We start from the raw sequence: 57095 nt of genomic DNA on the forward strand, positions 1-57095 counted from the left end.
CGGCCATGGCATGGCATTCGGCGATCGCCGCCTGCAGGCCGTAGGCGCCCAGGCCCCGCCCGACGCGCCCGGCACGGGCGAGGGCGGCGCGCCCACGCCGGATGGCGGCGTGGTCCCAGCGGCGGCGGTCCTGGTGCTCCAGCAGCACCGGCTCGCCGTCCGGCCCGATGCGGGCGGGGAAGCGCGCCGCGGTCAGTTCGAGCAGCGCCAGCAGGCCGTGGACCTCGGGCTCGCCCGGCACCAGCCGGGTCAGCACCCGCGCCAGGCGCAGTGCTTCGCTCGCCAGGTCGAGCCGGATCAGATCCTCGCCGGAACTGGCCGAGGAGGCTTCCGTGAAGATCAGGTAGACCACGTTGAGCACCGAACCGAGCCGGGCGGTCCGCTCCTCGGGAGGCGGCACCGCGAACGGCACCCTGGCCGCGCCGAGGGTCTTCTTCGCGCGGGTGATCCGGGCCTGCACGGTGGCGGTCGGCACGAGGAACGCCCTGGCGATCTCGTCGCTGGTCAGGCCGCCGACCACGCGCAGGGTGAGCGCCACCCTCGCCTCTCGCGACAGCACCGGATGGCAGGCGATGAACATCAACGCGAGCAGGTCGTCGTCGATCTGCTCGGGATCCCACAGCACGTCCTCCGCCTCGCTCGGCGGATCGGACGGCGCACTCCCCGAGAAGATGCCGCCCTCGCCCAGTTCGTGGGCGAAGGCGGCATATCTCGCGTCGAGTGCGGAGCGACGGCGGAACGCGTCGATCGCGCGGCGCCGGCCCACGGTGAGCAGCCACCCCGCGGGATTGCGGGGCACGCCGTCGCGCGGCCAAGTCACCAGAGCTTCGGCCAGTGCCTCCTGGGCGAGGTCCTCGGCCAGTGCGAAGTCGCCGGTGTACCGGGCGAGCGCGCCGACGATCCGGGCTGACTCGATCCGCCAGACCGCGGCGACGGCCTCACGGCCGGTGTGATCCGCCATCGGAAACCGATCCCCTCAGAGCTGGCCGTTGGCCTCGCGCCACGCCCGTTCCTTCTGGATCCACTCGTTGTCCTGCGGGAACTCGTCGATGGTGGTGACGCGGCGGATCTCCGTCTTGAACCCCGCGCCCGTGACCGGCGACCGCTTGGCCCACTCGATCGCCTCCTCCTTCGACGCGACGTTGAGGATGTAGAACCCGCCGAACAGCTCCTTGGTCTCCCCGTAGGGACCGTCGGTGACCACCGGCGGCTCGGAGGAGTAGTCGACGACCACCCCCTCGGCGGCGTCGGCGAGGCCCTCCGCGGCGAGCAGCACGCCCGCGCGGATCATCTCCTCGTTGTACTTACCGATGGTCGCGAGCATCTCGTTGAAGTCGACTTCCCCCATCTTGGCGAAGGCCTCGTCGGTGGCGCGCATGATCAGCATGTACTTCATGGTCGGTACTCCCTGGTCTCCGGGTCCGCTCTCCGGACCCTCTCGCCCTGAGGTCGAACGGGATGTGCCGCGGATCGACACACCCCCGCAAGATCTTTCCCGACCCGACCGCTTCCAGCGGGAATAGGGCGCGGTAGGGGCGTGTTGTGATGAGCGGTCGGTGCGGTCCGTGTCCCCCGGGCCTCACCACATTTGCCGTCGCGGAACACCGTTCGGCCGGAGCCGCGTTCGTGCCCTTCGCCGAGAGGCGACCGCCGCGCCGACCCCTTCGCTCCCCTGGACGCCCGACCGGCGCCCAGGGGTTTTCCATCTCCGGGCACTCCGTGGGGGCCGGGCCGTGAGGGGTCCCCTCACGGTCGTATCGGCCAGGGGCCGCCGGGCTGGTCCCACGCTGGTGCGCGTGATTGGGTGCCCTGAAGGTCACCTTCAGGGTCATAAACGCCCTCAAGGCCACCTTGAGGGCAAGGCCCTGCTCCGACCGCGCATAGTCCTGTTCGACGAGGGCGACGGTGCGGCCGAGGCGGTCGCGCAGGGTGCGGGACGTGGCCGACTTGCCCGAGCCGGACGGGCCGCGGAGCACGACGAGGCGGGTCCGTCCGCTGCCAGTGCTGGGCACCCCGGCAGCCTAGGGCTCCAGTCCCCGTTCACGCCCGCACCTGATACGACGAGCGGTGCGGAACGCTCGGTGAGCGGCGGCTTCGCTGAGTATTCCGGGAATGGGCTGAGCGTGATTGCGTCACTCGATCGGGAACGAACTCCGCCTTGGGCGATCGAATTCACCATTGTGCGTAGCGCGCCCGGCCGCGGTCACCTTTTCGCATGAACATCAAACCGCGGTAGAACGCCGTTCAACCCGCTGGGGCAACCGATTAACGACTGGTCACGCTCCGTGGAAACCTACTAGTCCGTACGGGTCAAAATTTCGTCCGCGCTTTGCCAAGATGGGGCAGTGGACACGGGGGAGGCGATTTTCGTCTTCCCCGAGAAAGCGGCTCCCCGGGGCAACGGGGAGCCGCTCGAATGTTCGCGCCGCACTATCCACAGTCGCAAGAAGGAGCAGTACGAACTTGATGAGAGTACAGCCGCGTAGGCGTCGCGGGCCGGAGCAGGTCGTCTCTCCCGCGAACGTCGTGCGCGGGAGAGACGACCGCCCCATTCCCGTCGACGTGGGGCTGGACGAGTTGCTGGAGGCGGCGGCCGAACCACTGCACGGGGTGCGGGTCGGGACGTCGGTGCTGTTCCTCATGCAGTTCCCGGCCCTCCGACGGCCGGGTGTCCGGCTGGCGCTGACGGAGCAGGTGGCAGGCCGCTCGAGCAGGCTGTGGTGGAACGCCCTGTTCCTGCTCGCGATCATCGTCGCGGCCGTCGGGGTTCTGTTCGGAATCGTGCGGTCCTAGCGTGGATCCGGGGAGGCGGGTGCGCACGGTGCGCGCCCGCCTCCCGTTTTTCTCACTCCGAGCGCCGCGCTGCCCGCGCGGTGCCGTATCGTCGAAAGTCGCGGTCCGTTCAGTTCTGCCTCGGACCGCCTTCTTGTAGGAACACCGCCCGGGCAGGACACCCTGCTTTCGACGGAGATTCCATGGCGCCTTCCTTTGCCGAACTCGGCCTGCCCGCTTCCCTGACCGACGCGCTGGCGTCCCAGGGCATTCACCAGCCCTTCCCGATCCAGGCGGCGACGCTGCCCTCCTCGCTCGCCGGGCGGGACGTGCTCGGGCGCGGCCGGACCGGGTCGGGCAAGACCTACGCCTTCGTCCTGCCCGTGCTGGCCAGGCTCGCCGAGCGGCGCAGGCGCCGCGAACCGCTCCGTCCCCGTGCGCTGATCCTCGCCCCTACTCGTGAACTCGCGAGCCAGATCGAGGCCTCGATCACCCCGCTGGCCAGGGCACTGTCGTTGCGCACTCTCACCGTGTTCGGCGGGGTCAGCCCGAACCCGCAGATCTCCGGCCTGAAGGCGGGGGTGGACGTGCTGGTGGCCTGCCCCGGCCGGCTCGCCGACCACCTCGCCTCCGGGCACGTGCACCTCGACCGGGTCGAGATCACCGTCCTCGACGAGGCCGACCACATGGCTGATCTCGGCTTCCTGCCGGTGGTGCGGAAACTGCTCGAACGGACTCCCAAGGGCGGGCAGCGGCTGCTGTTCTCGGCGACCCTGGACGACGGTATCGACGTGCTGGTGAAGCGGTTCCTGACCGATCCGGTCACGCACAGCGTGGATTCCGACCGTTCGCCGGTCGCGACCATGAAGCACCACGTCCTGCACGTCCGCGCGGATCAGCGGCTTCCGGTCCTGGTCGACCTGACCGCGGCCCCCGGCCGCACCCTGGTGTTCACCCGCACCAAGTACCGGGCCAAGGCGCTGACCCGCCAGCTGATCGCGTCCGGCGTGCCCGCCGTCGAACTGCACGGAAACCTCGGGCAGACGGCTCGCACGCGCAACCTCGCGGCGTTCGCGGAGGGCGCGGCGAGGGTGCTCGTCGCCACCGACATCGCCGCACGCGGCATCCACGTCGACGACGTCGCGCTGGTCGTGCACGCCGACCCGCCGGTCGAGCACAAGGCCTACCTGCACCGTTCCGGCCGGACAGCGCGTGCCGGGGCGGAGGGCACGGTGGTCACCCTGATGACCGACGAGCAGCTCGCCGACGTGCGGGACCTGACCCGCAAGGCCGGGATCAAGCCGACGACCACGAAACTCGGACCCGGCCACCCACTGCTCACGGAACTCGCTCCCGGCGGACGCACCTTCATCCCGCCGCAAGGAAAGCAGCCGCGGCCCGCCGCGAACCAGACCGCGGTGAAGCAGGCGCCGCGGCGGAACGCGGCCCAGGCGTCGAACCGGAAATCCCAGGGGCAGCGGAAACCGGCCGGAGCGCAACGGAAACCGGGTAACCGGCGGGGCAACTCCTCGGAGAAATGACCAGAGCTCCGGCCTCGCGGACGCTTCCGCGGCGAGGGTGGCTACGCGCGCGGGTGGGTGGAGGCGCGGACCACTAGTTCGGGGGTGAACACCACCTGCTGGTGTTCGTGGTCCGGGTCGTTGGTCTCCTGGAGCAGGAGGTCGGCGGCCATGCGCCCGAGCTGGCGGCGCGGCTGCCGGACCGAGGTGAGCGGGACGGCGGCCGCCGCGGCGAAGTCGATGTCGTCGTAGCCGACGATGGCCAGGTCCTCCGGCACCCGCAGGTCCAGGCTCACGCAGGTCTGCAGCAGGCCCAGTGCGAGCAGGTCGTTGGCGCAGAAGGCGGCGGTCGGACGGTTGGCGGCGGGGAGCCCGGCCAGCCTGGCCCCGGCGGTGCGGCCTTCGGCGACGGTCAGGGCCGAGGTGTCGAGGTCCACCAGGTGGTCGTCTCCGAATCCGGCGTCGCGCAGGGCGCGCAGCGCCCCCTCACGGCGGTCCCTGACCTGTCCGAGGCTCATCGGGCCGCCGATGAAGGCGATCCGCTCGTGGCCCATCTCGAGCAGGTGCTGGACGGCGAGCGCGCCGCCCAGCATGTCGTCCACCGCCACCGTGCAGTGCGTCCTGGTGGCCCGCGTGCGGTCGACGATCACCACGGGGGTGCCGCGCAGTGCGATCTCGTCGAGCACGGGGGCGTCCGGATCGATCGGGGTGATGAGGATGCCCTGCACGCGCTGCTGTTCCAGCCGGCTCAGGTAGGCGCGCTCCCGCTCCGGCCGGTTCGCGCTGTTGCACAGGAAGAGCGACAGGTCGCCCTCGTCGGCGGTATCCTCCATGCCTTCGGCCACGTCGCTGAAGAACGGGTTGCTGCCGTCGAGCATCACGTAGGCGAGGATGCGGCTGCGGCCCGCCCGGAGCTGGCGTGCCGATTCGTTGCGGACGAACCGCAGCTCGGCCATCGCGGCCTCGACCTTGGCCCGGGTGGCCGGGCTGACGCGGTCCGGGCGGTTGAGCACGTTGGAGACGGTGCCGAGGGAGACCCCGGCGGCGGCGGCGACATCCTTGATGCCCGCCGTGCGGGTCTCGGCATGACCCGCCTCGTGCGCCGAGCGTGCTCCGTTGCCAGACATCAACCGCGCCCTTCGTTGAAACGTGCAAGCTTGACCGGAATGGTACCGCTGGTGGCCTGTTCAAGGTCAAAGCCAGTGGGTTTAACTCATCGTTGACTTTGCGTTCCCTCGAATAGTAGCGTCAGCGCGCCAGGTTTGTGAAACCTTTCATTCCGGAGGTCGCGATGGTGCGGCAGGACCCGGGCCCAGCGCCCTTGCTGGAGGTCCGTGGCGTCACCAAGTCATTCGGCGCGGTGGCCGCCGTCGACGGAGTCTCGTTCCCCCTGTACGCGGGCGAAGCGCACGCGCTCGTGGGAGAGAACGGCGCGGGCAAGTCGACTATTGTCAAGATGCTCGCCGGTGTGCACCGTCCCGACAGCGGCTCACTGCTCGTGGACGGCGCGGAGGTGGACTTCGCCTCCCCCGCCGACGCCAAGGCCGCGGGGATCGCGGTCATCTACCAGGAACCCACGCTCTTCCCCGATCTGTCGGTCGCCGAGAACATCGTGATGGGCCGTCATCCGCGCGGCAGGCTCGGAATGATCGACCGTGCCGCCGTGCGGGCCGAGGCCGAGCAGCTGTTCTCCCGGCTCGGGGTGCGGATCGACCCGTCCCGGCCCGCGCGCGGACTGTCCATTGCGGACCAGCAGATCGCGGAGATCGCCAAGGCGCTCTCCGCCGACGCCCGCGTGCTGATCATGGACGAGCCCACCGCCGCGCTGTCGGTGTTCGAAGTGGAACGGCTGTTCAACGTGGCCAGGGCCCTGCGCGAAGAGGGCGCGGCGATCATGTTCATCTCGCACCGGTTCGAGGAGATCACCGAACTGTGCCAGCGCGTCACCATCATGCGCGACGGCAGGCACGTCTCCACCGATCCGCTGGCCGACCTCACCGTCGACGAGATGGTGCGCCGCATGGTCGGGCGCGAACTGGACGCACTGTTCCCCAAGCAGGACGTCACGCCCGGCGAGGTCGTGCTGGAAGTGGAAGGGCTGAGCCGCGAAGGCGTCTTCCGCGACGTCTCCTTCTCGGTACGGGCCGGGGAGATCGTGGCGTTCGCCGGACTGGTCGGCTCCGGCCGGTCCGAAGTGGTCCAGGCGGTGTTCGGGGTCGACGAGCGCGACGCCGGGGTGGTCCGGTTGAACGGCAAGGGGCTCAAGCCGGGTTCGCCGCGCGCGGCGATGGCGGCGGGCATGGCGCTGGTGCCGGAGGACCGCAGGCAGCAGGGCCTGGTGATGGACCTGTCGATCGAGCGCAACGTGACCCTGCCCCGGTCCGGAGCACTCGCCCGGCTCGGATTCCTCTTCGGTGGCACGGAACGCCGTGAAGCGCAGCGCTGGACCCAGAAGCTGCAGACCAAGTTCGGCAGGCTCGGCGACGCCGTCGGCACCCTCTCGGGTGGCAACCAGCAGAAGGTCGTGCTGGCCAAGTGGCTTTCCATGACGCCGAAACTGCTCATCGTCGACGAGCCGACGCGCGGCATCGATGTGGGCACCAAGGCCGAGGTCCACCGGTTGATGTCCACATTGGCCGCCGACGGGGTCGCGGTGGTGATGGTGTCCTCGGAACTGCCCGAGGTGCTGGGCATGGCCGACCGGGTGCTGGTGATGCGGGAAGGGCGGATCGTCGCGGAGATCCCGAGGGCGGAAGCGAGCGAGGACACCGTGATGTTCGCGGCGATGGGACAGGGGGCAGCGGCATGAACGCCACCAAGGTAGCGTCGGCCGCCCGGCCGGAAACCACGGCACAGGGCGGGAGATCCGTCTTCGGTGCGATCTTCAAGGCGCGCGAGTCAGGCATCCTGCTCGCCCTCGTCGTGCTGGTCGCGTTCACCGCGACGCAGAACGCGCGATTCCTTTCCGGACAGAGCATTCGCGACATCCTGCTCGGCACCGCGATCCTCGCCGTGCTGGCCGTCGGGCAGACGATCGTGATGATCACCCGTAACATCGACCTCTCGGTGGGATCGGTGCTCGGCCTGTCCGCCTTCGCGGTGGGCACCCTGATGCAGGGCAACCAGGGCATGCCGGTCGTCGTCGCACTGCTGGCGGGGCTCGGCGTCGGGGCGGTCTGCGGCCTGCTCAACGGTTTCCTCGTGCGGTTCGGGCAGGTGCCCGCCCTCGTGGTCACCCTCGGCACGCTGTACGCCTACCGGGGCGTCAGTTACTTCTGGGCGGGCGGCAAGCAGATCACCGCCGACGAGTTGCCGCGCCAGTTCCTGCGGTTCGGCAATTCCACGCTGCTCGGCTTGCCGTGGCTGGTGCTCATCGCGCTGATCGTGCTCGTCGCCGCCGCGGTGGTGCTGCGCAACTACCGCGCGGGCCGCGAGCTGTACGCGATCGGGTCCAGTCCGCAGGCGGCCGAACTCGCCGGCATCAAGGTCGGGCGCAACACCATCGTGGCGTTCCTGGTGAGCGGCGCGCTCGCCGGGTTGGCCGGGGTGCTGTTCGCGGCCCGCTTCGGCACCATCGACGCGGCCGCCGGTACCGGCTACGAGCTCAACGTGGTCGCGGCCGCCGTGGTCGGCGGGGTCGCGGTGTTCGGCGGCAGCGGCACGGTCTGGGGCGCCGGTCTCGGCGCACTGCTGCTCACGGTCATCGGCAGCGCGCTGGCCGTGCTCGACATCAACCAGTTCTGGCAGCAGGCCATCGTCGGCGCGCTGATCCTGCTCGCGATCGGCGCCGACCGGCTGGTCGCCGTGCGCGTGGCCAAGTCACTGAAGAAGAGGGATTCCCATGTCCGCTAGCACCGCGGCGCCCCGGCGCCGAGCGCCGTGGCTGGCGCGCCTGGCCAGCTGGGACGCGGCCGTCATCCTGGTGACGGTGATCGCACTGGTGGTCGCCTCCGGCGCCGTCGAGAACTTCGGCACCAGCCGCAACTTCACCTTCCTCCTGCTCGACCTGCTGCCGATCGCCCTGATCGCACTGCCGATGACCTTCGTCATCGTCACCGGCGAGATCGATCTGTCCGTGGCGAGCACGCTCGGGCTGACCTCGGCGTTCATGGGCGAGATGTGGGACAAGGGCCTGCCCATCGAAACGATCATCCCGCTGTGCATCCTGCTCGGCGCGGTGCTCGGCGCGTTCAACGGGTTCTTCGTGACGGTGCTGAAACTGCCCTCACTCGCCGTCACGATCGGCACGCTGGCCCTCTACCGCGGCCTGGCGTTCGTGGTGCTCGGGGACTCCGCGGTGGCGGACTTCCCGAACTCCTACACGTCGTGGGTGACGGGCACCATCGGCGGCGGTTCCGTGCCGAACGTGCTGATCCCGCTGATCGTGCTGGCACTGGCCTTCGGCCTCGTCCTGCACGCCACCCCGATCGGGCGTGCGGTGTTCGCCGCCGGGGCCAGCGAGCAGGCCGCGCGGTTCGCCGGGATCCGGGTCGGGCGGCTGAAGTTCTGGCTGTACGTGGTCAGCGGCGCGGTCGCCGGACTCGCGGGTGTGCTGTGGACGCTGCGCTACTCCAGTGCCCGTGCCGACAACGGTTACGGGGCCGAACTCGCCGTGGTGGCCGCCGTGCTCCTGGGCGGCGTGTCCATCTTCGGTGGCAAGGGCACCCTGCCCGGCGTGCTCGCCGGCGTGGTGCTGCTGGCCACGCTGCAGAACGCGTTGCGGCTGCAGGACGTGTCCAACGAGGCGCTCAACATCGTCACCGGCGTGCTGCTCATCATCTCGGTGCTGCTGCCGAACATCGTCTCCTCGGTGCGGGCTGCGATCCAGCGCCGCCGAAGGCGGCTGCCCTCCTCCCCACCCGCGATTTCCGCAAGCCCCAGCCGGTCTTGAGCGGTAATTGAAGAAAGGCAAACGACAATGACCAGTCGATTCCTCACCGGCGCCCTCTCGGTCGCCACTGCGGCGACCCTGGTGGTGACGCTCGCGGCCTGCGGCGGCACCACGAAGAACGACAGCAGTGGTTCCGGTGGCGGCGCCAAGTCCACCGCCCAGGCCGACCCGAACGCCGCGCTCAAGCAGGGCGTCAAGATGGCCTTCCTGCCCAAGCAGCTCAACAACCCCTACACCGACATCGAGGTCGGCGGCGGCAAGACCGCGCTCGACGAGCTCAAGGGCCAGTACAAGCTGGTGGGCCCCAACGACGCCAGCGCCTCGTCGCAGGTGAGCTACATCAACACGCTCATCCAGCAGCAGCAGGACGTGATCGGGATCGCCGCGAACGACCCGAACGCGGTGTGCCCGTCGCTGAACCAGGCCCGCAACGCGGGCATCAAGGTGGTGGCGTTCGACTCCGACGCGGCGAAGGACTGCCGCGACGTGTTCATCAACCAGGCCACCACGCAGGGCGTGGGCCAGAAGCTCGTCGAAATGGCGAACGAACTGGCCGCCGGCAGCGGTGAGATCGCGATCCTGTCCGCGACCCCGAACGCCACCAACCAGAACGCGTGGATCGACGTGTTCAAGAACATCCTGACCCAGCCGCAGTACGCGAACCTGAAGCTGGTGAAGGTGGCCTACGGCAACGACGACGACCAGAAGTCCTTCCAGGAGGCGCAGGGTCTGCTGCAGTCGTACCCGAACCTGAAGGTGATCGTCGCGCCGACCACCGTCGGCATCGCCGCCGCCGCCCGCTACATCAGCTCCTCGAACTACAAGGGCAAGGTCGCGGTGACCGGTCTGGGCACCCCGAACCAGATGCGCGAGTACGTCAAGGACGGCACGGTGGCCAAGTTCGCGCTGTGGAACCCGGCCGACATCGGCTACCTGGCCGCATACGCGGGTGTCGCGCTGGCTTCGGGCCAGATCACCGGCGCCGAGGGCCAGAAGTTCACCGCGGGCAAGCTCGGCCAGTACACGATCGGCGCGAGCGGTGAGATCGTGCTCGGCCCGCCGACGGTGTTCGACGCGAGCAACATCGACAAGTTCAACTTCTGACGGCTTGAACGGGGAACCCGTGAGCTCCGCGATCCGCACCGCGGGTTCCCCGTTCGTTCCAGTCCACAAAGGACGACCTGTGCCCAGATACTGTTTTTGCCTGCAGGTCAGACCGGAGCGGATGGCCGAGTACGCCGAGCGGCACCGTGCGGTGTGGCCGGAGATGCGACAGGCACTGCGGGAGACCGGCTGGCGCAACTACTCGCTGTTCCTCCGTGACGACGGCCTGCTGATCGGCTACGTCGAGGCGGACGACCTCGCGGCCGCACAGGCGGCGATGGCCGAGACCGAGGTCAACGCCCGCTGGCAGGCCGAAATGGCCGAGTTCTTCACCGGTCTCGACGGACGGCCACCCGATGAGGGCTTCCTGCTTCTCACCGAGGTCTTCCACCTGCCCGACAACGAGCGCGAAAGCGCCTGAAACGGAAAGACGTGATCGACTTGTCCGACCTGAAGGCCGTGAAAGAAGCCCTGCGGGCGCAGCGGATCGAGACGCCATCCTGGGCGTTCGGCAACTCCGGCACCAGGTTCAAGGTCTTCGCCCAGCGCGGGGTGCCGCGCTCCCCCGAGGAGAAGATCGCGGACGCCGCCACCGTGCACCGGTTCACCGGCATCGCGCCCAGCGTGGCACTGCACATCCCGTGGGACCGGGTGGACGACTACGGCGCGCTCACGCGGTACGCCAAGGACCTGGGTGTGGAGATCGGTGCCATCAACACCAACGTGTTCCAGGACGACGACTACAAGCTGGGCTCGGTGACCAACCCCGATCCCGGCATCCGGCGCAAGGCCACCGACCACCTGCTCGAGGCGATCTCCATCATGGACGCCACCGGCTCGCGGGACCTCAAGCTGTGGTTCTCCGACGGGCTGAACTACCCCGGTCAGGACGATCTGCGGGACCGGCAGGACCGGCTCGCCGAGGCGCTGCGCGAGACCTACGACCGGCTCGGTGACCACCAGCGGATCCTGCTGGAGTACAAGCTGTTCGAGCCGGCCTTCTACGCCACCGACGTCCCCGACTGGGGCACCTCGTACGCGCACTGCGTCGAACTCGGTCCCAAGGCGACGGTGTGCATCGACACCGGTCACCACGCCCCGGGCACGAACATCGAATTCATCGTGGCTTTCCTGCTGCGGCAGGGCAAGCTCGGCGCGTTCGACTTCAACTCCCGCTTCTACGCCGACGACGACCTGATGGCGGGGGCGGCGGACCCGTTCCAGCTGTTCCGCATCATGTACGAGATCGTGCGCGCGGGCGCGCTCGATCCCTCCTACGGCATCAACTTCATGCTCGACCAGTGCCACAACATCGAGGCGAAGATCCCGGCCGTGATCCGCTCGGTGCTCAACGTCCAGGAGGCGACCGCGAAGGCGCTCCTGGTCGACCGTGACGCACTGCGTGCGGCTCAGCGCGCGGGTGACGTGCTGGGCGCCAACGCGGTGCTGATGGACGCGTTCAACACCGACGTGCGGCCGCTGCTCGCCGAACTGCGCACGGAAGACGGCCTCGACCCCGACCCGGTCGCCGCCTACCACCGCAGCGGCTACCAGCAGCGCATCGAAGCCGAGCGCGCAGACGGACAGCAAGCGGGCTGGGGCGCCTAGGGCCCTGTATCGAAGTAATTTGCGTGGCGGTGCGGGTGGCGGAACCTCAGGCGGTCCCTGGCTGTGGGATCTCCTCCTCATGAATGCCAATTCACCCCGTCGGAACGGCGCAGCCGACTTCGATACACACCCTAGGTCCCGCACACCGCGACCGCCGACTTTCCGACTCCGCACAACACCGTAGAACGAGGCGAAGGACATGACCGACAATCCCGCAGCCGAGCTGGTGGCTCGCAGCAACGCACTGGGCGCGGACCCGCGCAACACCAACTATGCCGGGGGAAACACCTCCGCGAAGGGCAGCGTGCTCGACCCGGTCACCAACCAGCCCACGGAACTGTTGTGGGTCAAGGGTTCGGGCGGTGACCTGGGCACGCTCACCGAGGCCGGACTGGCCGTGCTCCGGCTCGACCGGCTGCGCGCCCTGGTGGACGTCTACCCGGGTGTCGAGCGGGAAGACGAGATGGTCGCGGCGTTCGACTACTGCCTGCACGGCCGGGGCGGCGCGGCGCCGTCCATCGACACCGCGATGCACGGTCTGGTGGAGGCGGCGCACGTCGACCACCTGCACCCGGACTCGGGCATCGCGCTGGCCACCGCCAAGGACGGCCGCGAGCTGACCAAGCGGTGCTTCGGCGACCGGGTGGCGTGGGTGGACTGGCGGCGGCCCGGTTTCCAGCTCGGCCTGGACATCGCGGCGGTGAAGAAGGCGAACCCGCGGGCGATCGGCGTGATCCTGGGCGGGCACGGCATCACGGCGTGGGGCGAGACGTCCGAAGAGTGCCGGCGGAACTCGCTGGAGATCATCCGGACCGCGGAGAAGTTCCTCGCCGAACACGGGGTGGCCGAGCCGTTCGGCGCGATCGTGCCCGGGTTCGAACCACTGCCGGAGGCCGAGCGCCGCGCCAAGGCCGCCGCGCTCGCGCCGGTGATCCGCGGGCTCGCCTCCACCGATCACCGCCAGGTCGGCCACTTCAACGACCAGGACTTGGTGCTCGACTTCCTCGCGCGCGAGAAGCTGGCCCCGCTGGCCGCGCTCGGCACCTCCTGCCCCGACCACTTCCTGCGCACCAAGGTCCGGCCGCTGGTGGTCGACCTGCCCGCCGCGGCGCCGGTCGAGGATGTGGTGGCCCGGCTCAAGGAACTGCACGAGTCCTACCGCGCGGACTACGCGGCCTACTACCGTCGGCATGCGGCTCCGGACAGCCCGGCGATGCGGGGCGCGGACCCGGCGATCGTGCTGGTGCCGGGGGTGGGCATGTTCTCCTTCGGCAAGGACAAGCAGACGGCCAGGGTGGCGGGCGAGTTCTACGTCAACGCGATCAACGTGATGCGGGGCGCGGAGTCGGTGTCGGAGTACGCGCCCATCCCGGAGAGCGAGAAGTTCCGCATCGAGTACTGGGCGCTGGAAGAGGCGAAGCTGCAACGCCTGCCCAAGCCCAAGCCGCTGGCTGGGCGCGTCGCGCTGGTCACCGGCGCGGGTTCGGGGATCGGCAAGGCGATCGCCGAGCGGCTGGCGGCCGAGGGCGCCTGCGTGGTGATCGCGGACCTGGACGGCGAAGCGGCGGCGAAGGCGGCCGAGGGCATCAACACCACGGGCACCGCCGACCGCGCGATCGCGGTGACCGCGAACGTCACCGACGCCGAGGCGGTGCAGGCGGGAGTGGACGCCGCGGCGTTGGCCTTCGGTGGTCTGGACCTCGTGGTGAACAACGCCGGGCTGTCGATCTCCAAGCCGCTGCTGGAGACGAGCGAGCGGGACTGGGACCTGCAGCACGACGTGATGGCCAAGGGCTCGTTCCTGGTTTCGCGCGCCGCGGCGAAGACGATGATCGCCCAGGGGATCGGCGGCGACATCGTCTACATCTCCTCGAAGAACTCGGTGTTCGCCGGGCCGAACAACGTCGCCTACGGTGCGGCGAAGGCCGACCAGGCGCACCAGGTGCGGCTGCTGGCGGCCGAGCTCGGTGAGCACGGCATTCGCGTCAACGGGGTGAACCCGGACGGGGTGGTGCGGGGTTCGGGGATCTTCGCGGGCGGCTGGGGCGCGCAGCGCGCGGCCGTGTACGGCGTGCCCGAGGAGGAGCTCGGCGCCTTCTACGCCCAGCGCACGATCCTCAAGCGCGAGGTGCTGCCCGAGCACGTCGCCGCCGCCGTGTTCGCGTTGACGGGCGGGGACCTCACCCACACCACGGGCCTGCACGTACCGGTGGACGCGGGCGTGGCCGCCGCGTTCCTGCGCTGAGGAAGAGGGAACCTCATGACCGAGCTGCTCGAAGGGCCCGCGTTCGCCGGGCTGGAGCGCATCACGACCCGCAGGACCCGGATCGGCCTGGTGGCGGGTGGGCTGGGGGCCTACTGGCCGCAGTTCCCGGAACTGCTGCCGCAGTTGCGGGCCTCGGCCCGCCGCGTATCCGCTCGCTTGTCCGAAATGGACTGCGAGGTGATCGACGTCGGGTTCATCTCCGACGCCCAGGAGGGTGCCGCCGCGGCGGAAAAGCTGCGGGTGGCCGACTGCGACCTGATCATCGGTTTCCTCACCACGTACCTGACCGCGAGCATGCTCGTGCCCATCGCCCAGCGCAGCGGGGCGCCGGTGCTGCTGCTGAACCTGCAGCCCACCGAGGCGATGGACCACGCCACCTTCGACACCGGGGCCTGGCTCGCCTACTGCGGCGCCTGCCCGCTCCCGGAGATGGCCAACGCGTTCCGCCGGGTGGGAGTGGAGTTCCGTTCGGTTTCCGGTTATCTGGAGGACGAGCGCGCCTGGACCAGGATCGGCCGGTGGATCAAGGCGGCCGGGGTGCGGGCGGCGTTCCGCACCGGGCGCCACGGCCTGATGGGGCACCTCTACCCCGGGATGATGGACGTCTCCACCGACCCGACGCTCGTTTCCGCGCAGCTCGGCGGGCACGTGGAGATCCTGGAGATCGACGATCTGCGGGTCCGGGTGGAACAGGTCACCGACGCCGAGACGGCGGAGCGGATGGCACTGGCGCGGGAGATCTTCACCCTCGACGAGTCGGTCGTGGAGGAGGACTTCGCCTGGGGCGCGCGGGTTTCGGTCGCGCTGGACCGGCTGGTGGCGGACTTCGAACTCGATTCGCTGGCCTACTACCACCGCGGGCTGAACGGGGAGACCCACGAGCGGGTGGGTGCGGGGCTGATCCTCGGCGCCTCGCTGCTCACCGCGCGCGGCATCCCGGCCGTGGGCGAATACGAGCTGCGGACCTCGCTGGCGATGCTGCTGATGGACCGGCTCGGCGCGGGCGGTTCCTTCACCGAACTGCAGGCGCTGAACTTCCTGGACGACGTGGTGGAGATGGGCCACGACGGCCCGGCGCACCTGGCGATCAGCGCGCGGAAGCCGCTGCTGCGCGGGCTCGGCGTCTACCACGGCAAGCGCGGCTGGGGGGTGTCCGTCGAGTTCGACGTCAAGCACGGCCCCGTCACCGCGCTGGGCCTCGGCCAGCTCAAGGACGGCACGTTCCGCCTGATCGCCTCCGAGGGCGAGGTCGTGCCGGGACCGCTGCTGCAGATCGGGAACACCACGTCGCGGGTCGACTTCGGCTGCGATCCCGGCGAGTGGACCGACGCCTGGTCGGGGACCGGGATCGCGCACCACTGGGCGCTGGGCACCGGGCACCGCGTGGCGGAACTGCGGGCGGTGGCGGATCTGCTCGGCCTCGAACTGCACGTGGTGAGGGTGTGATGCGACTCGCGGCGGTCGATCTCGGCGCCACGAGCGGCCGGGTGATGGCCGGTTCCGTGGGACCGGGGCGCCTCGAAGTGACCGAGGTGCACCGGTTTCCCAACGGCGGTGTCCGCGCCGGGTCCACTTTGTACTGGGACGTGCTGGGTATCCACCGCGAGGTGCTGACCGGAATCCAGAAGGCGCATCACGGCGGGGCGCTGTCGGGCATCGGCATCGATTCATGGGCGGTGGACTACGGACTGCTCGACGGTTCCGGCGCACTGCTCGGCAATCCCGTGCACTACCGGGACACCCGTACCCAGGGGGTGATGGAGCGGGTTCTGCGCTCGGTTCCGGCGCGGGAGCTCTACGACATCACCGGGCTGCAGCAGCTCCCGTTCAACACGCTGTACCAGCTTTTGTCCGAAGTGGACAACGGCAGGCTGGAACTGGCGGAGACCATGCTGATGATCCCCGACCTGCTGGGCTACTGGCTGACCGGGAGGATCGGGGCCGAGCGCACCAACGCGTCGACCACCCAGCTCTACGATGTGCGAACCGGCGCCTGGGCCACCGGGCTGGCCGAGCGGGTCGGCATCCCGCCCCGTCTGCTGCCCCCGTTGCGGGACTCCGGCGAGCTGGTCGGCACGCTGCTGCCCGAGCTGGCGGCCGAGCACGCGCTGCCGGAACTGCCGGTGGTGGCGGTCGGCTCGCACGACACGGCCTCCGCCGTGGTCGCCGTGCCCGCCGAGCCGGGCACGAACTTCGCCTACATCTCCTCGGGCACCTGGTCGCTGGTCGGGCTGGAGCTCGACCGGCCGGAACTCGGCGAGGAGGCCCTCGCGGCGAACTTCACCAACGAGGGCGGGGTGGACGGCAAGGTTCGCTTCCTGCGCAACGTGATGGGCCTGTGGGTGCTGACCGAGACCCTGCGCACCTGGGCCGCCCATGGACGGCCGGTGGAGCTGGCGGCGGTACTGCGCGAGGCGGCGGGCGAGCGGCCGCTGGTGTCCGTGGTGGACATCGACGCGCCCGAGTTCCTGCCCCCCGGGGACATGCCGTCGCGGATCGCGGCGGCCTGCGCGCGGACCGGTCAGCCCGCCCCGGAGAGCGCGGCACAGGTCGTGCGATGCATCCTCGACAGCCTTGCCCTGGCGTACCGGCGGACCGTCCGCCGCGCCGCCGAGCTGACCGGACGCGCGGTGGACGTGGTGCACGTGGTCGGCGGCGGGGTGCGCAACGAGTTGCTGTGCCAGTTGACGGCCGACGCGTGCGGGGTTCCGGTACTGGCGGGCCCGGTGGAGGCGGCGGCGCTGGGCAACGTCCTGGTGCAGGCCCGCGCGCTCGGGGCCGGTTTGCCGGATCTGGCCGCGATGCGGGGCCTCGTCCGTGCGACCCAGCCGTTGACAAGCTACGTTCCGGGGGGAGCGGATGCGCGGTGGGCCGAGGCGGAGGCGCGGTTGTTCGAGAAGACGGGGACGAGGACATGAAGGTCGCGGTGCTGGTCACCTGCATCAATGACGCGATGTTCCCCGACACGGGCAGGTCGGTGGTCCGCCTGCTGCGGCGGCTCGGCGTGGACGCCGGGTTCCCGCCCGGGCAGACCTGCTGTGCCCAGCCGATGGTGAACACCGGCTACCTGGACGAAGCCGTGCCGGTGGTGCGTGGCTTCGCCGAGGCCTTCGCCGGGTACGACGCGATCGTGACCCCGTCCGGTTCGTGCGCCGGTTCGGTGCGGCACCAGCACGGCATCGTCGCGCGCCGCAGCGGTGACCCGCGGCTCGCCGAACGCGTCGCGGAGCTCGGCCCGAAAACCTACGAGCTGTCGGAATTCCTGGTGGACGTGCTGGGGGTGACGGACGTGGGCGCGTACTTCCCGCACCGGGTCACCTACCACCCGACCTGCCATTCGCTGCGGATGCTCGGGGTAGGGGACCGGCCGCTGCGGCTGCTGCGCGCGGTGCGCGGACTGGAGTTGGTCGAGTTGCCCGGCGCGAACGAGTGCTGCGGGTTCGGCGGCACCTTCGCGCTCAAGAACGCCGAAACCTCCACCGCGATGGGCGCCGACAAGGCGCGGCACGTGCGCGAGACCGGGGCGGAGGTCCTCGTCGCCGGGGACAACTCGTGCCTGCTGCACATCGGCGGCATGCTTTCGCGGCAGCGGACCGGGGTGCGGATCGCGCACCTGGCCGACGTGCTCGCCTCGACCGAGGAATCGGGTGCGGGTGTCCCGCAAGCCACCAAGGAGATGAAGTGACCGCGACCTTCGTCGGGATGCCCGCGTTCCCCAAGGCCGCACGGGAGGCGCTGGCCGACACGCAGTTGCGGCGCAACCTCGCGCACGCGACCGGCACCATCCGCGCCAAGCGCGCCGCCGTGGTCGGCGAGGTCGCGGACTGGGAGGAGCTGCGGCTGGCCGGGGCGGCGATCAAGGACAACACGCTGCGCAATCTCGACGAGCACCTGCTGCGGCTGGAAAAGTCGTTGCAGGACCGGGGCGCGACGGTGCACTGGGCCCGTGACGCGCGGGAGGCGTGCGAGATCGTGGCCGGGATCGCGCGTGGCCACGGCATCGACGAAGTGGTCAAGGTGAAGTCCATGGCCACGCAGGAGATCGGGCTCAACGAGGCGCTCGCCGCGCAGGGCATCGCGGCGTGGGAGACCGACCTCGCCGAGCTGATCGTCCAGCTCGGCGAGGACCTGCCGAGCCACATCCTGGTGCCCGCGATCCACCGCAACCGCGCAGAGATCCGGGAGATCTTCCGCCGCAACATGGCCGCGGCGGGCAGGCCCGCGCCGGAGGACCTGACCGACCGGCCCGCCGACCTCGCCGCCGCGGCGCGCCTGCACCTGCGGGAGAAGTTCCTCCGCGCGCGCATGGCGGTGTCCGGGGCGAACTTCGCGGTCGCCGAGACCGGCACGCTCGTGGTGGTCGAATCGGAGGGCAACGGCCGGATGTGCCTGACCCTGCCGGAGGTGCTGGTCTCCGTCGTCGGGATCGAGAAGATCGTGCCCACCTGGTCCGATCTCGACGTGTTCCTGCAACTGCTTCCGCGCTCCAGCACCGGCGAGCGGATGAACCCGTACACCTCGACGTGGGCGGGGACCACCCCGGGTGACGGGCCGCAGGAGATGCACGTCGTGCTGCTGGACAACGGCCGCACCCGCGCGCTCGCCGACGAGGTGGGGCGGCAGGCGTTGCGCTGCATCCGGTGCTCGGCCTGTCTCAACGTGTGCCCGGTGTACGAGCGCACCGGCGGCCACGCCTACGGCTCGGTGTATCCGGGGCCGATCGGGGCGATCCTCAACCCACTGCTCAAGGGCGTCGGCGTGGACGAGCAGACCGACTCGCTGCCCTACGCCTCCAGTCTGTGCGGGGCCTGTTTCGAGGTCTGCCCGGTGCGCATCGACATTCCGGAGGTGCTGGTGCACCTCCGGTCCGAAGTGGTCGATGCCCATCGGGGCGGGGCGCCGAAACCGGAGGCGGTCGCGATGCGGGCGGCGAGCTGGGTGCTGTCCGATGCGCGGCGGCTCGGCCTCGCCGAGCGCGGGCTCGGTGTGGCGGGCAGGTTACTCGGCCGGTTCGGCCGCCGGGTGCTGCCGGGCGGGCGGCGGGCGCTGGGCCGCCTGCCGTGGCCGGGATCGTTGTGGAGCAATGCCCGCGACCTGCCGGCACCGCCGACTGAGTCGTTCCGGGCGTGGTGGCGTCGTACCGGGGGAGGCCGTTCGTGAGCGCCCGTGAAGAAATCCTCGCCGCGGTGCGTGCGTCGCTGCGCCAGGCGGACCGGAGTGAAGCGACCGTTCCACGCGGATACCGGTCCGCGCCGCCGCTTCCCGACCCGGTGGGGCTGTTCGCCGAGCGCGTGCGCGACTACCGGGCGGCGCTCAGCCGGTGCGCGGAATCCGAACTGCCCGCGGCGATCCGCGCCGCGCTGGGTCCCGCGCGGCGGATACTGGTGCCCGAGGGTTTCCCCGTCCCGGTCGAGGGTTCGGTGCCCGGCACCGGCGAGACCGCCGCGGAGCTCGACACCTTCGATGCCGTGGTGACCGTCGCCGCGCTGGGCATCGGGACCACCGGCACCATCGTGCTCGACCACGGCCCGGGGCAGGGGCGGCGGGCGCTGAGCCTGGTGCCCGATCTGCACGTGTGCGTGCTCCGCGAGGACCAGATCGTGTCCGGCGTGCCGGAGGCCGTCGCGGCGCTCGACCCGCGGCGCCCGCAGACGTGGATCAGCGGGCCGAGCGCGACCAGCGACATCGAGCTCGACCGGGTGGAAGGGGTGCACGGGCCCCGCACGCTGCACGTCATCGTGGTGGCGCCCGCCTGAAGCGGCCGCGCACGGCACGGCTCGCCCCGGCCCCGGGGGAGTGGCCAGTTCCGCATAGGAAGGTCGTGAATCAAGGGCTGTTCTCGCGGCCGAGAAGGAGCCCTCGAGTGAGCTCTCGATCCCGATCCCGCCGGTCACTGACGTTCCTTAGTGGGGGCGGTCGGCCCGGTCGCGGATCGGCCCGCGCAGGCGTCGACGGTCCGCGGCCATGGCCACCCTCACGGATGCCACGAGTGCCGCTACGCCTGCCGCCCAGATAAGGGGGAGCCAGATCTGGATCGACGCGATGTTCACGATGCTCAAGTGCAGCCGGGCGACGGCCACCATGATCAACGCCAGCGGCAGGACGGTGCCCAGGGCGCTGACCCGGCTGTATCCGAACCGGATGAACAAGGGGAACTGGATCGCGACGTTGAGGACGAACAGTGCCCAGGACAGCGTCAGCACCGTCACGAGAGTACGGCCGTCGAACGGAACGGCGTGGGCGCGCGCGAGGAGAAGAGCCAGCGCCGTGCCCACGATGGCGGTGGCGAGAAAGCTGGCCAGGGCCCAGGCGTAGCGCCCGTACAGCACCGAGCGGCGGGACAGGGGCAGGACCGCGTACAGGGTCTCCAGGCCCGCCTTGTCGGCGATCAGGAACGGGTAGGCGGCGATCTGCGAGGTGAGGAGGAGAACGAGCGCGGGCAGGACCATCATGGGGTTGCTGTTGGCGAGAGTGACGACCAGCAGGCCGAACAGCACGAGGCCCTGGTTGCGATATGGCGCGACGGTGCGCAGGTCCAGCAAGGCCATGCGGGCAACGGCGTTCATGCGATCCCCCTGGTGGACAACGAAGAACCGGGCCGGTCGGTGGAGCCCGCATCCGGATTCCCCTTGGGAACCCGGGATCCGATGTGGACGGCGATCTCTTCGAGGGTGGGCGGCTCGACGAGGACGTCCTCATCGAGAAGATCGGCTTCCTCGGTGCGCACGAGAGCCTGCACTCCGGCCGGGGTCCGCCGGACACCGATCAACTGGACGCCGACGAGGTCGGTCAGGTCGTCCGGGCCGCCACGCACGACGCGGTAGGCCTCCAGGAGTTCGTCCTTGGTGCCGGTCGAAACGATGCGACCGCCGTCGATGAGCGTCACGTAGTCCCCGATGCGCTCCAAATCGGACGTGATGTGCGTGGAGAAGAGGACACTGTGCCCCTCCTCGACGAGAAAGTCCCCGATGATGCCGATGAGCTCCTCGCGGGCAACGGGGTCCAGACCACTGGTCGGCTCATCGAAGACGAGCAACTTTGCCTGGTGCGACAGCGCCACGGCGATCATGAGTTTCATGCCCATGCCACGCGACAGGTCTTTGACCTTGGCTCGGGGGTCCAGGGCGAAGTCGTCGAGCAACTGCCGGTAGCGCACGCCGTCCCAGCGGTCGTAGAAGGGGCGAAGCGCCCGTTCGACCTCCGCCAGCCGCCAGTCACCCACGAGGTAGGTGTGGTCGAGCACCACCCCGACCTCCTGACGCACGGCGACCGATCCGGGCATCCGGTGGCCGAGCAGTTCGATCTCACCGGTGTCGATCCGGCGCATGCCCAGCAGGCAGCGAATCGTCGTTGTCTTGCCGGCGCCGTTGGTGCCTATCAAGCCCATGACGTAGCCCGTGGGCAGTTCGAAACTCACATCGCGCAGTGCGAAGCTGTCGCCCACCGCGGTGCTTACGCCGCGCAGGGCGAACGCGAGGTCGGTGCTCACTGATGGATCCTCCGGTTTCCAGGCATGTTCCTGCGTGGTGACCTGCTAGCGGATGGCGTCCTGCTGCTCGGCATGCATCAGCCCGTCCAGGATCTGGATGAGATCGTCTCGGTCGAGACCGGCCCGCCGGGCGGCGTCCAGTGCCGTCTGCAGGCCGTCTTCCACCTGGCGCAGAAGCTGTTCCCGTACGAGGGCCGAGTCCAACGGCAGCACGTAGGCGCCCTTGCCGGGGACCGTGGCGATGAAGCCTTCGGTGGCCAGTTCGGTGTAGGCGCGGGTGGTGGTGATGACGCTGATCCGCAGGTCACGCGCGAGGGTGCGGACCGAAGGCAGCGCGGTGCCCTCGGCGAGCTCGCCCGACAGGATGGCCGCCATCACTTGCTCTTTGATCTGTTGGTAGAGCGGCACACCGGCTTTGTTGGACAACACCACCCGCACGACGATCCTCGATCCCCCCGCACTGACTGTATATGGACACTATATACAGTCAGTGCGGGGGTGAGCAAGCTTCCTGCCGGGGACCGCTCGGCGGATCGACAGGACTGACGACCAAGGGTCAGACTGTGTCGCGAACCGTGTTCGCGACACTCTGATTGGACACACCCCAGAGTTCGGCGATCCGGCCGTCTGCCACCCGGAACATCTCCAGCATGGTGAACTCTTCGCCAGGGAACCCGGACACGGTGGCCCGCAAGGCCACCCGCTCGCCGTCAGTCACCACGTCTTCGACGACGGTGCGCATCTCCGGGAACTTCTGGGCGGCGATGTTCCACACCTCCTTCACGTGCTCGACCCCCGATCTCTGCAGCGGGTGGCTGAAGAAGTCCGGGGTGAAGATGTCGTCGGCCGCGTCGAAGTTCCTGCTGTTGAAGGCTTCGTGCATGCGGTAGGCGAGGGAGCGTGTGTCGGTCATTCCATCTCTCCTTAACGATCGGACAGTAAGTTGGAGCTTGGCCAACTTACCGATCGGTTGTCAAGTAGAGTGCATCCGTGACCGACGATCCCGACACCCGCGAGCGCATCCTGACGATCGCACTGGAGTTGTTCGCGGCGCAGGGCTACGCGGGGACCTCGATCGCCCACATCACGGGCAGGCTGGGCACGAGCAAGGCCGCGCTGTACTACCACTTCGGTTCGAAAGCGGAAATTCTCGACGCCCTGCTCGCCAAGCCGTTCGCGGCCTACGCACGCCTCGTCGAATCAGGACCGCGCAGCCCGGACGACCTGCTCGCAGCGGTCATTGACACCACCGCCGAATCGCACGATGTCGCCAACCTGATCGCGAACGATCCGTCGGCACGAGCGGTGCTACGCGAGCGGACCCGCCAACTCGATGCCGACGAAATCAACGAGGCTCTCCTTGCCGAGCTCGCCGGGCCTCGGCCGAGTGTGGCCCGGCGTGTGCGCGCGCATGCCGCCTATGCTGTGGCCAAACAAGCGACCCTGACCCTCCTGTCGGCAACCGGACGCATCACACCAGCCACCCGAGTCGAAATCCTCGCCGCCGCGCTCCGCGCGCTCGGCAACTCCTAGCCGCAGTCGAACAGGACGCCGGCGCTGGCGGAGTCCGGGCCGATCGCGGCGGCGGGGACGGGGCGGCACTGCCGCGTGAACCACGCGATCCGCTCGACGATCGGGCTGGAACCCGGCACCACGGACCCGCCGCCGCTGCCCTTGAAGTGCAGGAACACCGCGGGCAGCAGCACGAACCGGGCCCGGCCGCCGTGCACCCAGGCGGCGAGTTGCCCGGCGGTGGGTGCCGGGTCGAGACCGAGGTAGCCGCCCAGTGGCACCACGGTGGCGTTTCGGTGGATCAGGTACGGGTCCGCGCCGTAGCTCCCGCCTTCGACGGCGAGCGCGATGGGCAGGCCCGGGGCTTTCGCGGACGCGTAGCGCAGCATTTCGTCCTGACCGGCGGTGAGCGTGGCCGCCGAGTCCATGAACGCCGCGTAGGCCGCCGCGTCGCCGCCCTTCAGTGTCGCACCCAACCCGGCGGCGGCGTCCCGGGCGGGGCCCGCGCTCGGATCGGCCGCCGCGAGGACGTCCGGTTCGGCGGCCGCGGTGTCGAGTACGTACGCGGCCGGGCCGGCCAGGATCGCCACCAGACCGGCGATCAGTGCCGGGTACCGCCGCCGCGTCAGCACGCCCAGCGCCGCCGCCAGGCCGAGCACGACGACGGCGTAACGCAGCCACGGCAGCCAGCCCGGCGTGCGGGAAAGGAACAAAAAGGACAGTGCGGTGGTCCCGGCGATGGCCACGGGCAGCAGCACCCCGGCCTTCGCCCCGGCCCGGTACCAGGCCGCGCAGGTGACGAGTCCGGCGGCGGCCGCCGCGGCCACGGCCGGGGCCAGCAGCGAGGTGTAGTACCCGTGGAAGATCCCGCCGGTGAAGGAGAACACCAGGCCGTAGACGATCAGCCAGCAGCCCCACAGCAGCCAGCCCGCCCGCCGGCGCGCGGTCCCGGCCCGGCGGCGCACCCCCTGCCAGGCGGCGACCGCGACCGAAACCAGGGCCAGCGGCAGCAGCCAGGCGATCTGGCCGCCCAGTTCGGTGTCGAACAGCCGCAACGGGCCGGGGGAGCCACCGAAATCCGTGCCGAGCGTGCCGCCCAGCGCCGAAAGCGATCCGGTGTCGGCACCGACAAGGCGGCCGAAACCGTTGTAGCCCAGGATGAGCTGCCAGATCGAGCCATCACCGGTGCTGCCCACGAACGGCTTGTCGCCGGGCCAGAGGCTGACCAGCAGGGGCCACGACAACGAGACCGCGAGCATGACCACCCCGGCGAGCGCGAGCCGGGCCACCTTCCGACGCCGCGGGACAGGGGCGGTGAGGTAGGCGGCGGCCAGCGCCGGGAGCACCGCCCACGCCACCAGCATCTTCGTCAGGAACCCCAGCCCCGTCAGCGCACCCGCACCGGCGAGCCACCCGGCATGCCCGTCTTCGGCCGCGCGCGTCGCGCAGTAGGCCGCGAGCAGCAGGATCAGTACCAGCAGGCTGTCGGGAGTGTCGTCCCGGCTGATCGCGGTGGTGATCGGGCACAGCACCAGCAGGGCCGCGGCGAGCAGTGCGGTGGCCGGGCCCGCCCACCGCCGCACCACGCGGTGCAGCACGAACACCGCGGCGACCCCCTCGGCCGCCTGGATGGCCGCGATCAGCCACCAGTGGTACCCGACCGCCCAGGCCGCGGCGGCCTGCACCCAGAACGCGAGCGGCGGCTTGTCCAGGGTCACCACCCCGGCCGGGTCGTACCCGGCGAACAGGAACGCCCTGGCGCTGTGCGCCATCGAGCGGATGGCGGCCGCGTAGTAGGGCTGGAAGGTCCGCCCCGCCGGTGACCAGACGTAGAGCGCCGCGGCGGCGAGTAGCAGGGCACCCAGCGCGACGCGCTCGAAACGGATTCGCTCCTGGACCGGTACTCGAAGGGGCATGGGGGAACTCAACCGTGATCGGCCGCCCGGCGCGTCGGCCCACAAGCCGAGATTCCCCTCCACCCCTGGGTCTACTCCAGTGGTCCGGTCAGCGGCGGGTGATGTTCCGGAGGCTGCGCACCACGCTTATGCACTCGTCCTCGACGTAGTCGAGTCCTGCCTCCATCGCGATGCGGCGGGCCTCGGGCGAGACGATTCCTTCCTGCAGCCACAGGGATCTCGCGCCGATCTCGACGGCCTGGTGTGCGATCCCGGGAGCCTCGGCGGCCGGGCGGAACACGTCGACGAGGTCCACGGGCTCGGGGATGTCGGTGAGCGAGCGGTACACCCGCTCCCCGAGCAGTTCGTCGGCCGACGGGTGGACCGGGATGATCCGGAATCCGGCGGCCTGCATGCTCTTGGGCACCGCGTGCGCCGCCTTGGCCGGGTTCCGGCTCAGGCCGACGACCGCGATGGTGTTCGCGGAGGACAGGGCACGTTCAGCGATATCGACCATGATCACCTCAAGTGGTGTGTTGAACGGTTTGCGTGGCGGATTCTCCGGTTCAGCGAACCACCACGGTGTGCTCGCCGCGGGGCAGCAGCTCGCCGACGACCGGCGCCCCGGGGATCTCCCCGGCGACCAGCAGGCCGCCGGAGGTCTGCGCGTCGGCCAGCAACAGGGCCTCGTCCTCGCCCACCGCCGAAAGGTCCGCGTGCGGGCGCACCCAGTCGAGGTTGCGGCGGGTGCCGCCGCTGACATAGCCCGCCGCCAGCGCCTCCCTCGCACCCTCCACATAGGACACACGAGCGGCTTCGACGACGGCGGTCACCCCGCTGGCCCGCGCGAGCTTGTGCAGGTGGCCCAGCAGGCCGAACCCGGTGACGTCGGTGGCGCACCGGGCCCCCGCCGCGACCGCCGCGGAGGCGGCGTCCGCGTTGAGGGTCGTCATCACCTCGATCGCCTCGTCGAACCGCTCGCCGGTGGCCTTGTGCCGGGCGTTGAGCACGCCGATGCCCAGCGGTTTGGTCAGCGAGAGCGGCAGCCCGGGGCGGCCCGCGTCGTTGCGCAGCAGCCGCCGGGGATCGGCGAGCCCGGTCACGGCGAGCCCGTACTTCGGTTCCGGGTCGTCCACGCTGTGCCCGCCCGCGAGGTGGCAGCCCGCCTCGGCGCAGATCTCCAGCCCGCCCCGCAGCGTCTCGGTGGCCAGCTCGAACGGCAGCACCTCCCGCGGCCAGCCGAGCAGGTTCACCGCGACCACCGGCCTGCCGCCCATGGCGTAGACGTCGGACAGCGCGTTGGCCGCCGCGATGCGCCCCCAGTCGTAGGCGTCGTCCACGACCGGGGTGAAGAAGTCGGTGGTGGCGATCAGGGCGAGATCGTGCTCGATGCGGACCGCGGCGGCATCATCCCCGGAGTCCAGCCCCACGAGCAGTTCGCCGTGCGCGTCGCGGGGGCGCGGCGCCCCGGTCAGCCCGCGCACCACGTCCTCGAGCTCCCCGGGCGGGATCTTGCACGCGCAGCCGCCGCCGTGCGCGTACTGGGTCAGTCGGTAGCCCATGGGTTCATGCTGCCCCGTCCGGCGGGACTCCGCTGGGTGTCCGTTTCCTGGGGCCGCGTCACGGCTTGTTCAGGTAGGCGAGGACGGCGAGGACCCGGCGGTTGCCGCGGTCGTCGTCCGTGATGCCGAGTTTGGCGAATATCGACGTGGTGTACTTGCTGATGGCGCTTTCGCTGAGGAACAGCCGACCGGCGATCGCCTGGTTGGACAGTCCTTCCGCCATGAGGGCGAGCACGGAGCGTTCGCGTTCCGTGAGCCGTTCGAGTCGCCGGTTCGAGGTCCCGGCGGAGAGCAGTTTGCCGATGACGGCCGGGTCCATGGCGGTCCCGCCGTCGGCGACGCGTTTCAGCGCGTCGATGAACTGGTCCGCGTCGAAGACACTCTCCTTGAGGAAGTAGCCGATCCCCCCGGCACCGTCGGCCAGCAGCTCGCGGGCATACAGCTGTTCGACGTGCTGGGACAGGATCAGGACCGGAAGCCCGGGCAGTTCGCGGCGGGCGGCGAGGGCCGCCCGCAGGCCTTCGTCGGACTGGGTCGGCGGCATGCGGACGTCGATGACGGACACGTCCGGCCGCCATTTCAGCAGCGCGCCGAGCGTCTCGGGCCCGGTGGCCGCCGTCGCCACCACCTGGTGTCCATAGGCCTCGACGAGGCGAACCATTCCGTCGCGCAGGAGGTAGAGATCCTCGGCTATCACGATTCGCATGGCACCACTATTCTCGCGCGGGTCGGCCCGCCCGCCGGGCTGGTGATCTCGCACGTGCCGTCGAAGGCCGCGAGACGGCGGCGCAGTCCCGCGAGTCCGCCGTCGGCTCGCACGCCGGCTCCGCCCCGCCCGTCGTCTTCGACCTCCACGACCAGCTCGGTGCCGTCCCGCGTGATGGAGATCCGCGCCCGGTTCGCGTGGGCGTGCTTGACGGCGTTGGTCAGCAGTTCGGCGATGCCGAAGTACACGGCGGATTCGATCGGCGGGTCCAGGTGCAGCCGGTCGTGGGCGGTGACGGTCGTTTCGAGCGGGCTGTCCAAGGCGAGCGCGCGCACGGCATCGACGAGTCCTCGCTCGTTCAGCACCGGCGGGCTGATGCCCCTGACCAGGTCACGGAGCTCGGTCAGCGACGTCGCGGCCCCGGCCTTCGCCTCCCGCAGCAGCGCCTTGGCCCGAGCGGGGTCGGTTTCCATCAGCTTCTCCGCGGTCGCGAGGGACAGCCCGAGCGCGACCAGGCGCGCCTGGGCTCCGTCGTGCAGGTCCCGCTCGATCCGGCGGATCTCGGCGGCCTGCGCGACCGTGATGTCCGCGCGCTGCTCCGTCAGCTCGTCCACCCGTTCCGCCAGCGCCATCGCCGTTGACGGGCGCAGGAAGCGGACGGCAACCGGCTCGACGGATCGCCAGGCGTACGGGGCGCTGCCGACGGCCACGGCCACGCCGAGCACCCCGATGACACGCGGGGCGAGCGACGGCTGGGCGAGTCCGAGTACGGCCGCCGCGATCCCGGCGGGCGGAACGGCCGCCGTCACGCCCATGGTGATCGGTGCGATCGCCAGGAACCGCAGGTCACGCCAGGTGGCCGGGTCGTGCCACCGGGTCCGCCACCGCTGGTCCTGGCGGGCGTCCCGCCGGGTGCGCTCGTAGGAGTACCCGTTCCACCAGTACCCGGTCGACAGGCGCGTCACCGCCGGAGCCTGCCGGTATCCGCCGGGGATGACGGTGCCGGTCCACTTCGAGACAAGGGAGCGGACCAGCCGGCAGACCGGACGGGACAGGGCGAAGGTGCCGATGCACGCCCACAGGAACGGCACTGTCCCCGACCACGGGTTCCCGCCCCACAGGATGATCCACAGCGCCACGGCGGCGGCCCACACGGCCGGGACCAGCATGGCGACCACCACCACGACGCACGCCCGCGCGAACCCCACGCAGGCGCTCGCCGTCCACGACCTCAGCCGTCCCATGATCCTCTCCCGTCCGGACCGGTTCGCGGTCCACTCTGCACCGCCCGGAGCCCGATTCCCGGCGGATCGGGGAAGAAGTGGGTCCAGGCCCACCCCGGAGTGCGTCCAGGCCCATACCGGCGCGGCCGCGTGCTCCCTAACTTTGGGCTCCACAGCGGACCTGTGAAGGAAGAAGGAGACATGGAAAACGCACCGGTGGGCAGGGGACTGGCCAAGGTGAAGAGGTTCGTCGCGGTCTACGGCGCGGTGAGTGTCGCGGTCCTCGTGGTGGTCGTAATTCTCTCGGTCAAGGGGAGCGAGGTGACCTCGTTCATGTGGGGACGGACGGGCGGAATGCTCGCGAGCGCCGCGGTGACCTACTGGCTGACCGTCCTCGCGTCACGGGGAGCACGATGGGCCTACGTCCGGGTGCGCATCATCTCCGTCGTCGTACCGATCGCGATCATCGCCATCGACAGCGTCCCCGGCGCCCTCCCGCCGTGGTTCGTCGCGATGCAGATCGCGGGCGCCCTCACCCTCGTCCCCGCCGCGTTCGCCGTCAACCGGTCCGACCTGCGTGCCGCCTTCTCCAAGCCGTGAGTGTTCGAGCGGGGCCTGTTTGCTCCGAATGATTCGGAGCAAACAGGCCCCGCTGCACAACCGGGACGGGGGCGGCTGAGTCGCGGGACGGGGGCAGCGCTGCGATCATCGGATTCATGGCACGGGGAGGCGTATCCGGTCTGGTGACCGGCGCGGTCTTCAAAACCGTTGAGCGGCAGGTCCTGTCGCTGGCGGGTTCGATTCCCGTCCGTCTCCGCCAGGGCCTCACGGGCTCCGGGGGGACCGGTGGCTGATCCCCGCAGCAGGGTCCCCCGCACCGACACCCTCCTGGCCCACCCGCGGATCGCCGAGGCCGAGCGGGTGCTGGGACGCGCCGTGGTGAAATCGGTGATCAGCGCCGCGCAGCAGCGGGCGCGGGCCGGGGAGATCGACCCGGCGGACGTGGCGCAGGAGGCGATCGCGGCCCTGCCCGCCACCGCGTCGAGCCTGCGGCCCGTGCTCAACGCGACCGGCGTCGTCGTGCACACCAATCTCGGCCGGGCCCCGCTGTCCCCGGCGGCGCTGGAGGCGGTAGTCGCCGCGGGCGGCACCACCGATCTGGAGTTCGACCTCGCCACCGGCAGGCGCTCGCGACGCGGCCGGGGCGCGCTCGACGCGCTGGCGGCGGCCGTCCCGGGCGCCGAGGCGGTGCACGTGGTGAACAACAACGCCGCCGCGCTGCTGCTGGCCGCGCTCGTGCTGGCGCCGGGGCGCGAAATCGTGCTCAGCCGGGGAGAGCTGGTGGAGATCGGCGACGGCTTCCGCATCCCGGAGCTGCTGACCTCGGCCGGGGCCCGGCTGCGCGAGGTCGGCACCACCAACCGCACCGCGTTGCGGGACTACGCGGAGGCGATCGGCCCGGACACCGGGTTCGTGCTCAAGGTCCACCCGTCGAACTTCCTGATCACCGGGTTCACCTCGGCGGTGGGGGTGCGGGAGCTGGCCGGGCTCGGGGTGCCGCTGGTCGTCGACATCGGTTCCGGTCTGCTCGCGCCGCATCCGCGGCTGCCGGACGAACCGGACGCGGCGAGCGTGCTGGCCGACGGCGCCGATCTGGTCACCGCGAGCGGGGACAAACTGCTCGGCGGGCCGCAGGCCGGGCTGCTGCTGGGCAGGGCGGAGCTCGTCGAGCGGTTGCGCCGGCATCCCGCGGCCCGGGCACTGCGGGTGGACAAGCTGACCCTCGCCGCGCTGGAAGCCACCCTGATCGGGCCGCCATCTCCGGTGGCCAGGGCGCTCGCGGCCGACCGGAGCGAGTTGCGCGCGCGGGCCGAGCGGCTCGCCGCGCGCATACCCGGCGCCGTGGCGGTCGACTGCGCCGCGGCCGTCGGCGGGGGCGGCGCGCCGGGGGTGGAGCTGGCCAGCGCCGCCGTGAGCCTGCCCGAGAGCTGCGCGGTCCCGCTGCGCACGGGTCGTCCCGCGGTGGTGGGGCGGCTGGAACGGGGCCGCTGCCTGCTCGACCTGCGCACGGTCGATCCGGCCGACGACGAGCTGCTGCTGGCGGCGGTGCGCCGATGTTCGTCGTAGCCACCGCCGGGCACGTGGACCACGGCAAGTCCACCCTGGTGCACCGCCTCACCGGGATGTGGCCGGATCGGCTCGCCGAGGAGCGCCGCCGCGGGCTGACCATCGATCTCGGCTTCGCCTGGACCGAAGTCGACGGCAGGCGGATCGCCTTCGTCGACGTGCCGGGGCATGAACGGTTCGTGCCGAACATGCTGGCCGGGGTGGGCCCGGTGCCCGCCGTGCTGTTCGTGGTCGCCGCGGACGAGGGCTGGATGCCGCAGTCGGGCGAACACCTGGCCGCGCTCGACGCGCTCGGCGTCCGGCACGGCCTGCTGGCGATCACCAAGGCCGATCTCGCCGATCCCGCGCCCGCCGCCGCGCAGGCACTCGAACGCTTCGAGGGCACCTCGCTCGGACGTCCGCCGGTGGTGGTGGCGACCGAGCTCGGCGCGGTGCGGGCGGGGCTGGTGACGCTCGTGGACCGGCTGCCTCCGCCCGCGCCGGACGCGGACGTGCGGTTGTGGATCGACCGTTCCTTCACGGTGCGCGGGGCGGGCACGGTGGTCACCGGCACGCTCGCCGCGGGCACCCTCCGGCTGGGGGACGAACTGGAGCACGCGGGGCGACGGGTGACCGTGCGTGCCCTGCAGTCCCTGGGCACCGGGGAAGAAGAGGTCACGGCGGTCGCGCGAGTCGCGGTGAACCTCCGCGGGGTCGACCGGCAGGAGATCACCCGCGGTGACACGCTGTGCACGCCGGGAGCCTGGCTCACCACGGGCGAGGCCGACGTCGCCCTGCGCCGCCCCGGCGAGCTGCATCGGGACCTCGTGCTGCACCTCGGCTCGGCCGCGGTGCCGGTGCACGTCCGTCCACTCGGGACGAACGCCGCCCGCTTGCGGCTCGCGCGGGAACTGCCGTTGCGCGTCGGGGACCGCGGTCTGCTGCGCGATCCCGGTGAGCACCGGATCGCCGCGGGCGTCGAGGTGCTCGACGTCCGCCCACCGCCGCTGCGGCGGCGCGGGGCCGCGCGGGCGCGGGCGGAGGAACTGGCGACCGGCCGGATCGGGCCGCCGGAGATCGCCACGGCCGCCGAACTGCGCGCGATGGGCCTGCCCGTGACCGGGCTGCGGATCGGCGCGTGGGTGGTGGACCCGGACTGGTGGGCGCGGCGGCGCGAACAGGCGCTCGCCAGCGTCGCGGCCTGGTCGGCGCGCCACGAGGTCGAGGCGGGGATGCCGGTCGAAGCGCTGCGCAAGGACCTCGGCCTGCCCGCCGCGGAACTCGTGCCGGAGCTGCTGAGCGGGACCGGCCTGGAACTCGCCGGTGGCCGGGTACGACGGCCCGGCACCGCCCTCCCGGAACGGGTGGAGCGGGCGATCCGAGCCGTGGAACGGCGGCTGGCCGAACGGCCGTTCCGTGCGCCCGAAGCCGACGAACTGGCCGAACTCGGCCTCGGACCGCGTGAGCTGGCCGCCGCGGTCCGCGCCGGACGCCTGGCCCGCCTCGCCGAGGGGGTCGTGCTCGGGCCCGATGCGCTGGATCGGGCCGCCACCCTGCTCACCGCGTTGCCGGAGCCGTTCACGGTGAGCGAGGCACGCCGCGTGCTCGGCACCACGCGGCGCGTCGCGGTACCGCTGCTGGAGCAGCTCGACGCCCGGCGGGTGACCCGGCGCCATCCCGACGGCACCCGAAGCACTGCGAGATCGTCAGAGCGGCGCTAGCGTGGTTCCCGTGGGTGTGCGGGACTGGATCGAGGGCTGGCCGGTCTACCGGCAGCTGACCGGCGCGGATCCGCTCGGCCGCGGCAAGGCCGCGAAGTCGGCCCGTTCGCGTGCCCTGGCCCCCCGCACCCGCTCCGCCGACCGGGTCGTCCGCTCGGTCTGCCCGTACTGCGCCGTCGGCTGCGGCCAGAAGGTGTACGTGCGCGACGGGAAGGTCACCCAGATCGAGGGCGATCCCGATTCCCCCATCTCACGCGGCAGGCTGTGCCCCAAGGGCTCGGCGAGCAAACAGCTCGTCACCAGTCCCAGTCGCGTCACCGAGGTGCTCTACCGGCGTCCCCACGGCCGGGAATGGGAACGGCTGGACCTCGACCAGGCGATGGACATGATCGCCGAGCGGGTCCTGCGGACCCGTCGCGAGACCTGGCAGGACACCGACGAGGACGGCCGCACGCTCAAGCGCACCCTCGGTTTCGCCAGTCTCGGCGGTGCGACGCTGGACAACGAAGAGAACTACCTGATGAAGAAGCTGTACACCGCGCTCGGCGCGATACAGATCGAAAATCAGGCGCGTATTTGACACTCCTCCACGGTTCCCGGTCTGGGGACCTCCTTCGGGCGCGGCGGTGCCACGACCTTCCAGCAGGATCTCGCCAACGCGGACTGCATCCTCATCCAGGGCTCGAACATGGCCGAATGCCATCCCGTCGGGTTCCAGTGGGTGATGGAGGCCAAGGCGCGGGGGGCGCGGATCATCCACGTCGATCCGCGGTTCACCCGCACCAGCGCGGTCTGCGACCAGCACGTCCCGCTGCGCGCGGGCACCGACATCGCCTTCCTCGGCGGGCTCATCGCATACGTCCTGAACAACGGGAAGGACTTCCGCGAGTACGTGCTGGCCTACACCAACGCCGCCGCGATCCTGCGTGAGGACTTCGCCGACACCGAGGACCTCGACGGCCTGTTCTCCGGTTACGAGCCGGAAAGGCGGTTCTACGACATCGAAAGCTGGGCCTACGAGGACACCGAGGCCGCCGCGGCGGCAGGGCGCCGCGAGAGCCCGGGAGAACACCACAAGGCGACCGCGCGGGCGGAGAAGTACGGCTCCGGCGGGGCGACCATGCGCGTCAAGCCGAAGCTGGACGAGACGCTCACCCATCCCCGCTGCGTCTACCAGGTGCTCAAACGGCACTTCGCGCGCTACACCCCGGAACTGGTCGAAGAGGTGTGCGGGGTGCCGAAGGAGGAGTTCCTCAAGGTGGCCGAGGCCGTCACCGAAAACTCCGGGCGCGAGCGCACCACGGCGCTGGTCTACTCGGTGGGCTGGACCCAGCACACGGTGGGCGCGCAGAACATCCGCGCGGGCGCGATCCTGCAGGCCCTGCTGGGCAACATCGGACGGCCCGGCGGCGGCATCCTCGCCCTGCGCGGGCATGCCAGCATCCAGGGCTCCACCGACATCCCGACCCTGTTCAACCTGCTTCCCGGGTACATCCCGATGCCCAGCGCCCACGAGCACCTCGACCTCGACACCTTCGTGGAGGCCGACGCGGGCCGCACCGGGTTCTGGGGCAACATGCGGTCCTACACGGTGAGCCTGCTCAAGGCGTACTGGGGCGAGCACGCCAGGCCGGACAACGACTTCTGCTTCGACCACCTGCCCCGCATGACCGGGGACCACGGCACCTACGCCACCGTGATGAACCAGATCGCGGGGGAGTGCAAGGGATATTTCCTGGTCGGCGAGAACCCGGCGGTCGGTTCGGCCAACGGGAAACTGCAGCGGCTGGGTCTGGCCAATCTGGACTGGCTGGTGGTGCGCGACCTGCAGCTCATCGAGAGCGCGACGTTCTGGCGGGACGGCCCCGAGATCGAGACCGGTGAGCTGCACACCGAGGAGATCGGCACCGAGGTGTTCTTCGTGCCCGCCGCCGCGCACACCGAGAAGGACGGCAGCTTCACCAACACCCAGCGGCTGTTGCAGTGGCACCACAAGGCCGTCGAACCGCCGGGGGCCGCGCGCAGTGAGTTGTGGTTCTACTACCACCTGGGCCGGATCATCCGGGAGAAGCTGGCCGGCAGCACCGATCCGCGTGATCTGCCGATCCAGCAGCTCGCCTGGGACTACCCGACGCACGGCGAAACGGCGGAGCCCAGTGCCGACGCCGTGCTCGCCGAGATCAACGGCTACGGGCCGGACGGGCCGCTTTCCTCCTACACGCAACTGGCCGACGACGGTTCCACCTCGTGCGGCTGCTGGATCTACTGCGGCGTCTACGCGGGCGGGCGCAACCAGGCGGCGAACCGGCAGCCCGGTGCCGAGCAGAACTGGGTCGCGCCGGGCTGGGGCTGGGCGTGGCCGGCGAACCGGCGCATCCTGTACAACCGCGCCTCCGCCGACCCCGACGGAAAGCCTTGGAGCGAAAGGAAACGCTACGTCTGGTGGGACGGCGCCGACGGCCGTTGGACCGGCGCGGACGTGCCCGATTTCGAACCGCGGAAGCCGCCGGACTACCGCCCGCCGGAGGGGGCGGAGGCACAGGACGCGCTGGCCGGGGTGGATCCGTTCATCATGCAGTCCGACGGGAAGGCCTGGCTGTTCGCGCCCGCGGGTCTCACCGACGGACCGCTGCCCACGCACTACGAGCCGTACGAGTCCCCTGTGGACAATCCGCTGTACCGCCAGCGGGAGAACCCGGCACTGGAGACCTACCGGCACGCGGGCAACCCGTACAACGACCGGCGGTTCCCGTACGTGTTCACCACCTACCGGCTCACCGAGCACCACACGGCGGGCGGGATGAGCCGGACCCTGCCCTACCTGTCCGAGCTGCAGCCGGAGTTCTTCTGCGAGGTTTCGCCCGAGCTGGCCGCCGAACGCGGGCTGCGGCACGGCGGCTGGGCCACGATCATCACCGCGCGCACCGCGGTCGAGGCGCGAGTGCTGGTCACCGACCGGATGGCTCCCCTGCGCGTCAAGGGAAAGGTGATCCACCAGGTCGGCCTGCCCTACCACTGGGGGCGGCGCGGACTGTCCACAGGGGACTCCGCGAACGATCTGCTGTCGATGGTGCTCGACCCGAACGTGCACATCCAGGAGGCGAAGGCGGCCACCTGCGACATCCGCCCCGGCCGCCGTCCGCAGGGGGCCGCACTACTCCGTCTGGTTGAGCAGTACCGCTGACTCACCCGCCCGGGTTTGACCTCGGAGCGTCCCGGGTAGCCGACGCTGCGTAGGAGAGGAGCCCGACATGGACACCAATGCCTATGTGGCTTTCCTTGCGGTGGGGGTCCTGATGGTCGTGATCGACGGTCAGATCATCTACCACGGCGGTAAGCGCTATCTGGAAAACGCAAACGGCAACCCCGGTGCCGGGGCCTCGATGACCCGGTTGATCGTCGTGCTGTTCCACCTGGTCGTGCTCGGCGCGCTCGCGTTGCTGTCCACGGTCGGCTTCCCCGGCGGCAGCTCGCTGCCCGCCGTGGTGGGGCGGCTGGGCGTGATGTTCCTGGTGCTGGCACTGGCGCACGCCATCACGCTGAGCGTCCTCGCGCGCATGCGGGAGGAGCAGGTCGTCGAGGACATCACCCTGCGCGGCCGCGCCGCGGAAACCCGGGTGCGCCCGGCGGATCCGCGCTCGTTCGACCAGCAGGTCCAGGAGCCGGTGATCAACCCGGTACCGGGGCAGGAGGGGCGCGCGCCGCACGTCAGCCCCGACCTCGGCCAGGGGTAGTGGCGCCGGATTCGTTACTGTCGCCAGGACCGCTTCTCCTGGGGGGACACGATGAAGGTCTGGCTGATCACCGGAACGTCGCGAGGATTCGGCCTGGCGATCGCGCGCCGGGCGCTGGCGGGCGGGGACGCGGTGGTGGCAACCGCCCGGAACCCGGCATCACTTGAGACGGAGCTCGCCGAGTACGGCACGCGTTTGCTCCCGCTCCCGCTGGACGTCACCGACGAGGCGCAGGCCGGGCGCGTCGTGGAGTCGGCGGTGGAGCGCTTCGGCGGAATCGACGTGCTGGTCAACAACGCTGGGCGGGGGCTGTTCGGGGCGGTCGAAGAAAGCTCACTCGCCGAGGCCAGAGCGGTGTTCGACACCAACCTGTTCGGCGTGCTGTCCGTGGCCAGGGCGGTGCTGCCGGTCTTTCGGCGCCAGAAGCGCGGACAGGTGATCGCGATCAGTTCGATGGGCGGGTTCTCCTCGGGCGCCGGGTTCGGCGTGTACGCGGCCAGCAAGTTCGCGCTGGAAGCGCTGCACGAGGCGATGGCCGAGGAACTGGCGCCGTTCGGTATCCGGGTCACGCTCGTCGAGCCAGGCGTCTTCGCGACCGAATTCGCCACCCTGGGCAGCCAGCGGGTGGCGGAGCCGATCGCCGACTACGTCACGCCCACCTACGCCCGCGACGCTCCTGGCGACCGGAAGCCGGGCGACCCCGTATGGGCGGCGGAGGAGATCTTCGCGCTCACTCGCCGCACGGACGCGCCCCTCCGGCTGCCCCTCGGCGAAGACGCGGTCGCCAGGATCCGGGCCAAGCTCGCCCGGGTCGCCGCGGATGCCGACGCCGCTCCCGCCGTCCCGTGACACCTTCGGCAGCTTGCGGGGACGAGCTTGGGACTCGCAGCACCCCTCACGGCACTGCCCGTAGGTAGCGCTCGCCGAGGGCGCGCAGGTGCTCGACCAGTTCGGGTGGTTCGGTGACGGTGAAGTCCATGCCCAGCATGCCGACGTAGACGGCGAGCGTTTCCAGTGAGTCCGCGCCGGTGACCAGCACGCAGGTCCGCTCGTCGACCGGCTCCACCGTGCCCACGCTGGGATTGATCCGGTCGGTCACCTCGGCCGCGGGCGCGTGCACGGTGACCCGCGCGTGGTAGCGCCAGGCCGCCGCGGAAGCCCCGCGCATCACCCGGTCGGCGACATCCTGGGGCAGTTCACGGGGCGTGAACCGGGGGCCGGTGGGGGTTCGGGGTTCGAGCCGGTCCACGCGGAAGGTGCGCCAGTCGCCGCGTTCGACGTCCCAGGCCACCAGGTACCAGCGGCGGCCCCAGTTCACCATCCGGTACGGCTCCACGACGCGGCGGCTGGTGTTTCCGTCGTGGGAACGGTAGTCGAACCGCAGCCGCTCATGGTCCCGGCAGGCGGCGGCGATGGTGCTGAGCACCTCGCCGGCGACCCGCGGCCCGTCCTCGGTGGACGCGCGCACCGAGTAGGTCTGCAAGGCGTTGACCCGGCGCCGAAGCCGGGACGGCAGCACCTGTTCGAGTTTGGCGAGCGCCCGCAGCGAGGTCTCCTCAACCCCGGCGATCGTGCCGCCGGCCGCGGTGCGGAGGCCGATGGCGACCGCCACGGCCTCCTCGTCGTCGAGCAGCAGGGGAGGCAGGGCGGCTCCGGCTCCGAGCCGGTAACCGCCGGTGGCGCCGCGCGTGCCGTGCACCGGGTAGCCGAGGGTCCGCAGCCGCTCGACGTCGTTGCGCACGGTCCTGGGACTGACTTCGAGCCGTTCGGCAAGCTCGGCACCGGTCCAGTCGCGCGGGGTCTGCAACAGGGACAGCAGGCGCAGTAGGCGCGCCGAGGTTTCCAACATTCTCCGAGTATCTCCGAAATATAGGAACGAGGTGTTCCTAATACCCTCCTAGCGTTGGGGACATGACGGAGAACACCGAGATCAAGCCCTTCCGCGTCGACGTCCCGCAGGCGGACCTGGACGACCTGGCCGACCGGCTGGCGCGCACCCGCTGGGCCTGCAACGAACTGCCTGCCGAGGACCGGCCGCAGGAGGGGCCGGTGCTGCCGGGCTGGGAGTACGGTGTGCCGCTGAGCTACCTCAAGCCGCTCGTCGAGTACTGGCGCACCGGCTACGACTGGCGGAAGTGGGAGGCGAGGCTCAACGCCCACCCGCAGTTCACCACCGAGATCGACGGCCAGAACATCCACTTCCTGCACGTGCGCTCGCCCGAACCGGACGCCACGCCGCTGATCCTGACCCACGGCTGGCCGAACTCGGTGGTCGAGTACCTCGATCTCATCGGCCCGCTGACCGACCCCCGCGCGCACGGTGGCGACCCGGCGGACGCCTTCCACGTCGTCATCCCGTCGATTCCCGGTTTCGCGTTCTCCGGCCCGACCACGGAACGGGGCTGGCACCAGTACCGGATGGCGAGGGCGTGGGCCGAACTGATGCGGCGCCTCGGCTACGAGCGCTACGGCGCGCACGGCAACGACGGCGGCTCGATGATCTCGCCCGAGGTGGGGCGCTGCGATCCGGAGCACGTGATCGGGGTGCACGTCACCCAGATCTTCTCCTTCCCCAGCGGCGACCCGGCGGAGCTGGAGGGGCTGACGGAGAAGGAAACGGAGCACCTGAAGTTCCTGCAGTCCTTCAACAGCGAAATGTCCGCCTTCGCCCAGTTGCAGGGCACCAAACCGCAGAACGTCACGCACGCCCTGTCGGATTCGCCGGTGGGTCAGCTCGCCTGGACGGCGCAACTGCTGGGGGCCGCCGACGACGACCACGTCCTGACCAACGCCACGATCTACTGGCTGACCAACACCGCGGCGTCCTCGGCCCGGTTCTACTACGAGGACCACCACGCCGAGCACCCGAAGGAGCCGACCACGGTGCCGATCGGCCTGGCCAGCTTCGCCCACGATTTCAGGCCGCTGCGCCGGTTCGCCGAGCGCGACCACCGGAACATCGTGTCGTGGCACGAGTACGACCGGGGCGGCCACTGGGCGACCCAGGATGCGCCTGACTTGCTCCTCGGCGACATCCGCGCTTTCTTCGGCTCGCTCCGTTAATCCGTCCGGTGGCCCCGGCGCCGCCAAAGGGCGGTGCCGGGGGCCAGTTCTCTACAGAACGTTGACGATCGGCACGTAGCTGTAGACAATTGGTCCATGACGAAGGTGTCATTCGATCGGCATCCGAGCACCTACCGGCACTGGCACCTGCGCATCGAGCCCCCGGTCGCCTGGCTCGAGATGGACGTCGATCCCGGCGGTGGCCTCGTCGAGGGCTACGAACTCAAGCTCAACTCCTACGATCTCGGCGTCGACATCGAACTCTACGACGCCGTGCAGCGCCTGCGCTTCGAACACCCCGAGGTGGGCGCGGTGATCATCACCAGCGCCAGGGAAAAGGTGTTCTGCGCGGGCGCGAACATCCGGATGCTGGCCGACTCCCCGCACGAGTGGAAGGTGAACTTCTGCAAGTTCACCAACGAAACCCGCAACGGCATCGAGGACGCGACCGACAACTCCGGGCAGGTCTACCTCGCCGCGGTGAACGGGAGTTGCGCGGGCGGCGGCTACGAGATCGCCTTGGCCTGCGAGGAGATCCTGCTCGTCGACGACAATTCCTCCACCGTCTCGCTGCCGGAGGTGCCGCTGCTGGGGGTCCTTCCCGGCACCGGGGGCCTGACCCGCGTGGTGGACAAGCGGCGGGTCCGCAAGGACCGGGCCGACGTCTTCGCCACTCGCCCGGACGGGGTGAGGGGCCGGACCGCGGTGGACTGGAAGCTCGTCGACCGGCTGGTGCCGCGTCAGGAGTTCCGCGAAGCCGTCGCGGCGCGGGCACGGGAACTGGCCGCGGGGACCACCCGCCCCGCCGACGCGAAGGGCGTGGAGCTCGCGCCCCTCGAACGCAACGAGACCGACGACGGGATCGCGTATCCGAACGTCACCGCGGAGTTCGATCGCGGGCTCGGCGTCGTCACGGTCACCGTGCGCGGTCCGGGCGGTGAGGACTGGCTGTTCGCGCTGACCCGTGAACTCGACGACCTCATCCTGCGGTTGCGCACCAACGAACCCGAGCTGGGCACCTGGGTCTTCCGCACGGAAGGCGACGCCGAGGCCGTGCTCGCCCACGAGCGTGCGCTTCTGGCCAGGGAAGACTGGCTGGGTAACGAAATCGTCCACTACTACAAGCGCACGCTCAAGCGCCTGGACGTCACCAGCCGGAGCCTGATCGCGTTGATCGAGCCGGGCAGCTGCTTCGCCGGGGTGCTGCTGGAGCTGGCGCTGGCGTGTGACCGTCAGTACATTTTGGACGGTCCGCCGATCGACGACGAGGACAGCGAGGAGCGCGCGGCGATCGTGCTGTCGGAAGCCAACTTCGGGATGTTCCCGATGGGCAACGGCCTGTCCCGGCTCGAATCGCGGTTCTACCGGGAAGACGAGCACCTCGACTGGCTCAAGCGCGAGCGTGACCGTCCGCTCAGCCCGGCCGAGGCGGTCGAACTCGGGCTGGTCACCGACGCGCCGGACGACATCGACTGGTCCGACGAAATCCGGATCGTGCTGGAGGGCCGGGCCGCGCTCAGCCCCGACGCGCTGACCGGGATGGAGGCCAACCACCGGTTCGTCGGTCCCGAAACCATCGAGACGAAGATCTTCGGGCGGCTCACCGCCTGGCAGAACTGGATCTTCACCAGACCCAACGCCTCCGGTCCGGAGGGCGCCCTGCGCCGCTACGGTACCGGGCAGAAGGCGACCTTCGACCGCAAGCGGGTGTGACTGTGCCGGAGAAGATCGATTACGACAGCAAGATCCCGAACAACGTCAACCTGGCCGAGGACCGGCGGCTGCAGCGGGCACTGGAGGGCTGGCAGCCGAAGTTCCTCAACTGGTGGGCCGAAATGGGGCCCACCCTGGAAACGCAGGGCGTGTACCTGCGCACCGCGGTCAGCGTCGGTCGCGAGGGCTGGGCGCATTTCGACCACGTGCACGTGCCGGACTACCGGTGGGGCATCTTCCTGGCCGAACGGGATCCGGACCGCCGGATCGCCTTCGGTGAACACAAGGGCGAACCGGCCTGGCAGCAGGTGCCGGGCGAGTACCGGGCCGATCTGCAACGGCTGATCGTCATCCAGGGCGACACCGAGCCCGCCTCGGTGGAGCAGCAGAAACTGCTGGGCCTGACCGCGCCCAGCCTGTACGACCTGCGCAACCTGTTCCAGGTCAACGTGGAAGAGGGCAGGCACCTGTGGGCGATGGTGTACCTGCTGCACGCCTACTTCGGCAGGGAGGGCCGCGAAGAGGCCGAAGCGCTGCTGCACCGCAACTCCGGCAGCCCGGACTCGCCGCGCATCCTCGGCGCGTTCAACGAGGAGACGGCGGACTGGCTCGCCTTCTACATGTTCACCTACTTCACGGACCGGGACGGCAAGTACCAGCTCGGCACGCTCAAGGAATCCGGGTTCGACCCGCTGTCGCGCACCTGTGAGTTCATGCTCAAGGAAGAGGCGCACCACATGTTCGTCGGCACCACCGGGGTGGACCGGGTGGTGCAGCGCAGCGCCGAGCTGATCCGCGAGCACGACACCACCGACATCGGGCGCTACGGCGGGATCCCGCTCGATCTCGTCCAGCGCTACCTCAACTTCCACTACAGCGTTTCGCTGGACCTGTTCGGCAGCGAGACCTCGACCAACGCGGCGAACTACTACACGGCCGGACTCAAGGGCCGCTGGCTCGAATCGCGCCGCAAGGACGATCACAAGCTCACCGAGGACAGCGCCGAACTGCGGCGCCCGCGCGACGACGGCACGTGGGAGACCGAGGAGCTGCAGAAGATCCTGCTGCTCAACCTCGACCTGCGCACCGAGTACATCGCCGACTGCGAGACCGGGGTCAAGCGGTGGAACCGGATCCTCGAAGACGCGGAAATCCCGTTCCGGTTCCGGCTGCCGCATCCAGCTTTCAACCGCAGGGTCGGCACCAACTCCGGGCACCACATCACGCCGGACGGGACGATCGTGGACGAGGCTGCCTGGGAGGCGAACCGCCGGCAGTGGCTGCCCACCAGCGAGGACTACGCGTTCGTCCGTTCGCTGATGCGCCCGGTGTACGAGCGGGGCAAGATCGCCAGCTGGGTCGCGCCCCCGCGCCAGGGAATCAATGGCAAACCCTTCGATTACGAGTACGTTTACCTCTGACTGACGTGGACCGGGCGGCGGCCGGAAGGCGAGCGAGCGTAATGACGGGATTCAACGCGGCGGACTACCTTGTCGACCGGCATGTCCGGGAGGGCGACGGGGCGAAGACGGCGGTGGTGACGCCGGAGGTTTCCCTCAGCTACGCCGAACTCGCCGACCGTGTGCACCGCGTCGCGGGCGGGCTGGCCGCGATCGGGGTGCGGCCGGAGGAGCGGGTGATGCTGTGCATGGTCGACGGCGTCGAACTGCTCACCGGCATCCTCGGCGCGATGTACGCCGGGGCCGTCCCGGTTCCGGTGTCCACCATGGCGACCGGCCCGGAGCTGGGCAGGGTGCTGGCGGATTCGCGGGCGCGCGTGCTGTGCGTGTCGGACGAGTTCGCCGCGGCCGCCAAGGCGGCGATCGCGCTGGCCCCGGAGGTCGCCCACATCGTGCTGGACCGCGCCGATCCGATCTCCTTCGCCGGTGGCGTGGCCACGCACGACTGGGGCGAGCTGTCCGGCGCCGAACCGCTGCCCCGGTACGAAACCTGGGAGGACTCGCCCGCGCTGTGGCTGTACACCTCCGGCACCACGGGTGAACCGAAGGGGGCGATGCACCGGCACGCGAGCATCCGCGCGGTCTGCGAAACCTACGCCGACAAGGTCCTCGGGGTGACTGGGCAGGACCGATGCTTCTCGGTGGCGAAGCTGTTTTTCGCCTACGGCATCGGCAATTCCGCGTTCTTCCCGCTCGCCGCGGGGGCGACGACCGTGCTCGAGCCGGGGCGCCCGAGCCCGCGGCTGGTCGCCGAACGGGTACGGGCGGAGCGGCCCACCCTGTTCTTCGGGGTGCCCACCTTCTACTCCGCGCTGCTCGCCAGCGACATCCCGGACGACACGTTTTCCTCGGTGCGCCAAGCGGTTTCGGCGGGCGAGCCGCTGCCCGCGGTGCTGTTCGAGCGGTTCCGGGCCCGGTTCGGGGTGGAGATACTGGATGGCATCGGGTCGACGGAGGCGCTGCACATCTTCCTGTCGAACCGGCCCGGCGCGGTGGTGCCCGGCAGCACCGGCACCGCGGTGCCGGGCTACGACCTGGAAATCCGGGATGCGGAAGGGAAACCGGTCGAGGCGGTCGGGCAGCCCGGCGAGCTGTTCGTGCGCGGGCCGTCCACCGCGTTCGGCTACTGGAGCCGGTACGAGACCACGAAACGGGTGTTCCAGGGCGACTGGCTGCGCACCGGGGACAGCTACGTGCGCAACGAGGACGGCACCTACACCTGTCTCGGCCGTTTCAACGACATGCTGAAGGCGGGCGGGATCTGGGTGTCCCCCGGCGAGGTGGAGCAGCGGCTGCTGCAGCATCCCGACGTGGCCGAGGCGGCGGTGGTCGCCGCGCCCGACGGGGACGGTATCGACAAGCCGGTGGCCTGCGTGGTGCCGGTGGCCGGGCGTGAGGTGGACGCCGCGGCACTGATCGAGTTCTGCCGCGAGGGGCTGGCCTCGTTCAAGCGCCCGCGCGCGGTGCTCGGGGTGCGCGAGCTGCCGAAGACGGCGACCGGCAAGATCCGCCGGAACGTGATCCGCGAGCAGGTCCGGGACACCTTCGCCCCGGGGGAGCCCGCGTGATCGACGGCAGGACAGTGGTCGACGCCCACGTGCACGCGCCGAGGCTGAGCACGCTCAAACCCGCCTGGCTGGAGTGGGCCGACCGGTTCTCCGGGCCGCACGACTGGCGCAGCGCCTACGACGCCGACGGCAACCCTGTGCCGGCCGCGCTGGACGCCCTCCTGGCGGCCGAGGGCGTCGACCGCGCGTTGTTGTTCTGCGAGTACAGCCCGCGCGCCACCGGTATCCAGCCGATCGAGGATCTGCTCCCCATCGTGGCGTACAACCCGGCGCGGTTCCGCCTGGTGGCGAACGTGAACCCGCACCTGCACCACCCGCTGGCGGCGGAGGTGGAGCGGCAGCTTGACCTCGGCGCGGTGGCCTTGAAGATCCACCCGGTGCACGGCGCCTTCTCCCCGGCGGACAAGGAGCTCTACGCCGCGTACCGGGTGTGCGCCGAGCGCGGGGTACCGGTGATCCTGCATTCGGGCACCAGTAGCTTCCCCGGGTCCCGGACCAGCTTCGGCAACCCGGAACTGCTCTCGGACGTGGTCGAGGACTTTCCCGGCGTGAACTTCGTCTTCGCGCACGGCGGGCGCGGCTGGTGGTACGACGTCGCGGCGTTTCTGGCCCTGGCCAAGGACAACGTGTGGCTGGACCTGGCCGGGCTGCCGCCGAAGAAGCTCTCGGAGTACTACGCGCGGTTCGATTTCCCGCGCCTGGCGGGGAAGTTCGTGTTCGGCACGGACTGGCCCGGCGTGCCCGGCGCGAGCCGGAACGTGCGCGCGCTGGCCGCGCTGGACCTGCCGGAGGACGTGCTCACGGACGTGCTGTCCGGCAACGCCGCCAAGCTCTTCCCCGGCCTCGCCGCCTGAACCAGGACGAGCCGCTTGCCGTGAGGGGACCCCTCACGGCAGCCGCTCGGCAGGGGAACGGCACTTCCAGAGGCAGGGGCGGTGCCCTCAAGGTGACCTTGAGGGCGTTTATGACTCTGAAGGCGACCTTCAGGGCATCCGCCGCGGCCTCCGGCGTACAAGCGCAGCAGGGAACGGGGATCAGCCGCCGTTGACTTCGCGGAGGGTGCGCATGGCCTCGGCCAGCGCCTCTGCGGCCTCGGGGCCGAGGGGTTCCAGCACGCGGCGCCGGAGGATCTCCGCGCACGCCCGGCGGGCGTCGTCCGCCACCTCGCGCCCGTGGTCGGTGAGGCAGGCGTAGGTGACGCGGCGGTCGCGCGGGTTGGGAGCACGCCGGATCAGTCCCGCGGCCACCATCCGGTCGGCGACCTTGGTGAACCCGCCGCTGGACAGGGCCGCCTCGGTGGCCAGGCGGGTCATCGGCATCTGGTGGCCGGGGGTGCGCACGAGCCGGAGCAGGATGTCGAAGGTGGCCGGGGCCAGGCCGAAGCGCTCGGCGATCTCGCCCATGAGCTTGTCCTGGGTGGCCAGGTAGCCCTCGATCACCAGGCCCCACCAGGTCACGATCTCGTCGTCATCGGCCACGAGCGTGATTCTACCGTTCTCTCGCGGGAATACATCTTCCAAAGAAGAGGTTTGAGGAGAGTGGTTGGTCCACAGCCCTTCAAGGAGGACCGATGTCCATCAAGACCAGCGGCCTGCACCACGTCACCGCCATCGGCGGCGACCCGCAGCGCAACGCCGACTTCTACCTTCGCACGCTCGGCCTGCGGTTGGTGAAGACGACGGTCAACTTCGACGATCCGGGCACCTATCACCTGTACTACGGGGACGAAGCGGGCAGGCCCGGCTCGCTGATGACCTTCTTCCCGTGGCCCGCCGCGCCGCGCGGGCGCCGGGGCAGCGGCCAGGCCACCACGACCTCGTTCTCCGTGCCGGCCGACTCCATCGGTTGGTGGCGGGACCACCTCGCCGCGGCCGGGGTCACCACCGGGCGCATCGTGAACCGCGATGGCGAGGACGTGCTCACCTTCGACGATCCCGACGGTCTCCAGGTCGCGCTCGTCGCGCATCCGCAGGGCGACCCCCGCGCCCCCTGGGACAACGGGTTCGTCCCGGCCGAACGCGCGATCCGCGGCCTGCACTCCGTGACGTTGTCCGTGACCGGGGAGGAGGCGACCGCGGAGACGCTCCGTGAACTGGGCCTGAGCTTCGCGGGCCAGGACAGCAACCGCCTGCGCTTCACCGCGGGTGATGGCGGACCGGGTGCGATCGTCGACGTGCTCGTCACGCCCGGCACTCCGCGCGGCCTGGTCTCCACCGGAACCGTGCACCACGTCGCCTGGCGGGCCCCCGACGAGCCGACGCAGGCCGCATGGCGCGAGGAACTCCTCGACCGCGGCGTCAAGGTCACGTCCATTTTGGACCGTCAGTACTTCCGCTCGATCTACTTCCGTGAGCCGGGCGGAACCCTGCTGGAAGTGGCGACCGACCAGCCCGGATTCGCGGTCGACGAACCGCTGCTGGAACTGGGGCGCGCGCTGAAGCTGCCGCCGTGGCTGGAACCGGACCGCGAGCAGATCGAACACGCGCTGCCGAAGCTCGACCTGCCCCGTGAGAACAACCCGGAACTGGTGTGAAGCGTGCTCGACCACAAGTACCTCGAAGGTGATCCGGAAGCCCCCGTGCTGCTGCTCCTGCACGGCACCGGGGGCGCCCCGGGCGATCTGCTGGGCCTCGGCCGCGACCTCAGCCCGTCCTCGGCGCTGCTGGCCCCGGCCGGGCCGGTGTCGGAGCACGGCGCGGCCCGCTGGTTCCGCCGCCTCGCCGAAGGCGTCTTCGACCACGAGGACGTCGTGGCGAGGGCGAACCAGTTGGCCGATTTCGTTCTCACCGCCCGAAAACGCTACGACCTGGACGGCCGCAGGCTGGTCGCCGTCGGGTTCTCCAACGGCGCCAACATCGCGGCCGCGGTCACCCTCCTGCGGCCGGACGCGATCCGCGAAGCCGTGCTGTTCGCGGCGATGTTCCCGCTGGCCGAAAACACCCCCATTCCCGACCTGACCGGGACGCGCGTGTTCGCCTCCAACGGCGAGCACGACCCGATGGCCCCGCTGCCCTCGGCCGAACGCCTGACGGCGCTGCTGCGCCGGCAGGGGGTGGAGGTCACCACCTACCGCCACGGCGGGGGACACCTGATCACGCCGGAAGCGGAGGTGGCGGCGAAAGACTGGCTGACCACTGGGTGATCCGGTCACGGCAGGCGCGGGCGGCCCGCGTCTGCCTGCCCTTCCGGCTGGCGTCCACATGGGACTGCGAGCGGTTGTCCCTCGGGCTCGCCTGGCGTGGCCAGGGTGGCAGCAATCCCACGCTGCGAGTCCCGCCCGAGGTGTACCGGGCCGAGCTGGCGTTCGCGCGTGAGCTGGGGCTACCCGTATCCGTGCATGCGAGCGGGCCCCGTGGCGCGCGCGGCCAGATCGCCGGCCTCGCCGGTCTGCTGGGTCCGGATCTGCAGGTGGTCCACGCCAACAACGCCACGGACGAGGAGATCGCCGCGCTGGCGGGCAGCGGGGCGGTGGTGAGCCTGTCACCGCTGTCCGAGCTGCGCATCGGATACGGCTTCCCGCGGACTCGTGAGCTCCTGGACGCGGCCGTGCCGGTCGGGTTGTCCGTGGACACCACGATGCTGACCGGGGGCGCGGACGATGGGGCTGGGAGACGAGATCAGCTCGCTGCGAGTGGGCAAGCGCGCCGGTCTGATCGTGGTTTCGCCGCGCGACTGGACCGGCGACCCCGCCGAGTACCTGGTGACCGCGGCGGGACCGGAGGACGTCCGGCTCGTCTTCGTGGGCGGACGGCTCCTGGGACAATGAACCCATGAGCGCGGTAGCGGACTGGTCGGCGCAACTGGCCGCGTGGGCCATTCCCGAGGAGATCCTCGCCGCCGCGCCGGAGTCGCCGTGGGTGCTGCCGCGCGCGGTGTTCGAGCGCCGGGTCGACCGCCACCTCGCCGAGCCGGGCACGCCGACTCACCGTGCGGTGCTCGACGCGCTGGGTGAGGGCGGCACGGTGCTGGACGTGGGGGCGGGAGCGGGGGCGGCGAGCCTGCCCTGCGCGGCCGCCATCACCGGGATCACCGCCGTCGACACCGACGCGGGCCTGCTCGCCGCGTTCGCCGAGCGGGCGCGTGCGCTCTCGCTGCCCTACCGCACGGTTCAGGGCCGCTGGCCGGAGGTGGCCGCGCAGGTCGAACCGGTGGACGTGGTGGTCTGCGGCAATGTGTTGTTCAACGTCGCCGATCTTCCGCCGTTCGTGCGGGCGCTGGAGGAGCACGCCGGGAGCCGGATCGTGCTGGAGACGGCCGCGGTGCACCCGCTGACCTCGCTCAACCCGCTGTGGCGGCACTTCCACGGTATCGACCGGCCGGACGGGCCCACCGCGGACGACGCCGTGGCCGCGCTGCGGGAACTGGGTGTGGTGCCCGAGGTGATCCGCTGGCACAAGCCGCCCTTCCCGGAGCACGCGCGGTTCGAGGAGCTGGTGGACGTGACCCGGCGACGCCTCTGCCTGCCGGTCGAGCGGGCTGGTGAGGTCGCTGACGCGCTGACCGGACTCGGGGTCGACCGCGGTGTGCCGCCGGATCTCGGTTCTTCGGGGCGGGCCATGGTGACCTTGCTGTGGTCCCCCGCGCGGTCCCGCTGACCGGCACGATCGACCGCTCCGTCCCACAATGGCGATATGACCGCTCCGCAGGATGGCAAGCCGCAGGGCCGCCCGGAAGGGCCGTCCGCCCCGCCCAAGCCGCCCTTGCACCGCACCAGGGTCAGCGGCACCTGGGTGACCGTTGTGGTGGCTCTCGTCCTGTTCATTTTCCTGCTGGTGTTCATCCTGCAGAACCTCGGCAGCGTCACGGTCACCTTCCTGACCGTGACCGGGACGATGCCGCTGGGGGTCGCGATGCTGCTCGCCGCGGTCGCGGGTGCCCTGGTGGTCGCGCTGGTCGGCGCGGCCCGCATCATGCAGTTGCGGCGGGTCACCAAACGCGCCCACCGCGCCAGGCACTGACGGCCCACCCGCAAGGCGGATTCGCGGTAACGGTGCCTCGGCTAGCATCACCGCGTGTCGAGGGAAGAAGTGCTCGTCGTCGCCTCCCCGCAGGATCCGACCTTGCTGCGGCGTGCGGGCCGCTTCGCCGGGTGGGCCGCGCGTACCGGGCTGTCGCTGACCCGCCTGCTGCCCGGTGCGGGGCTGGCCGAGGCCGGTTTGCGCGGCATGGAACGTCAGTTGGTGTCCGAACTGCGGAAACGCCTCGATTCGATGGACGATCCGTACGTGGTGACGGCCCCTGCGAGGCCCACGGCGGAGCAGCGGCCTGGTGACGGCGTGCTCGTCGTGGCCGGCGAGCCGTTGCGGGCCGCGATGAAGCAGTTGATGGACAGTGCGGCCGGGTTCGACCGTGCGCAGTCCCGTGAGTACCTGTACGTGACCGTGCTGCGGCAGCTCACGCCGGACGAGGCGCGGATACTGGCGGTGCTCGCGCGGGGTTCGGCGTTCCCGGCGGTCGACGTGCTCGGCCGGGGCGGCCGGGTGGTGCTGCGCAACGCCTCGACCGTCGGCAAGGCCGCCGGGGTGACCCTGCCCGAAGAGGTGCCGAGCTACCTGACCCGCCTGGCCGGGCTGGGCCTGGTCGAGGTGGGTCCGGATGAGACCGCCCTGAGTTCGCAGCACGAGATCCTGGCGACCGACGAGGTGGTGCGCGAGGCGGTGCGCTCGGTCAAGCGGGCGCGGCTGGTGCGGCACAGCGTCCGGCTGTCGCGGTTGGGAGCGCGGTTCTGGGCCGCCTGCGACCCCGCTCCGCAGAGTCGCGTGCCCTGACCGCCGCCACTACCGTGTAACGAAACGAGCCCCACCGACGCTGGAGAGGGTGCGGGCCGGGACCATTCGCGCGAAGCGGGCGAAGAGCGCGCTTATACCATATTCTCCGCGAAAATGATACGTTTTTGTCGTCATTGTCACACGTGTTTCTTCGTTGTTGCAGGTAGCTCGCCTGTGTGTCACCTCGTGCGCTGAACGGGCTAACGAACTCTGTTAGCTTGTTTTGACATGTCCGGAAAGCACTTGATCGAAACTCCGACCAAGGCCGATGGCGCTGCGCTGTGGCGAATCGCAAGGGATTCCCAGAAGCTCGACCTCAACTCGCCGTATGCGTATTTGTTGTGGTGTCGCGATTTCGCCGACACCTCGGTCGTGGCCAAAGTGGACGGTCGACCGGTGGGCTTCGTCATCGCGTACCGCAGGCCTTCCGCGCCGGACACCGCGCTGGTGTGGCAGGTGGCCGTCGACGCGGACCAGCGTGGCCGCGGTCTGGCCGGGACCCTGCTGGACGAGCTTTTCCGCGGGCTGATCGAGCGGGGTGTCCGCTACCTGGAGACCACGATCACCCCGGACAACTCGGCGTCGATCAGATTGTTCACCTCCTTCGCACAGCGTTGGCAGGCGCCGCTGGAGAGATCCGCGCTGTTCGCCAGAGCGGACTTTCCCAACGAGGGTGAACTGCACGAGCAAGAGGACCTCTACCGTATCGGGCCACTTTCCCGGGGTTAGCCCGGAAATGGTGGCCAGATAAGGGATCAGTCGGGAGATGAAAACGCCAGTGAGCATCTTTGAAAAGCTCGAATCCGAAGTGCGCAGCTACAGTCGCGGGTGGCCCGTGGTGTTCGACCGGGCCGTCGGCACGCGGCTCTTCGGCGAGGACGGCACGCCGTATCTGGACTTCTTCGCCGGGGCGGGCGCGCTCAACTACGGACACAACAACCCCGTGCTGAAGCAGGCCCTGCTCGACTACCTCGCCCGCGACGGGGTGACGCACGCGCTCGACATGTTCACCGTCGCCAAGCGGGACCTGCTGGAGACCTTCGAAGAGAAGATCCTCCGGCCGCGCGAACTCGACTACAAGGTGATCTTCCCCGGTCCCGGCGGTGCCAACGCCGTCGAGGCCGCGCTGAAGCTCGCCCGCAAGGTGACCGGCAAGGAGTCGGTCATCAACTTCACCAACGCCTTCCACGGCATGACCCTGGGCGCGCTGTCCGTCACCGGCAACTCGATGAAGCGCAGCGGTGCCGGGGTGCCGCTCGTGCACGCCACGCCGATGCCCTACGACCAGTACTTCGACGGCGTGTACCCGGACTTCCTGTACTTCGAGCGGCTGCTGGAGGACTCTGGCAGCGGCCTCAACGAGCCGGCCGCGGTGATCGTGGAAACGGTGCAGGGCGAGGGCGGGATCAACGCCGCGGGCGTGGACTGGCTGCGCGGGCTGGCCGAACTGTGCCAACGGCACGAGATCCTGCTGATCGTTGACGACGTGCAGATGGGCTGCGGGCGCACCGGGCCGTTCTTCAGTTTCGAGGACGCCGGGATCAAACCGGACATGGTGTGCCTGTCGAAGTCCATCGGCGGCTACGGGCTGCCGATGGCACTCACGTTGATCAAGCCCGAGCTCGACGTGTGGGAGCCGGGCGAGCACAACGGCACCTTCCGCGGGATCAACCCGGCGTTCGTCACCGCCACCGAGGCGCTGCGCACCTACTGGAGCGACGACGAGCTCGAAAAGTCCACCCGGGCGAAGGGCGAGCGGATCGGGGCCGCGCTGCAGGGCATCGCCGAGGCCTATCCCGAGGCCGGGCTGACCGCCAAGGGCCGTGGGCTGGCCCGCGGGCTCGAACTCCCCAGTGGCGAGATCGCGAGCCGGGTGTGCGCCGCCGCCTTCGAGCGCGGCCTGCTGATGGAGACCTCCGGCCCCGACGGCGAGGTGGCGAAGCTGCTGCCGCCACTGACCGTCTCCGACGCCGAGATCGGCGAGGGGCTGCAGATCATCGACGAGTCCGTCAAGTCCGTTCTGGCCAAGTAAGGGAGAGACCTTTGATCGTCCGCACCCTCGACGAGATCACCGACACCGACGCCGACATCAAGACCCCGAACTGGCGCAGCAAGCGGATCATCCTGGCCAGGGAGAAGGTCGGCTTTTCGGTGCACGAGACCACGCTCTACGCGGGGACCGTGAACGACTTCTGGTACGCGAACCACATCGAGGCCGTGTTCGTCTACGAGGGCGAAGGCGAGATCACCAACAAGGAAACCGGCGAGACCTTCCCGCTGCGGCCGGGCTCGCTCTACCTGCTCAACGACCACGACAGGCACCAGGTGCGCCCCAGGACCGACATGAAGACGGTCTGCGTCTTCAACCCGCCGGTGACCGGCCGGGAGGTGCACGATGAAAACGGGGTGTACCCGCTCGTCCGGGAACCCGCCGAGGACTTCGGAGACGGCGCCGAAGACACCGGCGGAGAAGAGCAGTCCGCCTGATCCCGTTCCCCGTTCCCGCCACCCAACCGAAAAGACAGAGGGGTAGCCAAGGAGGCGAACCGTTTTGACCATCATGGACACCGGTATCGAAGATGCCTACCCGACCCGGGTCACGGGTGCGGCCGAGCCGATCGAACGTACCGACCCGACGGTCTGGGGCACCGAGGCCGACGGCCCGATCGACGCGGCCACACTCGCCTCGCACGACGCGAAGGGGTACCACATCGTCGAGGGGCTGCTGTCCCCCGGCGAGGTGCAGACCTACTGGCGGGAGCTGGTGCGCCTGTCCGGCGACGAGGCGCTCAAGGCGGACGAGCGGGTGATCACCGAGAAGGTCAGCGGCGAGGTCCGGTCGATCTTCGAGGTGCACCGGATCAGCGCGCTGATCGGTGAGCTGGTCCTGGACCCGCGGATTCTCGACCGCGCAAGGCAGATCCTGGGCTCGGAGGTCTACATCCACCAGAGCCGCGTGAACTACATGCCCGGGTTCAAGGGGACCGGCTTCTACTGGCATTCCGATTTCGAGACCTGGCACGCCGAGGACGGGATGCCGAAACCGCGCGCGGTGAGCTGCTCGATCGCGCTGACCGACAATTACCCGTTCAACGGCGGGCTGATGGTGATGCCCGGTTCGCAGCGCACGTTCGTGCCTTGCGTCGGGCAGACGCCGGACGACTACTACAAGAGCTCGCTCAGGCAGCAGGACATCGGGGTGCCGCGGGAGGAGGACATCACCGCCCTCGCCGCCGAGCACGGGATCGAGCAGTTCACCGGGCCCGCGGGCTCGGCGCTGTGGTTCGACTCGAACGTCATGCACGGCTCCGGCAACAACATCACGCCGTACCCGAGGTCGAACATTTTCCTGGTCTTCAACAGTGTGGAAAACGCTTTGACCGCACCGTTCGGCGCCGCGAAACCGAGGCCGCCGTTCATCGCGAGCCGCGACTTCACCCCTATTACGCGATAACCGTCCTTAATGGCCTGGCCGGTTGTAGCAGCCCCGTAGCAGCCTGTTACGGTAGCGCCATCGCACCGGCCAGGAGCCGGAGCGGTCGAGGTTGTCGTCGGTGGCGTGGGTTCTCCTTTGCTCGGGGTGAGTCCTGTGCGACCGCCGGCGCCGAGTCCGGCGGGGGGCGCACCCGCCCGTCGCACGTTTCACCGAATGCGGCCTCGTACCACTGGATCGGGACCGGTGGTACGAGGTCGCATCGGGTGCGAGGGAGGGCAGGCTTGCGCGAGCCCTTGCGGATCCAGTTGCTCGGTCCGGTCCGGTTGCTGTCCGGCAACCGTCCCCTCGCCATCGGCGGGCCCGCGGTGCGGGGCCTGCTCGCGCTGCTCGCCCTCGACGCGGACAAGATCGTCGGCCTGGACGAGTTGATCGACGCACTGTGGGGGCACGACCCGCCCGCCACCGCCCGCACCATCGTGCACGGCAACGTTTCCCTGCTGCGCCGCGTGCTGCGCTCGGTCCAGCCGTCCGACCAGGCCCTGATCGAAACGGTCGCCCCGGGATATCGGCTGATCATCGACCCGGACCGGATCGACGCCCACCGCGCCCGGATCCTGTTGCAACGCGCCAAGACCGCCCCGCTGACCGAGCGTGCGGCGCTGCTCGCCGAGGCCCACCAGCTGTGGCAGGGGCCGGAACTGTCGGACGTGCCGGTGCGGGCCCCGGAACTCGCCGAGCTCCGCGCGGCCGTGCACGGGGCGCGGATCGATGCCGACCTGGCGTTGGGCAGGCACGCCGAGCTGATCGCCGAACTGTCCGCGCTGGTGCGGGAGAACCCGCGTGCCGAGCGGACCGCGGGGCAGTTGATGCGCGCGCTCTACTACTCGGGCCGCCGCGCCGACGCACTGGACGTGTACCGGCGGGTGGCCCGGCACGTTTCCGACTCCTTCGGCATCGACCCCGGCCCTTCGCTCCGGGCGCTGCACGAACGCATCCTGAACGACGACCTGCCGCCCGTGGCGCCCGCCCTGCCACCCGCCATGGTGGACGTCACGCGGATCGTGCCCCGGCAGCTCCCGCCCGCACCGGGGCCGCTGGCCGGGCGCGGCGCGGAGTTCGCGTGGCTCGACGGACTTCCGGAGGACGGCGTCGTGGTGCTCACCGGCGCCGCCGGGGTCGGCAAGAGCGCACTGGTCGTGTCCTGGGCGCGGCACGCTTCGCGGCGCTTCCCGGACGGGGCGCTGTACGCCGCCCTGGGCGGCTTCGACCCGCAGCATCCGCCGGTCGAACCGGCCGACGTGCTTTCCCAGTTCCTGCAAGGACTCGGTGTGCCGCTGGCCGATCTGCCGGAGCGGTTCGGAGAACGGGTCGCGCTGTACCGGTCGCTGATCGAGGGCCGCCGCGTGCTGGTGGTGCTCGACGACGCCGCCTCCGCCGAGCAGGTCCGCCCGCTGCTGCCCCCGGGCACCATGGCGGTGGTGACCAGCCGGAGCAGGCTCGACGGGCTGGTGGTGTCGCACGCGGCGACCGTGCGCCGCCTCGATCCGCTGGCCCGACGGGATTCGGTGCGCCTGCTGGCCGAGCTGGCCGGGACGGGAACCGCCGAGCAGCACGAGCGGCTCGCCGTGTTGTGCGGCGACCTGCCCTTGGCGCTGCGGATCATCGGGGCCCGGCTGGCCGGTGCCGAGGAATGGCGGGTCGAGGATTTCCTGGCCGAGCTGGCCGGTGAGCGGACCCGGCTCACCGCGCTCGACATCGGCGACGCGAGCGTCCGTGCCGCGCTCGACGTGTCCTACCGGGGACTGTCCCCGGAGGCCGCGTCCACCTTCCGTGCGCTCGGGGTGCTGGCCGGGCGCAGCGCCGGACCGCATCTGGTCGCGGCCATCGAGGAGGTTTCCGTGCCCGCGGCCCGCGCGCGTCTCCGGGAACTGGCCGCACACCACCTGCTGACCGAGAACGGGCCGGACGTGTTCACCCAGCACGATCTCGTCCGCCTGTACCAGCGGGAACTGGCCACCCGCGGCGAGCACGTGCTGGACCGGTCGTTGCGCTACTACCAGGCGGTCGCCGACCGGGCCCGCCGGAAGCTCCTGCGCGTTATCGACCCGCTCGATTTCACCGGCCTGCCGGTGGTGGCGCCGGCACTGGACTCGGTGGACGAAGCGCTCGCCTGGTTCGCCGCGGAGTGGCCGAACCTGATCGCGACCGCGACGGCGGCGCAGGACGCCGGGCGGCACGACGAGGTGTGGCGCCTGGCCAGGGTGGCGAACACCTACCGGATCGTGCGGCCGGTGTGGGACGAATGGTCGCTGCTGGTGGAGATCGGCACGGCCTCGGCGGAGGCGTCCGGCAGCGCGGAGGCGCGGGCGTGGATGCTGCTCGCCCGATGTGCCCTCGGGCTGACCTACGAACTCGGCGAGCGCAGCCTCGCCGACGCCGAAGCCGCGCTCGGACTCTCCCGCGAGCTTCCGGATGTGCGGCTGGCGATCGCGGCCAAGATCCATCGGGGCTGTGCGCTCACGCTGCTGGGAAGGTACCGGGAGGCCATCGACTGCCTGCGGGAAACGGCCGAGGAGGCCGAGCGCGCCGGCGATCTCGGGCAGCGTGTTCAGGCGCTGAACCGCCGCGCGGACGCGGAGAAGCGCGCGGGCGACCATGCCGCCGCGATCCGGCACCAGCTCGCGGCGCTGGAGATCGACCGGCGGCTCGGCGACGACAGTTATGTCGTCGCATCGCTCAACAACGTCGGAGAGCTTCACCTGCACCTCGGCGATTCCGACGAGGCGCTCCGCTACGCGCGCGAGGCCGTCGAGCTGACCGCGAACCGGGGCTTCCTGCTGCAGGAGGCACTGAGCAGGCTGACCCTGGCGCGGATCCTGCGTGTTCGTGGCGACCGGGAAGGTGCCCGGGCCCAGCTCGGCCTGTCGGTCGCGCTGTACCGGCGGGTGAGCCCCCGGATCACACGCACCATGGCCGACGAACTCGCAGCTCTCGGCCTTGAACACAGTTAGCGAATTCTTAGTCCCCGATCCCTCTTCTGCGTTAAGGTCACCCTCGGCCGTCTGACGCAATGGGGGAGCGCCAGACGGCCGTCCACCTCCCCCGCTCCCGTGTTCCACACTCGTGCGGACCATTCCCCTCAGCGGCCGCGGGCGACGATGTCGCCGACGGTGGTGGTCGCGTGGATGGTGAGCTGGGCGGCGGCGCCTTCGGTGTTGTTGAGCGAGTTGTGGATGCGGCCGTGGGAGGTGCCGGCGTCGAGGGAGGCCGAGACTCCGGTGGCGGCGCCGATTTCCACCTCGCCGGCCTCGGTGCGCAGCACGACGGTGCCGCGCACGGCCTCGGTGATGCGGATGTCGCCCTTGCTGGTGCGGATCTGCGCATCTCCGTCGAGGTGGTCGACGGAGATGTCGCCCGCGGCAGTGGTGAGGCGGGCGCTGGCGGTCTCCTCGACGTGGATCGAGCCGTGCTCGCTGTCGACGGTGACGTCGCCGAACCGTCCGTCGGCCTGGAGGTCGACGCTGGCCGCCTTCACCTCGATCCGGGAGCCGGCGGGCAGCCCGATCGTCACCTGGAGGTAGCCGGAGGGGCCGAAGTACTGGTTCTTCGCCGGGGCTTGGATGCGCAGGGTTCCGTCGCCGTATTCGACCTTGGTCTGCTCGGCCATCTTCACGTCGCGGCCCTTGGAGGTGTCCGCGGGCCGGATCTCGACGGTGGTGTCGGCCTGGTCGGTGGCGAGGAACCGGACGTGGCCCGCGGGGATGTCCACGATGGCGGAGATCGGCTGGGGGGTGTTGAACGTCGGCATGGCGTGCCCTCCTTCGCTGGGGGCCCGGCTGAGGTGGGCCCCGGTGAACTGATGGAGTCCACGATCGAGGGCCGCACTGACACCGGACCGCCACCGAACTGACACGACCACTGACACGCAGCCACTCCCGGCCCTGAAGGCGATCTTCAGGGCACCCGCTCAGTGGTCGA

At 70.4% G+C, this 57095-nt stretch carries 53 protein-coding genes and 1 tRNA gene (2 of these 54 running past the window's edge); 38 read left to right on the forward strand and 16 right to left on the reverse strand.

All coding sequences use genetic code 11. The features are described from left to right. Together ORV05_RS35925 and ORV05_RS35930 are read right to left on the reverse strand one after the other, a co-directional pair. Positions 1 to 961: the 5' portion of an RNA polymerase sigma factor gene (locus tag ORV05_RS35925; RefSeq protein ID WP_268756306.1), read on the reverse strand. The gene continues 359 nt to the left of window position 1, outside the view; 961 of the gene's 1320 nt are visible here — the first part of the coding sequence; its start codon is at positions 959 to 961; the stop codon falls past the left edge of the window. Between the two features lie 15 nt (positions 962 to 976). Further along, positions 977 to 1396, reverse strand: a complete 420-nt coding sequence (locus ORV05_RS35930) for a YciI family protein (protein WP_268756307.1) — start codon at positions 1394 to 1396, stop codon at positions 977 to 979. A 1070-nt stretch (positions 1397 to 2466) separates the two neighbouring features. On the opposite strand from ORV05_RS35930, the gene ORV05_RS35935 reads away from it, so the two are divergent. Together ORV05_RS35935 and ORV05_RS35940 are read left to right on the forward strand one after the other, a co-directional pair. After that, on the forward strand, positions 2467 to 2793 hold the full coding sequence (locus tag ORV05_RS35935; protein WP_268756309.1) for a hypothetical protein: 327 nt from the start codon (positions 2467 to 2469) through the stop codon (positions 2791 to 2793). 182 nt (positions 2794 to 2975) lie between these two features. Then, positions 2976 to 4313 carry a DEAD/DEAH box helicase gene (locus ORV05_RS35940; RefSeq protein WP_268756310.1) on the forward strand — a complete coding sequence of 446 codons (1338 nt, stop codon included), beginning with the start codon at positions 2976 to 2978 and terminating at the stop codon, positions 4311 to 4313. Between the two features lie 41 nt (positions 4314 to 4354). Here the strand turns inward: ORV05_RS35940 and ORV05_RS35945 are convergent, their stop codons facing one another. Then, positions 4355 to 5419: a LacI family DNA-binding transcriptional regulator gene (locus ORV05_RS35945; RefSeq protein WP_268756311.1), complete on the reverse strand. Its 1065-nt coding sequence runs from the start codon at positions 5417 to 5419 to the stop codon at positions 4355 to 4357. Positions 5420 to 5583: 164 nt separating this feature from the next. Here ORV05_RS35945 and ORV05_RS35950 point away from each other — a divergent pair, with 164 nt between their 5' ends. The 12 genes from ORV05_RS35950 (at position 5584) to ORV05_RS36005 (ending at position 19917) form a co-directional block, all read left to right on the forward strand. Beyond that, positions 5584 to 7101, forward strand: coding sequence for a sugar ABC transporter ATP-binding protein (locus tag ORV05_RS35950; protein ID WP_268756312.1), 1518 nt, complete (start codon positions 5584 to 5586; stop codon positions 7099 to 7101). Then, a complete protein-coding gene (locus ORV05_RS35955) occupies positions 7098 to 8144 on the forward strand; it encodes an ABC transporter permease (protein WP_268756313.1) in 1047 nt (348 codons plus the stop codon). Before ORV05_RS35950 ends, ORV05_RS35955 begins: the two co-directional genes overlap by 4 nt. Then, positions 8134 to 9183 carry an ABC transporter permease gene (locus tag ORV05_RS35960; protein WP_268756314.1) on the forward strand — a complete coding sequence of 350 codons (1050 nt, stop codon included), beginning with the start codon at positions 8134 to 8136 and terminating at the stop codon, positions 9181 to 9183. Before ORV05_RS35955 ends, ORV05_RS35960 begins: the two co-directional genes overlap by 11 nt. A gap of 27 nt (positions 9184 to 9210) precedes the next feature. After that, entirely contained in the window at positions 9211 to 10287 is a 1077-nt protein-coding gene (gene rhaS, locus ORV05_RS35965; protein WP_268756315.1) for a rhamnose ABC transporter substrate-binding protein, read from the forward strand. A gap of 121 nt (positions 10288 to 10408) precedes the next feature. After that, positions 10409 to 10708, forward strand: a complete 300-nt coding sequence (locus tag ORV05_RS35970; protein WP_268756316.1) for an L-rhamnose mutarotase — start codon at positions 10409 to 10411, stop codon at positions 10706 to 10708. An 11-nt stretch (positions 10709 to 10719) separates the two neighbouring features. Beyond that, positions 10720 to 11895: an L-rhamnose isomerase gene (rhaI, locus tag ORV05_RS35975; RefSeq protein WP_268756317.1), complete on the forward strand. Its 1176-nt coding sequence runs from the start codon at positions 10720 to 10722 to the stop codon at positions 11893 to 11895. 199 nt (positions 11896 to 12094) lie between these two features. Next, positions 12095 to 14140 (forward strand): bifunctional aldolase/short-chain dehydrogenase, encoded by a 2046-nt coding sequence (locus ORV05_RS35980; RefSeq protein ID WP_268756318.1) that lies wholly within the window; start codon positions 12095 to 12097, stop codon positions 14138 to 14140. Positions 14141 to 14155: 15 nt separating this feature from the next. After that, positions 14156 to 15607 carry an L-fucose/L-arabinose isomerase family protein gene (locus ORV05_RS35985; protein WP_268756319.1) on the forward strand — a complete coding sequence of 484 codons (1452 nt, stop codon included), beginning with the start codon at positions 14156 to 14158 and terminating at the stop codon, positions 15605 to 15607. Then, the gene (locus ORV05_RS35990; protein WP_268760050.1) at positions 15607 to 17079 is read left to right on the forward strand and encodes a rhamnulokinase; all 1473 of its coding nucleotides are present in this window, start codon (positions 15607 to 15609) and stop codon (positions 17077 to 17079) included. The genes ORV05_RS35985 and ORV05_RS35990 overlap by 1 nt, the downstream gene beginning before the upstream one ends. Beyond that, complete coding sequence (locus ORV05_RS35995) at positions 17076 to 17846, forward strand: (Fe-S)-binding protein (RefSeq protein WP_268756320.1); 771 nt, start codon at positions 17076 to 17078, stop codon at positions 17844 to 17846. Before ORV05_RS35990 ends, ORV05_RS35995 begins: the two co-directional genes overlap by 4 nt. Positions 17847 to 17863: 17 nt before the next feature. Continuing rightward, entirely contained in the window at positions 17864 to 19321 is a 1458-nt protein-coding gene (locus ORV05_RS36000; RefSeq protein ID WP_268760051.1) for a lactate utilization protein B, read from the forward strand. After that, positions 19318 to 19917 carry a LutC/YkgG family protein gene (locus tag ORV05_RS36005; RefSeq protein ID WP_268756321.1) on the forward strand — a complete coding sequence of 200 codons (600 nt, stop codon included), beginning with the start codon at positions 19318 to 19320 and terminating at the stop codon, positions 19915 to 19917. The genes ORV05_RS36000 and ORV05_RS36005 overlap by 4 nt, the downstream gene beginning before the upstream one ends. Before the next feature lie 147 nt (positions 19918 to 20064). Here ORV05_RS36005 and ORV05_RS36010 read toward each other — a convergent pair whose 3' ends face one another. The 4 genes from ORV05_RS36010 to ORV05_RS36025 form a co-directional block, all read right to left on the reverse strand. Beyond that, entirely contained in the window at positions 20065 to 20727 is a 663-nt protein-coding gene (locus ORV05_RS36010; protein WP_268756322.1) for an ABC-2 transporter permease, read from the reverse strand. After that, positions 20724 to 21650 (reverse strand): ABC transporter ATP-binding protein, encoded by a 927-nt coding sequence (locus ORV05_RS36015; protein ID WP_268756323.1) that lies wholly within the window; start codon positions 21648 to 21650, stop codon positions 20724 to 20726. Before ORV05_RS36015 ends, ORV05_RS36010 begins: the two co-directional genes overlap by 4 nt. 45 nt (positions 21651 to 21695) lie before the next feature. Further along, entirely contained in the window at positions 21696 to 22025 is a 330-nt protein-coding gene (locus tag ORV05_RS36020) for a GntR family transcriptional regulator (RefSeq protein ID WP_268756324.1), read from the reverse strand. A 181-nt stretch (positions 22026 to 22206) separates the two neighbouring features. Then, positions 22207 to 22563, reverse strand: a complete 357-nt coding sequence (locus ORV05_RS36025; RefSeq protein WP_268756325.1) for an ester cyclase — start codon at positions 22561 to 22563, stop codon at positions 22207 to 22209. A 77-nt stretch (positions 22564 to 22640) separates the two neighbouring features. Between ORV05_RS36025 and ORV05_RS36030 the strand changes: the two genes are divergently transcribed. Then, positions 22641 to 23183: a TetR/AcrR family transcriptional regulator gene (locus ORV05_RS36030; RefSeq protein WP_268756326.1), complete on the forward strand. Its 543-nt coding sequence runs from the start codon at positions 22641 to 22643 to the stop codon at positions 23181 to 23183. On the opposite strand, the gene ORV05_RS36035 is transcribed toward ORV05_RS36030, so the two are convergent. From ORV05_RS36035 to ORV05_RS36055, 5 genes are all read right to left on the reverse strand, one after another. After that, positions 23180 to 25078: a glycosyltransferase family 39 protein gene (locus tag ORV05_RS36035; RefSeq protein WP_268756327.1), complete on the reverse strand. Its 1899-nt coding sequence runs from the start codon at positions 25076 to 25078 to the stop codon at positions 23180 to 23182. The two genes, ORV05_RS36030 and ORV05_RS36035, sit on opposite strands and share 4 nt — an antisense overlap. Positions 25079 to 25166: 88 nt before the next feature. Then, a complete protein-coding gene (locus ORV05_RS36040; protein WP_144587061.1) occupies positions 25167 to 25574 on the reverse strand; it encodes a CoA-binding protein in 408 nt (135 codons plus the stop codon). Between the two features lie 49 nt (positions 25575 to 25623). Further along, entirely contained in the window at positions 25624 to 26619 is a 996-nt protein-coding gene (gene selD / locus ORV05_RS36045; protein WP_268756328.1) for a selenide, water dikinase SelD, read from the reverse strand. A gap of 58 nt (positions 26620 to 26677) precedes the next feature. After that, positions 26678 to 27325: a response regulator transcription factor gene (locus ORV05_RS36050; RefSeq protein ID WP_268756329.1), complete on the reverse strand. Its 648-nt coding sequence runs from the start codon at positions 27323 to 27325 to the stop codon at positions 26678 to 26680. Continuing rightward, on the reverse strand, positions 27313 to 28569 hold the full coding sequence (locus tag ORV05_RS36055) for a sensor histidine kinase (protein ID WP_268756330.1): 1257 nt from the start codon (positions 28567 to 28569) through the stop codon (positions 27313 to 27315). The genes ORV05_RS36050 and ORV05_RS36055 overlap by 13 nt, the downstream gene beginning before the upstream one ends. A gap of 180 nt (positions 28570 to 28749) precedes the next feature. Here ORV05_RS36055 and ORV05_RS36060 point away from each other — a divergent pair, with 180 nt between their 5' ends. The 7 genes from ORV05_RS36060 to ORV05_RS36090 all read left to right on the forward strand — a co-directional run bounded on the left by ORV05_RS36060 (position 28750) and on the right by ORV05_RS36090 (position 36958). Further along, positions 28750 to 29148 carry a hypothetical protein gene (locus ORV05_RS36060; RefSeq protein WP_268756331.1) on the forward strand — a complete coding sequence of 133 codons (399 nt, stop codon included), beginning with the start codon at positions 28750 to 28752 and terminating at the stop codon, positions 29146 to 29148. Between the two features lie 125 nt (positions 29149 to 29273). Beyond that, a tRNA-Sec gene (locus tag ORV05_RS36065) sits at positions 29274 to 29368 on the forward strand. A gap of 26 nt (positions 29369 to 29394) precedes the next feature. After that, positions 29395 to 30675 carry an L-seryl-tRNA(Sec) selenium transferase gene (gene selA, locus ORV05_RS36070; RefSeq protein ID WP_268756332.1) on the forward strand — a complete coding sequence of 427 codons (1281 nt, stop codon included), beginning with the start codon at positions 29395 to 29397 and terminating at the stop codon, positions 30673 to 30675. Then, entirely contained in the window at positions 30663 to 32375 is a 1713-nt protein-coding gene (locus ORV05_RS36075) for a selenocysteine-specific translation elongation factor (RefSeq protein ID WP_268756333.1), read from the forward strand. Before selA ends, ORV05_RS36075 begins: the two co-directional genes overlap by 13 nt. 10 nt (positions 32376 to 32385) lie before the next feature. Continuing rightward, positions 32386 to 35559, forward strand: a complete 3174-nt coding sequence (gene fdh / locus ORV05_RS36080; protein WP_268756334.1) for a formate dehydrogenase — start codon at positions 32386 to 32388, stop codon at positions 35557 to 35559. Between the two features lie 67 nt (positions 35560 to 35626). Then, positions 35627 to 36109 carry a hypothetical protein gene (locus tag ORV05_RS36085; protein ID WP_268756335.1) on the forward strand — a complete coding sequence of 161 codons (483 nt, stop codon included), beginning with the start codon at positions 35627 to 35629 and terminating at the stop codon, positions 36107 to 36109. A 51-nt stretch (positions 36110 to 36160) separates the two neighbouring features. Next, the gene (locus ORV05_RS36090; protein ID WP_268756336.1) at positions 36161 to 36958 is read left to right on the forward strand and encodes an SDR family NAD(P)-dependent oxidoreductase; all 798 of its coding nucleotides are present in this window, start codon (positions 36161 to 36163) and stop codon (positions 36956 to 36958) included. A 46-nt stretch (positions 36959 to 37004) separates the two neighbouring features. Here ORV05_RS36090 and ORV05_RS36095 read toward each other — a convergent pair whose 3' ends face one another. Further along, positions 37005 to 37958 (reverse strand): helix-turn-helix transcriptional regulator, encoded by a 954-nt coding sequence (locus tag ORV05_RS36095; protein WP_268756337.1) that lies wholly within the window; start codon positions 37956 to 37958, stop codon positions 37005 to 37007. Positions 37959 to 38020: 62 nt separating this feature from the next. On the opposite strand from ORV05_RS36095, the gene ORV05_RS36100 reads away from it, so the two are divergent. From ORV05_RS36100 to ORV05_RS36120, 5 genes are all read left to right on the forward strand, one after another. Next, complete coding sequence (locus ORV05_RS36100) at positions 38021 to 39172, forward strand: epoxide hydrolase family protein (RefSeq protein WP_268756338.1); 1152 nt, start codon at positions 38021 to 38023, stop codon at positions 39170 to 39172. Between the two features lie 96 nt (positions 39173 to 39268). Beyond that, on the forward strand, positions 39269 to 40885 hold the full coding sequence (gene boxC, locus ORV05_RS36105; protein ID WP_268756339.1) for a 2,3-epoxybenzoyl-CoA dihydrolase: 1617 nt from the start codon (positions 39269 to 39271) through the stop codon (positions 40883 to 40885). Positions 40886 to 40887: 2 nt separating this feature from the next. Continuing rightward, the gene (gene boxB / locus ORV05_RS36110; RefSeq protein ID WP_268756341.1) at positions 40888 to 42306 is read left to right on the forward strand and encodes a benzoyl-CoA 2,3-epoxidase subunit BoxB; all 1419 of its coding nucleotides are present in this window, start codon (positions 40888 to 40890) and stop codon (positions 42304 to 42306) included. 41 nt (positions 42307 to 42347) lie between these two features. Beyond that, the gene (locus tag ORV05_RS36115) at positions 42348 to 43913 is read left to right on the forward strand and encodes a benzoate-CoA ligase family protein (protein WP_268756342.1); all 1566 of its coding nucleotides are present in this window, start codon (positions 42348 to 42350) and stop codon (positions 43911 to 43913) included. Further along, the gene (locus tag ORV05_RS36120; RefSeq protein ID WP_268756343.1) at positions 43910 to 44767 is read left to right on the forward strand and encodes an amidohydrolase family protein; all 858 of its coding nucleotides are present in this window, start codon (positions 43910 to 43912) and stop codon (positions 44765 to 44767) included. The genes ORV05_RS36115 and ORV05_RS36120 overlap by 4 nt, the downstream gene beginning before the upstream one ends. Positions 44768 to 44947: 180 nt before the next feature. On the opposite strand, the gene ORV05_RS36125 is transcribed toward ORV05_RS36120, so the two are convergent. Continuing rightward, positions 44948 to 45400, reverse strand: coding sequence for a MarR family winged helix-turn-helix transcriptional regulator (locus tag ORV05_RS36125; RefSeq protein ID WP_268760052.1), 453 nt, complete (start codon positions 45398 to 45400; stop codon positions 44948 to 44950). Positions 45401 to 45483: 83 nt separating this feature from the next. On the opposite strand from ORV05_RS36125, the gene ORV05_RS36130 reads away from it, so the two are divergent. The 11 genes from ORV05_RS36130 to ORV05_RS36180 all read left to right on the forward strand — a co-directional run bounded on the left by ORV05_RS36130 (position 45484) and on the right by ORV05_RS36180 (position 56128). After that, the gene (locus ORV05_RS36130) at positions 45484 to 46446 is read left to right on the forward strand and encodes a ring-cleaving dioxygenase (protein ID WP_268756344.1); all 963 of its coding nucleotides are present in this window, start codon (positions 45484 to 45486) and stop codon (positions 46444 to 46446) included. A gap of 3 nt (positions 46447 to 46449) precedes the next feature. Then, the gene (locus ORV05_RS36135; RefSeq protein ID WP_268756345.1) at positions 46450 to 47055 is read left to right on the forward strand and encodes an alpha/beta hydrolase; all 606 of its coding nucleotides are present in this window, start codon (positions 46450 to 46452) and stop codon (positions 47053 to 47055) included. A 456-nt stretch (positions 47056 to 47511) separates the two neighbouring features. Then, positions 47512 to 47679, forward strand: coding sequence for a hypothetical protein (locus ORV05_RS36140; RefSeq protein ID WP_268756346.1), 168 nt, complete (start codon positions 47512 to 47514; stop codon positions 47677 to 47679). A 4-nt stretch (positions 47680 to 47683) separates the two neighbouring features. Then, on the forward strand, positions 47684 to 48508 hold the full coding sequence (locus ORV05_RS36145; RefSeq protein ID WP_268756347.1) for a class I SAM-dependent methyltransferase: 825 nt from the start codon (positions 47684 to 47686) through the stop codon (positions 48506 to 48508). Positions 48509 to 48544: 36 nt separating this feature from the next. Continuing rightward, complete coding sequence (locus tag ORV05_RS36150) at positions 48545 to 48871, forward strand: LapA family protein (RefSeq protein WP_268756348.1); 327 nt, start codon at positions 48545 to 48547, stop codon at positions 48869 to 48871. 54 nt (positions 48872 to 48925) lie between these two features. After that, positions 48926 to 49681 (forward strand): Abi-alpha family protein, encoded by a 756-nt coding sequence (locus tag ORV05_RS36155; protein WP_268756349.1) that lies wholly within the window; start codon positions 48926 to 48928, stop codon positions 49679 to 49681. Between the two features lie 228 nt (positions 49682 to 49909). Continuing rightward, on the forward strand, positions 49910 to 50410 hold the full coding sequence (gene ectA, locus ORV05_RS36160; protein ID WP_268756350.1) for a diaminobutyrate acetyltransferase: 501 nt from the start codon (positions 49910 to 49912) through the stop codon (positions 50408 to 50410). Positions 50411 to 50459: 49 nt separating this feature from the next. After that, entirely contained in the window at positions 50460 to 51713 is a 1254-nt protein-coding gene (gene ectB / locus ORV05_RS36165) for a diaminobutyrate--2-oxoglutarate transaminase (protein WP_268756351.1), read from the forward strand. 11 nt (positions 51714 to 51724) lie between these two features. Beyond that, on the forward strand, positions 51725 to 52168 hold the full coding sequence (locus ORV05_RS36170; protein ID WP_268756352.1) for an ectoine synthase: 444 nt from the start codon (positions 51725 to 51727) through the stop codon (positions 52166 to 52168). Positions 52169 to 52241: 73 nt separating this feature from the next. Next, positions 52242 to 53135, forward strand: a complete 894-nt coding sequence (gene thpD / locus ORV05_RS36175) for an ectoine hydroxylase (RefSeq protein ID WP_407652818.1) — start codon at positions 52242 to 52244, stop codon at positions 53133 to 53135. A gap of 263 nt (positions 53136 to 53398) precedes the next feature. After that, entirely contained in the window at positions 53399 to 56128 is a 2730-nt protein-coding gene (locus tag ORV05_RS36180; RefSeq protein ID WP_268756354.1) for an AfsR/SARP family transcriptional regulator, read from the forward strand. A 128-nt stretch (positions 56129 to 56256) separates the two neighbouring features. Here ORV05_RS36180 and ORV05_RS36185 read toward each other — a convergent pair whose 3' ends face one another. Both ORV05_RS36185 and ORV05_RS36190 read right to left on the reverse strand, forming a co-directional pair. Further along, positions 56257 to 56925: a DUF4097 family beta strand repeat-containing protein gene (locus tag ORV05_RS36185; protein ID WP_268756355.1), complete on the reverse strand. Its 669-nt coding sequence runs from the start codon at positions 56923 to 56925 to the stop codon at positions 56257 to 56259. 159 nt (positions 56926 to 57084) lie between these two features. Then, a protein-coding gene (locus ORV05_RS36190) for a hypothetical protein (RefSeq protein WP_268756356.1) crosses the window boundary here: on the reverse strand, positions 57085 to 57095 show its 3' end. The gene runs 871 nt beyond the window's last position; 11 of the gene's 882 nt are visible here — the last part of the coding sequence; its start codon lies off the right edge, out of view; it ends in the stop codon at positions 57085 to 57087.

Source organism: Amycolatopsis cynarae (assembly GCF_026802195.1).
GTDB lineage: Bacteria > Actinomycetota > Actinomycetes > Mycobacteriales > Pseudonocardiaceae > Amycolatopsis_E > Amycolatopsis_E rhizosphaerae.

Bases quoted from the DNA above. Each gene is read 5' to 3' on its own strand.
- ORV05_RS35930 (WP_268756307.1), bottom strand. From the start codon at position 1,396: ATGAAGTACATGCTGATCATGCGCGCCACCGACGAGGCCTTCGCCAAG.
- ORV05_RS35935 (WP_268756309.1), top strand. From the start codon at position 2,467: ATGAGAGTACAGCCGCGTAGGCGTCGCGGGCCGGAGCAGGTCGTCTCT.
- ORV05_RS35940 (WP_268756310.1), top strand. From the start codon at position 2,976: ATGGCGCCTTCCTTTGCCGAACTCGGCCTGCCCGCTTCCCTGACCGAC.
- ORV05_RS35945 (WP_268756311.1), bottom strand. From the start codon at position 5,419: ATGTCTGGCAACGGAGCACGCTCGGCGCACGAGGCGGGTCATGCCGAG.
- ORV05_RS35950 (WP_268756312.1), top strand. From the start codon at position 5,584: ATGGTGCGGCAGGACCCGGGCCCAGCGCCCTTGCTGGAGGTCCGTGGC.
- ORV05_RS35955 (WP_268756313.1), top strand. From the start codon at position 7,098: ATGAACGCCACCAAGGTAGCGTCGGCCGCCCGGCCGGAAACCACGGCA.
- ORV05_RS35960 (WP_268756314.1), top strand. From the start codon at position 8,134: ATGTCCGCTAGCACCGCGGCGCCCCGGCGCCGAGCGCCGTGGCTGGCG.
- rhaS (WP_268756315.1), top strand. From the start codon at position 9,211: ATGACCAGTCGATTCCTCACCGGCGCCCTCTCGGTCGCCACTGCGGCG.
- ORV05_RS35970 (WP_268756316.1), top strand. From the start codon at position 10,409: ATGGCCGAGTACGCCGAGCGGCACCGTGCGGTGTGGCCGGAGATGCGA.
- ORV05_RS35980 (WP_268756318.1), top strand. From the start codon at position 12,095: ATGACCGACAATCCCGCAGCCGAGCTGGTGGCTCGCAGCAACGCACTG.
- ORV05_RS35985 (WP_268756319.1), top strand. From the start codon at position 14,156: ATGACCGAGCTGCTCGAAGGGCCCGCGTTCGCCGGGCTGGAGCGCATC.
- ORV05_RS35990 (WP_268760050.1), top strand. From the start codon at position 15,607: ATGCGACTCGCGGCGGTCGATCTCGGCGCCACGAGCGGCCGGGTGATG.
- ORV05_RS35995 (WP_268756320.1), top strand. From the start codon at position 17,076: ATGAAGGTCGCGGTGCTGGTCACCTGCATCAATGACGCGATGTTCCCC.
- ORV05_RS36000 (WP_268760051.1), top strand. From the start codon at position 17,864: ATGCCCGCGTTCCCCAAGGCCGCACGGGAGGCGCTGGCCGACACGCAG.
- ORV05_RS36010 (WP_268756322.1), bottom strand. From the start codon at position 20,727: ATGAACGCCGTTGCCCGCATGGCCTTGCTGGACCTGCGCACCGTCGCG.
- ORV05_RS36020 (WP_268756324.1), bottom strand. From the start codon at position 22,025: ATGGCGGCCATCCTGTCGGGCGAGCTCGCCGAGGGCACCGCGCTGCCT.
- ORV05_RS36025 (WP_268756325.1), bottom strand. From the start codon at position 22,563: ATGACCGACACACGCTCCCTCGCCTACCGCATGCACGAAGCCTTCAAC.
- ORV05_RS36035 (WP_268756327.1), bottom strand. From the start codon at position 25,078: ATGCCCCTTCGAGTACCGGTCCAGGAGCGAATCCGTTTCGAGCGCGTC.
- ORV05_RS36040 (WP_144587061.1), bottom strand. From the start codon at position 25,574: ATGGTCGATATCGCTGAACGTGCCCTGTCCTCCGCGAACACCATCGCG.
- selD (WP_268756328.1), bottom strand. From the start codon at position 26,619: ATGGGCTACCGACTGACCCAGTACGCGCACGGCGGCGGCTGCGCGTGC.
- ORV05_RS36050 (WP_268756329.1), bottom strand. From the start codon at position 27,325: ATGCGAATCGTGATAGCCGAGGATCTCTACCTCCTGCGCGACGGAATG.
- ORV05_RS36055 (WP_268756330.1), bottom strand. From the start codon at position 28,569: ATGGGACGGCTGAGGTCGTGGACGGCGAGCGCCTGCGTGGGGTTCGCG.
- ORV05_RS36060 (WP_268756331.1), top strand. From the start codon at position 28,750: ATGGAAAACGCACCGGTGGGCAGGGGACTGGCCAAGGTGAAGAGGTTC.
- ORV05_RS36075 (WP_268756333.1), top strand. From the start codon at position 30,663: ATGTTCGTCGTAGCCACCGCCGGGCACGTGGACCACGGCAAGTCCACC.
- ORV05_RS36085 (WP_268756335.1), top strand. From the start codon at position 35,627: ATGGACACCAATGCCTATGTGGCTTTCCTTGCGGTGGGGGTCCTGATG.
- ORV05_RS36090 (WP_268756336.1), top strand. From the start codon at position 36,161: ATGAAGGTCTGGCTGATCACCGGAACGTCGCGAGGATTCGGCCTGGCG.
- ORV05_RS36095 (WP_268756337.1), bottom strand. From the start codon at position 37,958: ATGTTGGAAACCTCGGCGCGCCTACTGCGCCTGCTGTCCCTGTTGCAG.
- ORV05_RS36100 (WP_268756338.1), top strand. From the start codon at position 38,021: ATGACGGAGAACACCGAGATCAAGCCCTTCCGCGTCGACGTCCCGCAG.
- boxC (WP_268756339.1), top strand. From the start codon at position 39,269: ATGACGAAGGTGTCATTCGATCGGCATCCGAGCACCTACCGGCACTGG.
- ORV05_RS36115 (WP_268756342.1), top strand. From the start codon at position 42,348: ATGACGGGATTCAACGCGGCGGACTACCTTGTCGACCGGCATGTCCGG.
- ORV05_RS36130 (WP_268756344.1), top strand. From the start codon at position 45,484: ATGTCCATCAAGACCAGCGGCCTGCACCACGTCACCGCCATCGGCGGC.
- ORV05_RS36140 (WP_268756346.1), top strand. From the start codon at position 47,512: ATGGGGCTGGGAGACGAGATCAGCTCGCTGCGAGTGGGCAAGCGCGCC.
- ORV05_RS36145 (WP_268756347.1), top strand. From the start codon at position 47,684: ATGAGCGCGGTAGCGGACTGGTCGGCGCAACTGGCCGCGTGGGCCATT.
- ORV05_RS36150 (WP_268756348.1), top strand. From the start codon at position 48,545: ATGACCGCTCCGCAGGATGGCAAGCCGCAGGGCCGCCCGGAAGGGCCG.
- ectA (WP_268756350.1), top strand. From the start codon at position 49,910: ATGTCCGGAAAGCACTTGATCGAAACTCCGACCAAGGCCGATGGCGCT.
- thpD (WP_407652818.1), top strand. From the start codon at position 52,242: ATGGACACCGGTATCGAAGATGCCTACCCGACCCGGGTCACGGGTGCG.
- ORV05_RS36185 (WP_268756355.1), bottom strand. From the start codon at position 56,925: ATGCCGACGTTCAACACCCCCCAGCCGATCTCCGCCATCGTGGACATC.